53 protein-coding genes and 1 pseudogene (2 of these 54 only partly in view) are annotated in these 55364 nt (G+C 72.9%); 32 read left to right on the top strand and 22 right to left on the bottom strand.

Going from position 1 to position 55364, the window contains the following annotated elements; all coding sequences use genetic code 11:
- The 5 genes from F7Q99_RS09725 to F7Q99_RS09710 form a co-directional block, all read right to left on the bottom strand.
- Positions 1 to 476: the 5' portion of a hypothetical protein gene (locus F7Q99_RS09725; RefSeq protein WP_153460902.1), read on the bottom strand. 271 nt of this gene lie to the left of the window's left edge; 476 of the gene's 747 nt are visible here — the first part of the coding sequence; its start codon is at positions 474 to 476; its stop codon lies off the left edge, out of view.
- A gap of 130 nt (positions 477 to 606) precedes the next feature.
- Positions 607 to 1209 (bottom strand): nucleoside triphosphate pyrophosphatase, encoded by a 603-nt coding sequence (locus tag F7Q99_RS09720; protein ID WP_153460901.1) that lies wholly within the window; start codon positions 1207 to 1209, stop codon positions 607 to 609.
- A gap of 60 nt (positions 1210 to 1269) precedes the next feature.
- Positions 1270 to 1407: a morphogenic membrane protein MmpB gene (gene mmpB / locus F7Q99_RS40350; protein ID WP_326846474.1), complete on the bottom strand. Its 138-nt coding sequence runs from the start codon at positions 1405 to 1407 to the stop codon at positions 1270 to 1272.
- Between the two features lie 146 nt (positions 1408 to 1553).
- Complete coding sequence (locus tag F7Q99_RS09715) at positions 1554 to 1775, bottom strand: acyl-CoA carboxylase epsilon subunit (protein ID WP_153460900.1); 222 nt, start codon at positions 1773 to 1775, stop codon at positions 1554 to 1556.
- A gap of 40 nt (positions 1776 to 1815) precedes the next feature.
- Positions 1816 to 3417 (bottom strand): acyl-CoA carboxylase subunit beta, encoded by a 1602-nt coding sequence (locus F7Q99_RS09710; RefSeq protein ID WP_153460899.1) that lies wholly within the window; start codon positions 3415 to 3417, stop codon positions 1816 to 1818.
- 220 nt (positions 3418 to 3637) lie between these two features.
- On the opposite strand from F7Q99_RS09710, the gene F7Q99_RS09705 reads away from it, so the two are divergent.
- From F7Q99_RS09705 to F7Q99_RS09690, 4 genes and pseudogenes are all read left to right on the top strand, one after another.
- Positions 3638 to 4531, top strand: coding sequence for a biotin--[acetyl-CoA-carboxylase] ligase (locus F7Q99_RS09705; RefSeq protein ID WP_153460898.1), 894 nt, complete (start codon positions 3638 to 3640; stop codon positions 4529 to 4531).
- Positions 4532 to 4701: 170 nt separating this feature from the next.
- Positions 4702 to 5826 (top strand): adenylate/guanylate cyclase domain-containing protein, encoded by a 1125-nt coding sequence (locus F7Q99_RS09700; protein WP_326846473.1) that lies wholly within the window; start codon positions 4702 to 4704, stop codon positions 5824 to 5826.
- Positions 5827 to 6155: 329 nt separating this feature from the next.
- Positions 6156 to 7298 (top strand): annotated as a pseudogene (locus F7Q99_RS40985) (diguanylate cyclase domain-containing protein); the annotation flags it as partial.
- A gap of 780 nt (positions 7299 to 8078) precedes the next feature.
- Positions 8079 to 8402: a hypothetical protein gene (locus tag F7Q99_RS09690; protein ID WP_153460896.1), complete on the top strand. Its 324-nt coding sequence runs from the start codon at positions 8079 to 8081 to the stop codon at positions 8400 to 8402.
- Positions 8403 to 8424: 22 nt separating this feature from the next.
- Here F7Q99_RS09690 and fdhD read toward each other — a convergent pair whose 3' ends face one another.
- Complete coding sequence (gene fdhD / locus F7Q99_RS09685) at positions 8425 to 9273, bottom strand: formate dehydrogenase accessory sulfurtransferase FdhD (protein ID WP_153460895.1); 849 nt, start codon at positions 9271 to 9273, stop codon at positions 8425 to 8427.
- Positions 9274 to 9471: 198 nt separating this feature from the next.
- Between fdhD and hutH the strand changes: the two genes are divergently transcribed.
- Positions 9472 to 11049, top strand: coding sequence for a histidine ammonia-lyase (hutH, locus tag F7Q99_RS09680; protein ID WP_153460894.1), 1578 nt, complete (start codon positions 9472 to 9474; stop codon positions 11047 to 11049).
- Positions 11050 to 11074: 25 nt separating this feature from the next.
- Here hutH and F7Q99_RS09675 read toward each other — a convergent pair whose 3' ends face one another.
- Complete coding sequence (locus tag F7Q99_RS09675; RefSeq protein WP_153460893.1) at positions 11075 to 11503, bottom strand: hypothetical protein; 429 nt, start codon at positions 11501 to 11503, stop codon at positions 11075 to 11077.
- A gap of 208 nt (positions 11504 to 11711) precedes the next feature.
- Here F7Q99_RS09675 and F7Q99_RS09670 point away from each other — a divergent pair, with 208 nt between their 5' ends.
- From F7Q99_RS09670 to hutI, 6 genes are all read left to right on the top strand, one after another.
- Entirely contained in the window at positions 11712 to 12584 is an 873-nt protein-coding gene (locus F7Q99_RS09670) for a MurR/RpiR family transcriptional regulator (protein WP_153460892.1), read from the top strand.
- Between the two features lie 79 nt (positions 12585 to 12663).
- Positions 12664 to 12993: a hypothetical protein gene (locus F7Q99_RS09665; RefSeq protein WP_153460891.1), complete on the top strand. Its 330-nt coding sequence runs from the start codon at positions 12664 to 12666 to the stop codon at positions 12991 to 12993.
- A 162-nt stretch (positions 12994 to 13155) separates the two neighbouring features.
- On the top strand, positions 13156 to 14826 hold the full coding sequence (gene hutU, locus F7Q99_RS09660; protein WP_153460890.1) for a urocanate hydratase: 1671 nt from the start codon (positions 13156 to 13158) through the stop codon (positions 14824 to 14826).
- A gap of 11 nt (positions 14827 to 14837) precedes the next feature.
- Entirely contained in the window at positions 14838 to 16019 is a 1182-nt protein-coding gene (locus F7Q99_RS09655; protein WP_153465999.1) for an allantoate amidohydrolase, read from the top strand.
- Positions 16010 to 17377, top strand: a complete 1368-nt coding sequence (locus tag F7Q99_RS09650) for a formimidoylglutamate deiminase (protein WP_326846472.1) — start codon at positions 16010 to 16012, stop codon at positions 17375 to 17377. Before F7Q99_RS09655 ends, F7Q99_RS09650 begins: the two co-directional genes overlap by 10 nt.
- Positions 17378 to 17412: 35 nt before the next feature.
- The gene (hutI, locus tag F7Q99_RS09645) at positions 17413 to 18588 is read left to right on the top strand and encodes an imidazolonepropionase (protein WP_153460888.1); all 1176 of its coding nucleotides are present in this window, start codon (positions 17413 to 17415) and stop codon (positions 18586 to 18588) included.
- 73 nt (positions 18589 to 18661) lie between these two features.
- On the opposite strand, the gene F7Q99_RS09640 is transcribed toward hutI, so the two are convergent.
- Positions 18662 to 20776: a S9 family peptidase gene (locus tag F7Q99_RS09640; RefSeq protein ID WP_153460887.1), complete on the bottom strand. Its 2115-nt coding sequence runs from the start codon at positions 20774 to 20776 to the stop codon at positions 18662 to 18664.
- A gap of 113 nt (positions 20777 to 20889) precedes the next feature.
- Positions 20890 to 22398: a peptide MFS transporter gene (locus F7Q99_RS09635; protein ID WP_153460886.1), complete on the bottom strand. Its 1509-nt coding sequence runs from the start codon at positions 22396 to 22398 to the stop codon at positions 20890 to 20892.
- Between the two features lie 329 nt (positions 22399 to 22727).
- Between F7Q99_RS09635 and F7Q99_RS09630 the strand changes: the two genes are divergently transcribed.
- Together F7Q99_RS09630 and F7Q99_RS09625 are read left to right on the top strand one after the other, a co-directional pair.
- A complete protein-coding gene (locus F7Q99_RS09630; protein ID WP_030290974.1) occupies positions 22728 to 23402 on the top strand; it encodes a response regulator transcription factor in 675 nt (224 codons plus the stop codon).
- Between the two features lie 63 nt (positions 23403 to 23465).
- Positions 23466 to 24713 carry an ATP-binding protein gene (locus F7Q99_RS09625; RefSeq protein WP_326847187.1) on the top strand — a complete coding sequence of 416 codons (1248 nt, stop codon included), beginning with the start codon at positions 23466 to 23468 and terminating at the stop codon, positions 24711 to 24713.
- Between the two features lie 36 nt (positions 24714 to 24749).
- Here F7Q99_RS09625 and F7Q99_RS09620 read toward each other — a convergent pair whose 3' ends face one another.
- Together F7Q99_RS09620 and F7Q99_RS09615 are read right to left on the bottom strand one after the other, a co-directional pair.
- Positions 24750 to 25442, bottom strand: a complete 693-nt coding sequence (locus tag F7Q99_RS09620; RefSeq protein WP_153460885.1) for an ester cyclase — start codon at positions 25440 to 25442, stop codon at positions 24750 to 24752.
- A gap of 158 nt (positions 25443 to 25600) precedes the next feature.
- Positions 25601 to 26152, bottom strand: coding sequence for a GtrA family protein (locus F7Q99_RS09615; protein ID WP_153460884.1), 552 nt, complete (start codon positions 26150 to 26152; stop codon positions 25601 to 25603).
- Between the two features lie 279 nt (positions 26153 to 26431).
- On the opposite strand from F7Q99_RS09615, the gene F7Q99_RS09610 reads away from it, so the two are divergent.
- From F7Q99_RS09610 to F7Q99_RS09595, 4 genes are read left to right on the top strand one after another with little or no spacing between them, the layout of a single operon-like run.
- Positions 26432 to 27550, top strand: a complete 1119-nt coding sequence (locus F7Q99_RS09610) for a 5-(carboxyamino)imidazole ribonucleotide synthase (protein WP_230210539.1) — start codon at positions 26432 to 26434, stop codon at positions 27548 to 27550.
- A complete protein-coding gene (purE, locus tag F7Q99_RS09605; RefSeq protein ID WP_153460882.1) occupies positions 27547 to 28071 on the top strand; it encodes a 5-(carboxyamino)imidazole ribonucleotide mutase in 525 nt (174 codons plus the stop codon). The genes F7Q99_RS09610 and purE overlap by 4 nt, the downstream gene beginning before the upstream one ends.
- A 43-nt stretch (positions 28072 to 28114) precedes the next feature.
- Positions 28115 to 29356 (top strand): dipeptidase, encoded by a 1242-nt coding sequence (locus F7Q99_RS09600; protein WP_153460881.1) that lies wholly within the window; start codon positions 28115 to 28117, stop codon positions 29354 to 29356.
- 34 nt (positions 29357 to 29390) lie between these two features.
- Positions 29391 to 29582 carry a hypothetical protein gene (locus F7Q99_RS09595; protein WP_153460880.1) on the top strand — a complete coding sequence of 64 codons (192 nt, stop codon included), beginning with the start codon at positions 29391 to 29393 and terminating at the stop codon, positions 29580 to 29582.
- Positions 29583 to 29588: 6 nt separating this feature from the next.
- Here F7Q99_RS09595 and F7Q99_RS09590 read toward each other — a convergent pair whose 3' ends face one another.
- The 3 genes from F7Q99_RS09590 to F7Q99_RS09580 form a co-directional block, all read right to left on the bottom strand.
- Positions 29589 to 30002 (bottom strand): CoA-binding protein, encoded by a 414-nt coding sequence (locus F7Q99_RS09590; RefSeq protein WP_153460879.1) that lies wholly within the window; start codon positions 30000 to 30002, stop codon positions 29589 to 29591.
- A 100-nt stretch (positions 30003 to 30102) separates the two neighbouring features.
- On the bottom strand, positions 30103 to 30426 hold the full coding sequence (locus F7Q99_RS09585; protein ID WP_153460878.1) for a YciI family protein: 324 nt from the start codon (positions 30424 to 30426) through the stop codon (positions 30103 to 30105).
- A gap of 158 nt (positions 30427 to 30584) precedes the next feature.
- Positions 30585 to 31922, bottom strand: a complete 1338-nt coding sequence (locus F7Q99_RS09580) for a UDP-glucose dehydrogenase family protein (protein WP_326846471.1) — start codon at positions 31920 to 31922, stop codon at positions 30585 to 30587.
- A gap of 214 nt (positions 31923 to 32136) precedes the next feature.
- Here F7Q99_RS09580 and F7Q99_RS09575 point away from each other — a divergent pair, with 214 nt between their 5' ends.
- From F7Q99_RS09575 to F7Q99_RS09560, 4 genes are all read left to right on the top strand, one after another.
- Positions 32137 to 33303, top strand: a complete 1167-nt coding sequence (locus tag F7Q99_RS09575) for an acyl-CoA dehydrogenase family protein (RefSeq protein ID WP_153460877.1) — start codon at positions 32137 to 32139, stop codon at positions 33301 to 33303.
- 279 nt (positions 33304 to 33582) lie between these two features.
- Entirely contained in the window at positions 33583 to 34800 is a 1218-nt protein-coding gene (locus tag F7Q99_RS09570) for a beta-ketoacyl-[acyl-carrier-protein] synthase family protein (protein ID WP_153460876.1), read from the top strand.
- A 109-nt stretch (positions 34801 to 34909) separates the two neighbouring features.
- Complete coding sequence (locus tag F7Q99_RS09565; RefSeq protein WP_153460875.1) at positions 34910 to 35404, top strand: peptidylprolyl isomerase; 495 nt, start codon at positions 34910 to 34912, stop codon at positions 35402 to 35404.
- A gap of 246 nt (positions 35405 to 35650) precedes the next feature.
- A complete protein-coding gene (locus F7Q99_RS09560; RefSeq protein WP_153460874.1) occupies positions 35651 to 36085 on the top strand; it encodes a GNAT family N-acetyltransferase in 435 nt (144 codons plus the stop codon).
- Between the two features lie 182 nt (positions 36086 to 36267).
- On the opposite strand, the gene F7Q99_RS09555 is transcribed toward F7Q99_RS09560, so the two are convergent.
- Positions 36268 to 36939, bottom strand: a complete 672-nt coding sequence (locus F7Q99_RS09555; RefSeq protein WP_326846470.1) for an aminoglycoside phosphotransferase family protein — start codon at positions 36937 to 36939, stop codon at positions 36268 to 36270.
- 149 nt (positions 36940 to 37088) lie between these two features.
- On the opposite strand from F7Q99_RS09555, the gene F7Q99_RS09550 reads away from it, so the two are divergent.
- A complete protein-coding gene (locus tag F7Q99_RS09550) occupies positions 37089 to 37664 on the top strand; it encodes a hypothetical protein (RefSeq protein ID WP_153460872.1) in 576 nt (191 codons plus the stop codon).
- On the opposite strand, the gene F7Q99_RS09545 is transcribed toward F7Q99_RS09550, so the two are convergent.
- Together F7Q99_RS09545 and F7Q99_RS09540 are read right to left on the bottom strand one after the other, a co-directional pair.
- A complete protein-coding gene (locus F7Q99_RS09545) occupies positions 37636 to 38115 on the bottom strand; it encodes an LbetaH domain-containing protein (RefSeq protein WP_153460871.1) in 480 nt (159 codons plus the stop codon). The genes F7Q99_RS09550 and F7Q99_RS09545 overlap by 29 nt on opposite strands.
- A 43-nt stretch (positions 38116 to 38158) precedes the next feature.
- Complete coding sequence (locus F7Q99_RS09540) at positions 38159 to 39493, bottom strand: LCP family protein (RefSeq protein WP_153460870.1); 1335 nt, start codon at positions 39491 to 39493, stop codon at positions 38159 to 38161.
- A 222-nt stretch (positions 39494 to 39715) separates the two neighbouring features.
- Here F7Q99_RS09540 and F7Q99_RS43605 point away from each other — a divergent pair, with 222 nt between their 5' ends.
- From F7Q99_RS43605 to F7Q99_RS09515, 6 genes are all read left to right on the top strand, one after another.
- On the top strand, positions 39716 to 39793 hold the full coding sequence (locus F7Q99_RS43605; RefSeq protein ID WP_407697845.1) for a putative leader peptide: 78 nt from the start codon (positions 39716 to 39718) through the stop codon (positions 39791 to 39793).
- Between the two features lie 102 nt (positions 39794 to 39895).
- The gene (ssuE, locus tag F7Q99_RS09535; protein ID WP_153460869.1) at positions 39896 to 40450 is read left to right on the top strand and encodes an NADPH-dependent FMN reductase; all 555 of its coding nucleotides are present in this window, start codon (positions 39896 to 39898) and stop codon (positions 40448 to 40450) included.
- Between the two features lie 321 nt (positions 40451 to 40771).
- Entirely contained in the window at positions 40772 to 41557 is a 786-nt protein-coding gene (locus tag F7Q99_RS09530; RefSeq protein ID WP_326846469.1) for an ABC transporter ATP-binding protein, read from the top strand.
- 16 nt (positions 41558 to 41573) lie between these two features.
- Complete coding sequence (locus F7Q99_RS09525; protein WP_326847186.1) at positions 41574 to 44144, top strand: ABC transporter permease; 2571 nt, start codon at positions 41574 to 41576, stop codon at positions 44142 to 44144.
- Positions 44145 to 44243: 99 nt separating this feature from the next.
- Complete coding sequence (locus F7Q99_RS09520; RefSeq protein WP_153460867.1) at positions 44244 to 46259, top strand: hypothetical protein; 2016 nt, start codon at positions 44244 to 44246, stop codon at positions 46257 to 46259.
- A gap of 18 nt (positions 46260 to 46277) precedes the next feature.
- Positions 46278 to 47318 carry a glycosyltransferase family 2 protein gene (locus tag F7Q99_RS09515; RefSeq protein ID WP_153460866.1) on the top strand — a complete coding sequence of 347 codons (1041 nt, stop codon included), beginning with the start codon at positions 46278 to 46280 and terminating at the stop codon, positions 47316 to 47318.
- An 85-nt stretch (positions 47319 to 47403) separates the two neighbouring features.
- Here F7Q99_RS09515 and F7Q99_RS09510 read toward each other — a convergent pair whose 3' ends face one another.
- The 3 genes from F7Q99_RS09510 to F7Q99_RS09500 form a co-directional block, all read right to left on the bottom strand.
- The gene (locus F7Q99_RS09510) at positions 47404 to 48999 is read right to left on the bottom strand and encodes an LCP family protein (RefSeq protein ID WP_326846468.1); all 1596 of its coding nucleotides are present in this window, start codon (positions 48997 to 48999) and stop codon (positions 47404 to 47406) included.
- Positions 49000 to 49194: 195 nt separating this feature from the next.
- Positions 49195 to 50445: an LCP family protein gene (locus tag F7Q99_RS09505; protein WP_153460865.1), complete on the bottom strand. Its 1251-nt coding sequence runs from the start codon at positions 50443 to 50445 to the stop codon at positions 49195 to 49197.
- 36 nt (positions 50446 to 50481) lie between these two features.
- The gene (locus F7Q99_RS09500; protein WP_153460864.1) at positions 50482 to 51273 is read right to left on the bottom strand and encodes a TIGR03089 family protein; all 792 of its coding nucleotides are present in this window, start codon (positions 51271 to 51273) and stop codon (positions 50482 to 50484) included.
- Between the two features lie 103 nt (positions 51274 to 51376).
- Here F7Q99_RS09500 and F7Q99_RS09495 point away from each other — a divergent pair, with 103 nt between their 5' ends.
- Positions 51377 to 52534: a peptidoglycan recognition protein family protein gene (locus F7Q99_RS09495; protein WP_153460863.1), complete on the top strand. Its 1158-nt coding sequence runs from the start codon at positions 51377 to 51379 to the stop codon at positions 52532 to 52534.
- A 95-nt stretch (positions 52535 to 52629) separates the two neighbouring features.
- Here the strand turns inward: F7Q99_RS09495 and F7Q99_RS09490 are convergent, their stop codons facing one another.
- On the bottom strand, positions 52630 to 53121 hold the full coding sequence (locus tag F7Q99_RS09490; protein WP_153460862.1) for an SgcJ/EcaC family oxidoreductase: 492 nt from the start codon (positions 53119 to 53121) through the stop codon (positions 52630 to 52632).
- Positions 53122 to 53175: 54 nt separating this feature from the next.
- Between F7Q99_RS09490 and F7Q99_RS09485 the strand changes: the two genes are divergently transcribed.
- The 3 genes from F7Q99_RS09485 to F7Q99_RS09475 are packed head-to-tail and all read left to right on the top strand — an operon-like array spanning position 53176 to position 54815.
- Positions 53176 to 54093: a DNA-3-methyladenine glycosylase family protein gene (locus F7Q99_RS09485; protein WP_326846467.1), complete on the top strand. Its 918-nt coding sequence runs from the start codon at positions 53176 to 53178 to the stop codon at positions 54091 to 54093.
- Between the two features lie 24 nt (positions 54094 to 54117).
- Positions 54118 to 54372 (top strand): type II toxin-antitoxin system Phd/YefM family antitoxin, encoded by a 255-nt coding sequence (locus F7Q99_RS09480; RefSeq protein WP_153460861.1) that lies wholly within the window; start codon positions 54118 to 54120, stop codon positions 54370 to 54372.
- A complete protein-coding gene (locus F7Q99_RS09475; protein WP_326846466.1) occupies positions 54369 to 54815 on the top strand; it encodes a PIN domain-containing protein in 447 nt (148 codons plus the stop codon). Before F7Q99_RS09480 ends, F7Q99_RS09475 begins: the two co-directional genes overlap by 4 nt.
- A 16-nt stretch (positions 54816 to 54831) precedes the next feature.
- Here the strand turns inward: F7Q99_RS09475 and F7Q99_RS09470 are convergent, their stop codons facing one another.
- On the bottom strand, positions 54832 to 55364 hold the end of the coding sequence (locus F7Q99_RS09470; RefSeq protein WP_326846465.1) for a coenzyme F420-0:L-glutamate ligase. The gene runs 760 nt beyond the window's last position; the window shows 533 of its 1293 coding nt (coding positions 761-1293); the start codon falls outside the window, past its right edge — the gene reads right to left on this strand; its stop codon occupies positions 54832 to 54834.

The raw sequence follows: 55364 nt of genomic DNA, 5'->3' as shown, positions 1-55364 counted from the left end.
TGGCCGCCGGTGGGCTCGGTCTCCTTCCCGTACCGGTACTCCTCGGTGCCGACCGTCAGGACCGACACCTGGCCGTCCGGGTCCTGCGCATAGCTCGCTCCGGGCAGCCAGGACGCCAGGTGCGCCGCCGTCCGCTCGTTGCTGACCGGGCCGCCGATGCAGAACTCGGCCTTGTTGCCGAGGCCTTGGCGGACGTCGTCGTGCGGGACCAGCTCGGCCTGCGCCCCGCACTCCTTGACGAGGGCGGCCAGCTCCATCAGCGCGTACACGTCGTTGCGCGAGACACTCTTCGCGCTGGGGGAGACGGGATGCTGGTTCACCACTATCAGGCACTCGCCGCCGGCGGGCAGCCCGAAGAACGCCCGGACCCGCTCGACCTTGCGGCGCCGCCGCAGGGCCTGGGCGAGCCAGCCGAGCCCCGCGCTGATCGCGCTGGCCACCAGTCCCAGCACCACGTTGAGCACGCTGTCGGTCATCGGTGCGTCCCCTCCCGTTCGAAACGGCGGACAGCCTAGCGGGGGGTGCCTGCCGCGACCATCGATGGCGCCTGAGTTGATGCTGGTTGTGCGTCAAATGGCGTTCGGGAAAGGGAAGTTGGCGGCTGGGCTACTTCGCCCAGAGATCGGTGATGCGCACGCCCAGGTCGGCGAGCAGGGTGCGCAGCAGCGGCAGCGAGAGGCCGATGACGTTGCCCGGGTCGCCGTCGATGCCCTCGACGAACGGCGCCGAGCGGCCGTCCAGGGTGAACGCCCCTGCCACGTACAGCGGTTCGCCGGTGGCGATGTAGGCGGCGATCTCGGCGTCGTCCGGGGTGCCGAAGCGGACGGTGGTGGAGGCGGTGGCCGAGGACTGCTCGCCGGTCACGGTGTCGATCACGCAGTGGCCGGTGCGCAGCACGCCGGAGCGGCCGCGCATGGACTGCCAGCGGGCGAGCGCGTCGGCGGCGTCGGCGGGCTTGCCGAGGGCCCGGCCGTCCAGCTCCAGGACGGAGTCGCAGCCGATCACCAGCTCGCCGTCGGTGAGCTCCGCGGCGACGGCCTTGGCCTTGGCCTCGGCGAGGACGAGCGCGAGCTCGCCCGGGGTGGCCGCGCTGATCGCGTCCTCGTCGACGCCGCTGACCACCACGCGCGGGTCGAGGCCCGCCTGGCGCAGCAGCCCGAGGCGGGCGGGGGAGGCGGAGGCGAGGACGAGGGTGCGCGGGTCGGTCATGCCCACCAGCGTAGGGGGTGTGCCGGTGTCCGCCGTTCGGGTGAGGGCGCGCGCTCGGGGTCACAACTTGGTGGCCAGTAAGAGCAGGACGGCGATCACGAGGGCGAAGGCGGCGAGCACCCGGCCGGCGCGGCGCATCTTCTCCTGCACGCGGCGGGCTTCCGGGGACGGCTCGTCGCGGGGGTCTGACCAGAGCACCTGTCCAGGGTGCGTCGCGCGGTGGGTGGGGCGCCTGAGTATCCGTACTCAGGTTTCCGGTGATCCGGGCGCAGGCGCCGGTACGTGCACGGAGTGGGAAGGCGGCCCGGCCGACTTCCCACTCCGCGGGGTGTTCCGGTGTGCGCTCAGTTCGCCCAGCCGGACGTCCGCCAGGCGTTGACGCCGGGGCGGATCGCCGGACGGAGCAGGCGGGCGCGGTCGTTCCACGGGGAGGCCGGGCCGACGCCGGCCCGGCGCGCCGCCTCGGCGGCGGCCTGCGCGGCGGCGGCCCGGGCCTGGACCACCGCCAGGACGGTGGCCAGCTCCTCGGGGGTCGGCTGCCCGTGCAGCACGTGGATCGGGGCCATGGCTCAATCCTCTCGCGACGGCCGTGTTCGGGGCAGGGGCCTACAGGGGGATGTTGCCGTGCTTCTTCGGCGGCAGCACCTCACGCTTGCCGCGCAGCGCCCGCAGGCCGCGGACGATGTGCCGGCGGGTCTCGCTCGGCGGGATGACCGCGTCCACGTAGCCGCGCTCGGCCGCCAGGTAGGGGTTGAGCAGGGTGTCCTCGTACGAGGCGATCAGCTCGGCCCGCTTCTCCTCGGCGGTGCCGGCCGCCTCGGCCTCGGCGATCTCCCGCCGGTGCAGGATGTTGACCGCGCCCTGCGCGCCCATCACGGCGATCTGCGCGGTGGGCCAGGCCAGGTTGAGGTCGGCGCCCAGGTGCTTGGAGCCCATGACGTCGTAGGCGCCGCCGAAGGCCTTTCGGGTGATCACGGTGATCAGCGGGACGGTGGCCTCGGCGTAGGCGTAGATCAGCTTGGCGCCGCGGCGGATGATGCCGTCCCACTCCTGCTCGGTGCCGGGCAGGAAGCCGGGCACGTCGACGAAGGTCAGCACCGGGATGTTGAAGCTGTCGCAGGTCCGGATGAACCGCGCGGCCTTCTCGCTGGCGTTGATGTCCAGGCAGCCGGCCAGGTCCATCGGCTGGCTGCCGACGATGCCGACCGGGTGGCCCTCGACCCGGCCGAAGCCGGTGATGATGTTGCCGGCGAACAGCGGCTGGGTCTCCAGGAACTCGCCGTCGTCGACGACGTGCTCGATCACCTTGTGCATGTCGTACGGCTGGTTCGCCGAGTCCGGCACGATGGTGTCGAGTTCGAGGTCCTCGGCAGTGACCTCGGTGAGCGAGAGGCCGTACGACTGGTCGGGGTAGGACGGCGGGTCACTCAGGTTGTTGGAGGGCAGGTACGAGAGCAGGCTCTTGACGTACTCGATCGCCTCCTTCTCGTCCGTGGCCAGGTAGTGCGCGTTGCCGGACTTGGTGTTGTGGGTGCGGGCGCCGCCCAGCTCCTCCATGCCGACGTCCTCGCCGGTGACGGTCTTGATCACGTCGGGGCCGGTGATGAACATGTGCGAGGTCTGGTCGGCCATCACCACGAAGTCGGTGATCGCGGGGGAGTACACCGCGCCGCCCGCGCAGGGGCCCATGATCAGCGAGATCTGCGGGATCACCCCGGAGGCGTGCACGTTGCGGCGGAAGATCTCGCCGTACAGGCCGAGCGAGACCACGCCCTCCTGGATCCGGGCGCCACCGGAGTCGTTGATGCCGATGACCGGGCAGCCGGTCTTCAGCGCGAAGTCCATCACCTTGACGATCTTCTCGCCGAAGACCTCGCCGAGCGAGCCGCCGAACACCGTGAAGTCCTGCGCGAACACGGCGACCTGGCGGCCGTCCACGGTGCCGTAGCCGGTGACCACGCCGTCGCCGTACGGGCGGTTCTTCTCCTGCCCGAAGTTGGTCGAGCGGTGCCGGGCGAACTCGTCGAACTCGACGAACGAGTCCTCGTCCAGCAGCTCCACGACCCGCTCCCGGGCCGTCAGCTTGCCCTTGGCGTGCTGCTTCTCCACGGCCTTTGCGGAGCCGGAGTGCACCGCCTCGTCGATCCTGCGCCGAAGGTCGGCGAGCTTGCCGGCGGTGGTGTGGGGGTCGTACGGCGCCTCGGTCATCCGGTGGCTCTCCCTGATCATCGGCCGCGACCTGTTCGGTTGCGCGCGGGCCGGAACGGGGCTCGCGCAGGAGGGCAGGGCGGCGCTGCGAACTACCGTTGAGTAGCGTAGCCAGCACGGAGGGCCAACGTAATGTCCAGCCGTTATGGTCAGCGACACAGTGTTGTTAACGCCCGTTCTGCGGGACAATCGGGCGGCCTACGCCTCTAGTCTTCTGGCCATGACCGCACCCGAATCCCCCCGCCGCAGTGGACTGCGCGGCCTCGGCCATGTCGGGCCGTCGCCGTGGACCGACCTGGACCGGCCGCCGCTGGACGAGGAGGCGCTGCGCCGCGACCTGGTGCTCCCCGGCGGGCTCTGGACCTCGCTCGACGTCGTCACCGAGACCGGCTCCACCAACAACGACCTCGCGGCCCGGGCCCGGGCCGGCGCGCCGCAGGGGGCCGTCCTGGTGGCCGAGGCGCAGAGCGCCGGGCGTGGGCGGCTGGAGCGGCAGTGGACGGCGCCGGCTCGGTCCGGGCTGTTCCTCTCCGTCCTGCTGCGTCCCGAGGAGGTACCGGTCGAGCGGTACGGCTGGCTGCCGATCCTGGTCGGCGTGGCCGCCGCCAGCACGCTGAGCCGGGTCGCCGGGGTGGAGGTCGGGCTGAAGTGGCCCAACGACCTCCAGGTGGAGATCGACGGCGTGGAACGCAAGCTCGGCGGCATCCTCACCGAGCTGAGCGGCGGCGCGGTCGTCGTCGGTCTCGGCATCAACGTCTCGCTGCGCGACGCCGAACTGCCCGTCCCCACCGCCGCCTCCCTCGCGCTGGCCGGCGCCACGGTCACGGACCGGGCCATACTGCTGCGCGCCCTGCTGCGCGAGTTCGCCGACCTGTACGCCGACTGGACGGCCACCGCCGGCGACCCGCACGCCAGCGAACTGCTCCCCGCCTACGTGGACCGCTGCACCACGCTCGGCCGCCAGGTCAGGGTGCACCTCCCGGGCGACCGCGAGCTCACCGGCGAGGCGGTGGCCGTCGACGGCGACGGGCGCCTGGTGGTGCGCACCCCCGACGGCGCACGGCGCGCGGTGGGCGCGGGAGACGTCGTCCACGTGCGCCCCGAAGCCCGCTGAAACGGCAGTCTTCACCTCCCTTTGACTCGGGCGGATGCTCCGGATCACGCGATTCCGTGCGAACATTCCACCTGGCAGCGGTGTGAGGCGCGCCACTGCCCGCCGGGTGGCGGGCGCGCCCGAACAGGCAGGACACGAGGCAAGTGCGGCAACCGCACGGGGACGGACCGGTGGCAGAGGACGGCAGCAGCGGCGGGACGGCGGGCACCCACGACCAGACGGTCGCGCTCGAACTCGAACGCCTGATCCTGGACGCGCCACGCCGCTACACCCCGTACCAGGCCGCGCGCGCCGCCGACGTCCCGATGGAGCTGGCCACCCGGTTCTGGCGGGCCATGGGCTTCCCCGACATCGGGCAGTCCCGGGCGCTCACCGACGGTGACGTGATCGCGCTGCGCAGGCTCGCCGGCCTGGTCGAGTCCGGCCTGCTCAGCGAGTCGATGGCGATCCAGGTGGCCCGCTCCACCGGACAGACCACCGCGCGGCTGGCCGGCTGGCAGATGGACACGTTCCTGGAGAACCTCACCCAGTCCGTCGAACCCGGCCTGACCCGCGCCGACGTCGCCTACCCGCTGGTCGAACTGCTGCTGCCCGAGCTCGAGCAGTTCCTCGTCTACGTCTGGCGGCGCCAGCTCGCCGCCGTCACCGGCCGGGTCGTCCAGGCCGCCGAGGACCACGAGATGACCAGCGGCCGGCTCGCCGTCGGCTTCGCCGACCTGGTGGGCTTCACCCGGCTCTCCCGCCGGCTGGAGGAGGAGGAACTCGGCGAACTCGTCGAGACCTTCGAGAACACCTGCTCCGACCTGATCGTCGGGCAGGGCGGCCGGGTCATCAAGACCCTCGGCGACGAGATCCTCTACGTCTCCGAGGACCCGGCGACCGCCGCCGAGATCGCGCTCAGCCTGATCGAGGCGCTGGCCGAGGACGACACCATCCCCGCGCTGCGGGTCGGCATGGCCTTCGGCACCGTCACCTCGCGGATGGGCGACGTCTTCGGCACCACCGTCAACCTGGCCAGCCGGCTCACCTCGATCGCCCCCAAGGACGCCGTGCTGATCGACGGCGAGTTCGCTGCCGCGCTGGAGCAGAACGGCAGCGTCGCGCCCGCCGACACGGACGGGCCCGGCCTCGCCGAGGCGCTCTCGGCCGCCGCCGGGATGCCGGCCTCCGGCCTGCCGGTGCCGGGCCCGGACGCCGGGCACCGCTTCAACCTCCAGCCGATGTGGCGCCGCCCGGTGCGCGGGCTCGGCCTGGTCGAGCCGTGGCTGCTGTCGCGCCGGCTCAAGGCGGAGTAGTCCCGCGTGTCGCGCTGCGGGTGCCGAACGGTTGAAGCCCGTACGGTCGGTGCGGGTCCGTCCCGACAAACGGGGCATAACCGAACGAAATCGCCATAGTCTTGGTGCGAGCGGCCGGACGGGTGCGGCCGCTTCGGGGATCTGGCAGGACCGGGCACGGACCACCACGGCCGAGCGCGGACTGGCAGGACCGAGCACGGAAGCGAGGCGAGCCGGTGAGCAGTGAGGCGATCACGACGGAGCGCGGCTGCGACGGTGACCCTTCGCAGCAGCCGACCGCCGCCCTGCCGGACCTGCGGCTGCGGTCCGTGGTCGAGCTCGCCCAGGACATGGCCGGGGCGCTCACCCCGCTGGAGGCCGTCCGGGCCGCCGCCGTCCGGGCCACCGAGGCGCTCGACGCCACCATGTCCGCCGTGTCCGTCTGGGACCGCGAATCCGGCCGGCTCCGGGTGCTCGTCAACCACGGCGACCTCGCCCCCGGCGAGGAGGAACTGCCCGAGGACGAGTCCTACCCGGTGGCCGACTTCCCCGAGATCGTCACCTACCTGGAGGAGCGCTGGACCACCGGGCGGCTGCCGCGCGCCTGGCTCCAGACCGCGGAGGGCACCGAACCGCACGCCGGGCACAAACACCCCACCGCCGGCGCCTACTGCCAGGAACGCGCCGCGGCGCTGCGCCGGCGCGGACGGGCCTGCTGTGTGGTCGCGCCGATCGTCCTGCACGGGCAGGCCTGGGGCGAGCTGTACGTCGCCCGGTCCGTCGGCATGCCCCGGTTCACCGAGGCCGACGCCGACTACGCCACCCTGCTCGCCGCCCAGATCTCGGCCGGCCTCGCCCAGACCGAACGCCTCGCGGACCTGCGCAAACTCGCCTTCTCCGACCCGCTCACCGGCCTCGCGAACCGGCGCGCGGTGGACGCCCGGCTGGAGAGCGCCCTGGAGGCGCACAACCGCGACAACACCGTGGTCTCGCTGGTCGTCTGCGACGTGAACGGGCTCAAGCGGGTCAACGACCAGCTCGGCCACGAGATGGGCGACCGGCTGCTGGAACGGTTCGCCCACCAGTTGTCGCTGGCCGCCGCCAAACTGGCCGGCAGCCTGGCGGCGCGGCTCGGAGGGGACGAGTTCTGCCTGCTGGCGGAGGGGCAGAAGGCCGACGAGGTCGTGGCCGTCGCCGAGGAGCTGTGCGCGCGGGCACTGGCGCTGTCCGAAGGCGAGGGCGTCGCATGCGGCGTGGCGTCGACGGGCGACTCCATCGGCCCCGTCACGACCCCCGACCGGCTCTTCCGGCTCGCCGACGCCGCCCAGTACCGCGCCAAGGCCGCCCGCGCCGCCCACCCCGTCGTCGCCGGCCGCAGCCACGGCCCCGGCTTCGCGCCCGACCCCACCGTGCTGCTCGCCGACGCCGCCGACCCCCACCACCGCGCCGACGGCCGCGGCCGCCCCACCGGGCGGGCCGGGGCCGGGGACCGCCGGCGCATCCGCGGCGCCGCCCACAGCGCCGACCCCGGGCAGCTGCTCACCGCCGTCCTCTCCTCGCTCGACCAGCGCGGCGCCACCCGGGCCGTCCACGCCGCCGACACCCTCGGCAAGCTCGTCGTCGTCGCCGAGACGGCCGCCCGGCTGCTCGATGCCGTCGGCTGGTGGGTCTCCTACGTGCCGCCCGGCTCCCAGCTGATGCACACCGCCCAGCACGCCGTCTACCGCATGACCAGCGGCCCGAGCAGCACCCGCGCGGAGACCCAGCGCGCCCGGATCGAGGCCCCCGACGCCGTCTTCGACCTCAGCCACTACCCCATGACCCGCCGTGCCGTCCGCGGTGGCGCCTTCGCCCTGCGTGCCGGCGCCGCCGGCAACGACCCGGCCGAGGAAGCCATGCTGCTCGTCTCCGGCTACCGCGGCATGGTCGCGGCCGGAGGCCAGAACGCCGCGGGTGGTTGGCTCGTGGAACTCTTCGCCGACGACGCCACCCTGCCGTTGGGTCAGGCCGCCGGCGCCATGCGTGCCCTGGTGGCCGTGGCCCTGGCGGGCCCGGCCTCCCCGCCCGCGATGTGAGCGGGTACCGGTCCGCGTAGTTGCTCGACACGGGGCGTGGGGCTCGGCCGTCCTGCCCGGGCCGTCCGCGGATGTACCGGTTCGGTGACTGCGGTGTCGCGGGTGGGTCGCGGTTGTGGGGTTGGGGGTGTCGGGCGGATCCGGGGCGGTGGGATGGTGGCGGGCGGCGGGGGCGTGCCGAGGAACAGGGATGGGGCCGTGGGCAGACGGTTGGTGAGTGTGGCGGTCGCGGGGGTGCTGGCCTTCGGGGGCGCGGTGGCGATGGCCGGGCCGGCGCAGGCGGTGCCGGTGGTGCGGACGGTCGCCGGGGTGCCCGGGGTGCCGGTGCCGGCGCACGTGGTGGTCGGGTCGCACCACGTCACCGAGGTGGCGTCGTCGCGCTACAAGCGGAAGAAGCGCAGTGTCGTCGGGCGGGCGTTCGGCTGGGCGGTCGGCCGGGTGTTCGGGTTCTTCATGATCCTGCTGCTGGTCACCGCACTGATCGTCGTGCTGGTCGTGGTCAGCCGCCGCAAGCGGACTTGAGGGCGCGCGACAGGGCCCCGGCTCAGGGGGCGCGAGTGAGCGCGGGCTCGGCGATCCGGTCCGGCCGGGTGTAGACGTTCGCGCTCTCCCCGCGCAGGAAGCCGACCAGTGTCAGGCCCAGCTCCTCCGCCAGATCCACCGCGAGCGAGGAGGGCGCCGAGACGGCCGCGAGCAGCGGGACCCCGGCCAGCGCGGCCTTCTGGGTCAGCTCGAACGAGGCCCGGCCGCTGACCAGCAGGACGTGCCCGGTCAGCGGCAGCCGGCCCTCGCGCAGCGCCCAGCCGACCACCTTGTCCACCGCGTTGTGCCGCCCGACGTCCTCGCGGGCGCACAGCAGCTCGCCGGTCGCCGCGTCGAACAGGCCGGCTGCGTGCAGGCCGCCGGTGGACTCGAAGGTGCGCTGGGCGGCGCGTAGGCGGTCCGGCAGGCCGTACAGCAGGGACGGCTCGACGCTGAGCGGGTCCTCGGCGACCGGGTGCCGCACGTGGGTGCGGACCGCGTCGACGGTGTCCCGGCCGCAGAGGCCGCAGGCGCTGGTGGTGAGCAGGTTGCGGTGGGCGGAGAGCGGCAGTGCGCGGGCCGCGCCGCGCAGGGTGGCGTCGACGACGTTGTAGGTGTTGGCGCCCGCCTCGTCCGTCCCGGCGCAGTACCGCAGGGCGGCCAGCTCCTCCGCGGCGTGGACGAGGCCCTCGCCGACCAGGAAGCCGGCCACCAGGTCGAAGTCCTGCCCGGGCGTGCGCATGGTGACGGTCAGCGGCTCGCCGCCGACCCGGATCTCCAGCGGCTCCTCGGCCGCCAGCGCGTCCGGTCGCACCCCGCGCCCGTCTCCCCGCAGCCGTACCACTCGCCGCCGCGCCGTCGCCCGCGTCATCGCCCCGCCACCTCCGTACGTATCCGTGCCCCACCAGCGTGCGGCATGCCGGGACCGATGGCCATCACCGGCCCCATCCTCGGACTCGCACCCGCATGTGGCGGCCGGAGTGCGGCGCCGCGTGGGGCGGCGGAGAATCCGAATGGCGAGTACCTGTTGTCATATTCTCATTCACCTGATGTGATGGTGTATATGGATATGCACAGTGCTGCGGCCCCCGACGCGTCCCTCGTCCAGGTCGGCAAGGCCGACGTCAGCGCCGAGGACGTGCTGGCCGTTGCCCGGGGTAACGCCCGGGTCGAGATCGGTCCCGACGCGCTCGCCGAGATGGCGGCGGCCCGGGCGCGGATCGATGCTCTCGCGGCCGAGCCGCGTCCCGTCTACGGCGTGTCCACCGGTTTCGGTGCGCTCGCCGTCCGCCACATCAGCCCCGAACTGCGCGCGCAGCTCCAGCGCTCGCTGGTGCGCTCGCACGCGGCCGGGATGGGCCCGGTCGTGGAGCGCGAGGTGGTCCGGGCGCTGATGTTCCTGCGGATGAAGACGCTGGCCTCCGGCCGCACCGGCGTGCGCCCGCTGGTCGCCGAGACCATGGCCGCCCTGCTCAACGCGGGCATCACCCCGGTGGTCCGGGAGTTCGGTTCGCTCGGCTGCTCCGGTGACCTCGCGCCGCTCTCGCACTGCGCGCTGGTCCTGATGGGCGAGGGCGTGGCCACCGGCCCGGACGGCGTGGAGAAGCCCGCCGGCGAGCTGCTCGCCGCGGCCGGGATCGAGCCGGTGGAGCTGCTGGAGAAGGAGGGCCTGGCCCTCATCAACGGCACCGACGGCATGCTCGGCATGCTGGTGATGGCCATCGCCGACCTCCAGCGGCTGTTCACCACCGCCGACATCACCGCCGCGATGAGCCTGGAGGCTCTGCTCGGCTCCGACAAGGTGCTCGCCCCCGAGCTGCACGCCCCGATCCGCCCGCACCCGGGCCAGGCGCTGAGCGCGGCCAACATGCTGGCCGTCCTCAAGGACTCCGGCCTCACCGGCCACCACCAGGACGACGCGCCGCGGGTGCAGGACGCCTACTCGATCCGCTGCGCCCCGCAGGTGGCCGGCGCGGGCCGGGACACCGTCGCGCACGCCCGGCTGGTCGCCTCGCGCGAGCTGGCCGCCTCGGTGGACAACCCGGTGGTGCTGCCGGACGGCCGGGTGGAGTCCAACGGCAACTTCCACGGTGCGCCGGTGGCGTACGTGCTGGACTTCCTCGCCATCGCGGCCGCCGACCTCGGCTCGATCTCCGAGCGGCGCACCGACCGGCTGCTGGACAAGGCCCGTTCGCACGGCCTGCCGGCCTTCCTGGCCGACGACCCGGGCGTGGACTCCGGTCTGATGATCGCCCAGTACACCCAGGCGGCGCTGGTCAGCGAGAACAAGCGGCTCGCCGTCCCGGCGTCGGTCGACTCGATCCCGTCCTCCGCGATGCAGGAGGACCACGTGTCGATGGGCTGGTCGGCCGCCCGCAAGCTGCGCCAGGCGGTCGAGAACCTGGGTCGGATCCTGGCCGTCGAGCTCACCGCCGCCGCCCGCGCGCTGGAGATCCGTCAGCAGGCGGACGCGGCCGGCCGGATCGCTCCGGCCACCGCCGCCGCGCTGGCCGTGGCCCGGGAGGCGGGGGTCGGCGGTGCCGGCCGCGACCGCTTCCTGTCGCCGGACCTGGAGGCCGCCGCCGCGCTGGTCGCCTCCGGGGAGCTGGTGCGGGCGGTCGAGAAGGTCACCGGCCCGCTGGCCTGACCGGCCGGGTGCGGGGCGGCCGGGCTCAGTCCCAGTCGCCCCGCGACCGGTCCGGGCGGTCCTCGCGGTCCCGGCGGTCGCCGAACGCGGCGGCGAAGTTGACCCCGACGATGCCCGCCCAGCAGGCGAACAGGCCGACCAGCCCGCCGCTCTCGGGGCTGCTGGCGATCGCGGTGAGCGGGATGCCGAGCGCCAGCGAGATCACGGCTAGCCGCGAACCCGGGCGGCCGGACCAGCCGGAGCGGCGCGGACGGTGCCGGCGGGCGGGCTCGTACTCGTCGAGGTGCTCGGCCACCCGGTGCGCGACCCTGCTGTCCAGCCGGGCGTCCAGGCGGGACTCGAGCCGGGTCAGGAACGAGTCGACCAGCTCCGACTCGTACTCCTTGCCGAGTTCCTTGCGGGCCTGCAGGGTGGCGTCGAGGTCGCGCCGCAGTTCGTCCTGGCGAGTGTCCATGGGCACCAGCGTGGGCCCGCGACGGGGCCGGGTCCATCCGTTCGCGGGGGTAATCCGGGCGGGCTCAGGGACAAATCAGGGTTACCCCGAGCCTGTCCGCCAACCGGGACGTCTCACCGGGCGTCCCGCCGTACGAGACGTCTTTGCCAGGTGCGGCGCGCTGCTGCACAGTCGTCGTCTGAGTTGCTCGCATCCGGAGGTACCGCTGATGACCGCCATCGATGAGACCGGCACGGTCGGTCCCTCCGCGCGGCTGCTCCAGCTCTTCGAGGGGCACCGGCTGACGCCGACCCAGCGGCGGATCGCGCACTCGCTGGTCCGGCACGCCAACGAGGCGCCGTTCCTGTCCAGCGTGGAGGTCGCCGAACTCGCGGGGGTCAGCCAGCCGTCCGTCACCCGCTTCGCGGTGGCCCTCGGTTACGACGGCTACCCGGCGCTGCGCAGGCAGCTGCGCGAGAGGCTCGGCGCGGGCGAGCCGCCCGCCCCGGAGACGCCGGACGACGCCGTGCGCAACGAGCACCAGCAGGCCGTGCTCGCCGAGATCGAGCACCTGCGCCACCTCGCCGACCTGCTCGCCGACCCCGAGCCGATCATCCGCGCGGCCCGGCTGCTCGCCGCCTCCCGCCCGCTGCCGGTGCTCGGCCTGCGGGCCGCCTCCGCGCAGGCGCGCGGCTTCGCGTACTTCGCCGCCAAGGTGCACCCGGACATCCGGCTGCTCGACGAGGGCGGCAGCATGCTCGCCGACCGGCTGGAGCAGGCCGCCGCGGCCGGCGCCACCGCGCTGCTCTGCTTCGCGCTGCCGCGCTACCCGCGGGAGCTGATGGACGCTCTGGCGGTGGCCCGGGAGTGCGGGTTGACGGTGCTGACGGTCGCCGACAGCGCGTTCGCGCCGGTCGCCAAGCTCTCCGACCTGATGCTGCCCGCGGCCGTCGGCACCGGGCTGGTCTTCGACACGGCGTGCGCGCCGATGATGCTCGGTCGGGTGTTGCTGCAGACCATGTGCGACGAACTCCCGGGTGCCGAGGCCAGGTTGGAGGCCATCGAGCATTCGGCGGCCGCGCGTGGCCTGTTCCTGGAGTAACCGGACACAGTCTGGAGTGGGCGCGGTTTGGAGTAGTCGTCACAAACCCGGGCATCCCCTACTGCAGGGGGTGCCGCCCATGCGCGTGATCCACGAGATGAAGTTCGTCGCCCGGCTGGCCTCGGGCGCCGACGAATGGTCCTGCCCCGCCTGCGGACGCCGCGTCACCCTGCGGCGCCTGCCCGATCCCGAACTGACCGTCCTCGACCCGGGCGACGAGTCCGCCGTCCACGTCGGCGTCATCGAACCGGACGGCCGGGCCGCCGCGGCCGCCGAGAAGTACGGCCTCGGCCCGGTCCAGGACATCCCGCGCCCGCCGGCGCCCGCCGCTCCCGCCTCACCCGACGCCGACGACCGCCGCTGGCTGGCCGAGATCGGCATCGACTGGGACGGTGACGCCGCCGCCTGAGGCCCCCGTTCCGGCACCTGCCGGGCGGGCGCTTCGGCGTGCCCGGTGGCCGGTTCACGCCGGTGCTGTTGCGATGGATTTCGGGTCTGGTCGCGGGCTGAATGTTTGGATATATTCAGTCGAACCAAGCCTGAATGAATTCATCCGCAGGGAGGCCGGGACATGGTGCAGCAGCAGACGAGCGGGCCGCGCGAGGTGCGCGCGGCGCGTGGGACGGGACTCACGACGCAGGGGTGGCAGCAGGAGGCCGCCCTGCGGATGCTCATGAACAACCTCGACCCCGAGGTCGCCGAGCACCCGTCGAAGCTGGTGGTGTACGGCGGCACCGGCAAGGCTGCGCGCGACTGGCGCTCCTTCGACGCCATGGTGAAGACCCTCCAGGGGCTCAAGCAGGACGAGACCATGCTGGTCCAGTCCGGCCGGCCGGTCGGCGTCATGCAGACCCACGAGTGGGCGCCGCGCGTGCTGATCGCCAACTCCAACCTGGTCGGCGACTGGGCCAACTGGGAGGAGTTCCGCAGGCTGGAGAGTCTCGGGCTCACCATGTACGGCCAGATGACCGCCGGCTCGTGGATCTACATCGGTACCCAGGGCATCCTCCAGGGCACCTACGAGACCTTCGCCGCCGTCGCCAACAAGCGCTTCAACGGGACCCTCGAGGGCACCATCACCCTCACCGCCGGCCTCGGCGGGATGGGCGGCGCCCAGCCGCTGGCCGTCACCATGAACGGCGGCGTGGCGATCTGCATCGACTGCGACCCGTCCCGGATCGCCCGCCGGATCGAGCACCGCTACCTGGACGTCGAGGCCAAGGACCTCGCCCACGCGCTGGAGCTCGCCACCGCGGCCCGCGACAAGAAGCAGCCGCTCTCCATCGGCGTGCTCGGCAACGCCGCCGAGCTCGTCCCGCAGCTGCTCGCGATGGACGCGCCGATCGACATCGTCACCGACCAGACCAGCGCCCACGACCCGCTGAGCTACCTGCCGGTCGGCGTCGCCTTCGACGACATGGCCGACATGGCCGCGGCCAAGCCCGCCGAGTTCACCCAGCGGGCCCGCGAGTCGATGGCCCGGCACGTCGAGGCGATGGTCGGCTTCCAGGACCGCGGCGCCGAGGTCTTCGACTACGGCAACTCGATCCGCGGCGAGGCCCAGCTGGCCGGCTACGACCGGGCGTTCGCCTTCCCCGGCTTCGTCCCCGCGTACATCCGCCCGCTGTTCTGCGAGGGCAAGGGCCCGTTCCGCTGGGCGGCCCTGTCCGGCGACCCGCAGGACATCCACAAGACCGACAAGGCCGTCCTCGACCTCTTCCCGGAGAACGAGTCGCTGGCCCGCTGGATCAAGATGGCCCAGGAGAAGGTCCACTTCCAGGGCCTCCCGGCGCGCATCTGCTGGCTCGGCTACGGCGAGCGCGACAAGGCCGGCGAGCGGTTCAACGACATGGTCGCCTCCGGCGAGCTGTCCGCGCCGATCGTCATCGGCCGCGACCACCTGGACTGCGGCTCGGTCGCCTCCCCCTACCGGGAGACCGAGGCGATGCTGGACGGCTCGGACGCGATCGCCGACTGGCCGCTGCTCAACGCCATGGTCAACGTCGCCTCCGGTGCGTCCTGGGTCTCCATCCACCACGGCGGCGGCGTCGGCATCGGCCGCTCGATCCACGCCGGGCAGGTCACCGTCGCCGACGGCACCGCGCTGGCCGGCGAGAAGATCCGCCGGGTGCTCACCAACGACCCGGGCATGGGCGTCATCCGCCACGTGGACGCCGGCTACGACCGGGCCACCGAGGTCGCCGCCGAGCGCGGGGTTCGCGTCCCGATGGGTGAGCTGTGAGCTTTCACCAGATGTGGGCGGAGCTGCTCCCCGTGGGCCGCTCCGCCTCCTCCGGCGGCTACCGCCGCTTCGCCTGGAACTCCGCCGACGCCGAGTGCCGGGCCTGGTTCGAGCAGCAGGCCCGCAACCGCGGCCTGACCTACGAGCTGGACCGCAACGGCAACCAGTGGGCCTGGCTGGGCGATCCGAACGCCGGCGGCGCCGTCGTCACCGGCTCGCACCTGGACTCCGTCCCCGACGGCGGCGCCTTCGACGGCCCGCTCGGCGTGGTGTCCTCCTTCGCCGCGCTGGACGAACTCCGCCTGAGGGGAGTGGAGTTCACCCGGCCGCTGGCGATCGTCAACTTCGGTGACGAGGAGGGCGCCCGGTTCGGCGTGGCCTGCATCGGCTCCCGGCTCAGCGCCGGGGTGCTCAGCCGCGAGGCCGCGTACGAGCTGCGCGACGCCGACGGCGTCCGGCTGCCCGACGCGATGGAGCGGGCCGGCTACGACCCGACCGCGATCGGCGCGGACGGCGACCGGCTGGCCCGGATCGGCGCCTTCGTCGAACTCCACGTCGAGCAGGGCCGGTACCTCGCCGAGGACCAGCCGGTCGGCGTGGCCAGCGCGATCTGGCCGCACGGCCGCTGGCGGTTCGACTTCCACGGCGAGGCCAACCACGCCGGCACCACGCGGATCGAGGACCGCCGCGACCCGATGCTCACCTACGCCAATACCGTGCTCTCCGCGCGGAAGAAGGCGAAGCTGGCGGGCGCGCTGGCCACCTTCGGCAAGGTCGCGGTCGAGCCCAACGGCACCAACGCGATCGCCTCGCTGGTCCGTGGCTGGCTGGACTCCCGGGCCGCCGACGAGCGCACCCTCACCGAGCTGGTCGCCGAGATCGAGCGGGCCGCCGCCGAGCGCGGCGAGCGCGACGGCGTCCGGGTCGAGCTGACCCGCGAGTCCTACACCCCGGTGGTGGACTTCGACGGCCCGCTGCGCGACCGCCTCGCCAAGCTGCTGGCCGCCCCGGTGCTGCCCACCGGCGCGGGACACGACGCCGGGATCCTGGCGTCCGCGATCCCGACCGCCATGCTGTTCGTACGAAACCCGAGCGGTGTCTCCCACTCCCCGGCCGAACACGCCGAGGAGGCCGACTGCCTCGCCGGGGTCGCCGCCCTGGCCGACGTACTGGAGGACCTGGCGTGTCAGTGACCTCATCGACCTCCGTGGCCTACTGGGCGCAGTACGCATGGCTGCCGCACCCCAACGGGCCGGTGGTCGAGCAGGACGTGCTGATCACCACCGGCCCCGACGGGAAGATCGCCCAGGTGGAGCCGGACAGCGGACCCTGCCCGCCCGACGCCGTCCGCCTCGACGGACTGCTGGTGCCCGGCCAGGCCAACGCCCACTCGCACGCCTTCCACCGGGCGCTGCGCGGGCACGTCCAGGTCGGCTCCGGGACGTTCTGGACCTGGCGCGACACCATGTACCGGTTCGCCGGCGCGCTCGACCCGGACGGCTACCTGGAACTCGCCACCGCCGTCTACGCCGAGATGGCGCTCGCCGGGATCACCGCCGTCGGCGAGTTCCACTACCTGCACCACGCGCCTGGCGGCGCCCGCTACGGCGACCCCAACGCGATGGGCGAGGCGCTGATCGAGGCCGCCGCCCGGGCCGGCATCCGGATCACCCTGCTCGACACCTGCTACCTGTCCTCCGGCTTCGGCGCCGAACCGACCCGGCCGCAGCTGCGCTTCAGCGACGGCGACGCCGACGCCTGGGCCGAGCGGGCCGACGCGCTCAAGCCGCGCGAACACGCCCGGATCGGCGCCGCAATCCACTCGGTGCGGGCCGTCCCCGCCGAGCAGCTCGGCACCGTCGCCCACTGGGCCGCCATGCGCAAGGCGCCGCTGCACGTCCACCTGTCCGAGCAGACCGCCGAGAACGACGCGTGCCTCACCGCACACGGCGTCACCCCGACCCGGCTGCTCGCCGACCACGGCGCGCTCGGGCCGCGCACCTCGGCCGTCCACGCCACCCACCTCACCGACGAGGACGTCAAGCTCCTCACCGACAGCTCCACCACCATCTGCATGTGCCCCACCACCGAGCGGGACCTCGCGGACGGCATCGGCCCGGCCCGCCGGCTCGCCTCGGCCGGCTGCCCGGTCACCCTCGGCAGCGACAGCCACGCGATCATCGACCCGTTCGAGGAGGCGCGCGCGCTGGAGCTGGACGAGCGGCTGCGCACCCGCACCCGCGGGCACTGGACGGCGAACGCTCTGCTGCGGGCCGGCACCGAGGACGGGCATGCCTCGCTCGGCTGGCCGGAGGCCGGGCGGATCGAGGCCGGCGCGCTCGCCGACTTCACCGTGATCGCCCTCGACTCGGTGCGCACCGCCGGGCCGCCGCCCCGGCTCGGCGCCGAGATCGCGGTCTTCGCGGCCTCGGCGGCGGACGTGCGGCACGTCGTGGTCGGCGGGCGGCACGTCGTCCGGGACGGCGTGCACCAGCTGGTGGCCGACGTGCCGGGGGCGCTGCGCTCCGCGATCGGCGCGCTGGACTGCTGAACGTTCTTGTCCAACTCCCTTCGGAAGGCGTTGTCTTGAGTACCAGGACCACCTTGATCACGGGCATCGGCAGCCTGGTCACCAACGACCCCGGGCAGGGCACCGGCCCGCTCGGCCTGCTGACCGACGCGGCCGTGGTGATCGACGGCGACCGCGTCGCCTGGGTCGGCCCGGCCGCCCAGGCCCCGGCGGCGGACGAGCGCGTCGACGCCGAGGGCCGGGCGCTGCTGCCCGGCTTCGTCGACTCGCACGCCCACCTGGTGTTCGCGGGGGACCGCACCGCCGAGTTCAACGCCCGGATGTCCGGCCAGTCGTACACCGCCGGCGGGATCCGGACCACGGTGGCCGCCACCCGGGCCGCGAGCGACGCCGAACTGGACGCGAACCTGGCCGGGTTCGTCCGGGAGGCGCTGCGCCAGGGCACCACCACCATCGAGTGCAAGTCCGGCTACGGGCTGACCGTGGCCGACGAGGCCCGGGCGCTGCGGATCGCCGCGAAGCACACCCCGGAGACCACCTACCTGGGGGCGCACATCGTGGCCCCCGAGTACGCCGAGGACCCGGCTGGCTACGTCGACCTGGTCACCGGCGAGATGCTGGACGCCTGCGCTCCGCACGCCCGTTGGGTGGACGTGTTCTGCGAGAAGGGCGCCTTCGACGGCGACCAGGCGCGGGCCGTCCTGACGGCGGGCATCGAGCGCGGCCTCACCCCCCGGGTGCACGCCAACCAGCTCACGTACGGGCCGGGCGTGCAGCTCGCCGTCGAGCTGGGGGCCGCCTCGGCGGACCATTGCACCCACCTGACGGACGAGGACGTGGCGGCGCTGGCGGGTTCGGCGACGGTCGCGACCCTGCTGCCGGGGGCGGAGTTCTCCACCCGCGCCGAGTACCCGAGCGGCCGTCGGCTGCTGGACGCGGGCGCGGTGGTGGCGCTGTCCACCGACTGCAACCCGGGCTCCAGCTTCACCAGTTCGATGGCGTTCTGCATCGCGGTGGCGGTGCGGGAGATGGGCATGACGCCGGACGAGGCGGTCTGGGCGGCGACGGCGGGCGGCGCCCACGCCCTGCGGCGCAGCGACGTGGGCACGATCGCGGTCGGCTCGCGCGCGGACCTGCTGCTGTTGGACGCGCCCTCACACGTGCACCTCGCGTACCGCCCGGGTGTGCCGCTCACCGCGGCCGTCTGGCGGGCAGGCGTCCGGGAAGTCTGAGACCCGGACGGCGGGAGGCCCCCGCGCCCCCGGGGTGGCGGGCGCGGGGGCCTTCGTCGATCCGATGCCGCGGCTATCCGATGCCCGGCTGTCCGATGCCCAAGGAGCGCTTCAGGAAGGACAGTTCGTGCAGCAGCAGGTTCTCGGCCACCGTCTCGTCGGTGGGGGAGTGGCCGGTGTTGCTGAGCGGGAGGACCTCGTGGGGGCGGCCGGCGGCGAGGAGGGCGCTGGAGAGCCGCAGGACGTGGACGGGGAACACGTTGTCGTCGGCCAGGCCGTGGATCAGCAGCAGCGGGCGGCGCAGGTTCGGTGCGTCGGCGATCAGCGAGCTGATCTCGTAGCGCTCGGGGTGCTCGTCGGGGTGGCCGAGGAAGCGCTCCACCCAGTGGGTGTCGTAGAGCCGCTGGTCGGTGGGGGCGCCCCCGGCGGAGGCGGCGTGGAAGAGGTCCGGGCGCCGTAGGACGGCGAGCGCGGCGAGGTAGCCGCCGTAGGACCAGCCGCGGATGCCGACCCGGCCGAGGTCGAGCAGCCCGGGCCGCAGCCGGGCGAGCTCGTGGAGGCCCTCGACCTGGTCCTCCAGGGCGGGGGTGGCCCGGTCCGCGAAGATCGTCTTGTCCCAGCGGGGACCGCGCCCCGGCGTGCCGCGGCCGTCGATGACGAGCACGGCGAAGCCCTGGTCGGCGAACCACTGCGAGACCAGGTCCCACCAGCCGCCGCCGGTGGTGACGATGTTCATCGCGGGCCCGCCGTACGGGTCGAGCAGGACGGGCAGCGGGCCGTCCTCGGGGCGGTGTCCGGCGGGGAGGAAGAGCGCGGCGCGCAGTTCTCGCGGGCCGAGGCGGAGCAGTTCGGGGCGCGCGGTCAGGACGGGCGGCTGGGCGTGCGAGGTCAGCGGGAGCGCCGGGGCGCCGTCGCGGTGGACGGTGGTCCGGCCGGCCGGGAAGCGCTCGGAGCGGGTGGTGAGGACCAGCGTGCCGCCGTGCCGAACACCGGTGTGGACGCCTGGGCCGTCGCTCAGCCTCCGTATGCCGAGGTCGGGTTCGTACAGCCAGAGGTGGGTCTCGGTGGGGTCGTCGAGGGCGGTGAACAGCACCTGCCCGCCCTCCGTCCCGAGCACCTCGCGCAGCTGGAGGCCGGCGGGGGTGACGGGCTTGCCGTCGACGGTGAGGTGCCGGGTGTCGCCGTGGTCGGCGGAGTCGACGAGGGCGCCGGAGGCGGTGCGCACCGGCAGGCCGGGGACGAGTTCGACCCAGTGCTCGTCGCGCCGCTCGGCGAGCAGCCGGGTGCTGCCGTCGGGCTCGATCGCCAGGGTGCGGACGGTGCGCTGGTCGCGGGTCTGCACGGCGGCGTACGGGCCGTGGCCGTCCCAGCCGGCGGCGGTGAGGTACTCGAAGCCGGCCCGGTCCCAGCGGACTTCGGTGCGGCCCCCATTCCCGGTGTGATCAGTGTCCAGGCCCAGCAGCCAGAGCGACACGTCGGCGTTGGCGGTGCCGGCCGACGGGTACCGGACGACGCGCGGCCGCCGCTGCGGATCGGCCGGGTCGGCGAGGTAGAGGCGGGCGACCGGGCGGTTGTCGACGCGGGCGACGAGCAGTGCGGTGCCGTCCGGTGACCACCAGTGGGCGCGGCTGCGGTGCATCGACTCGCCGGCGACGTGGTCGGCGACGCCGTACGTCACGTCCCCGGCCTCGGGTTCGGCGAGCGCCCGGTCGCCGCTGCCGTCGGCCCCGACCACGCGGAGGGCGCCGCCGCCGACGTAGGCGATCCGGTGGCCGGCCGGGTCGAGGCGCGGGTCGTACACCTCGGTGGCGGTGGGGATCCGGCGGACGGTGCCGTCGGTGGTGTCGGCGAGCCAGAGTCCGCCGCCGAGGGCGAAGACGGCGAGCCGGCCGGTGGCGTCGGTGCCGTACGCGGTGATGCCGGTGGCGGCGACCCGGGCGCGTTCACGGCGGACGCGTTCGACCTCGGGGAGCTCGGTGTCGGCGGCGAGGGTGGACGGGTCGACGAGCAGCCGTTCCGCGCCGGTGGCGGTGTCGAGCTCCCACAGACAGGTGAGCGGGTCGGTGCCGCCCCGGCTGCGCAGGAACAGGACGGTGCCGCCGTCGGCGGTGACGGCCGGGTGGGCGGGGGTGCCCAGGGCGAAGCGCCGGGTGCGGGCGAGCTGGCGGGGCAGGGTGTCGGTCGGCATCCCGTCACCTTCGCACGGCGTTGGCGGGCCACGCCGGGAAGAACGACCGGGGCCGGTGCGGATCTCAGGAATCCGCACCGGCCCCGGAGGCGGTGTCGCGCAGGAGGCCTGCGTCAGTGGACGTCGCCCATGAGCGCGACGACCTTCTTGCGGTACATCGCCAGACCCACACCCGCGATGAGGGCCATCACGCCCTGGACCGCGAAGTACCAGGTGCTGCCGACCACGTCGTCGCCCAGCACGAGCTGGAAGATGGCGGCGACGCAGTCGCCCGCGGTGACGGCGAGGAACCAGACGCCCATCATCTGGCTGGCGTACTTGGTGGGCGCCAGCTTGGTGGTGACGGACAGGCCGACCGGGGAGAGGGTGAGCTCACCGATGGTCTGGACCAGGTAGACCATGGTCAGCCACAGCGGGGTGACCTTGGTGTCGCCCGAGGCGGCGGCCATCGCCAGCATCATGACGATGAAGGAGGCGCCGATCATCAGCAGACCGAAGGCGAACTTCATGGTGGTGCTGGGGTTCTTCGACCGGCGGGCCAGGGCGACCCAGAACCAGGCGAAGACCGGGGCCAGCGCCATGATGAACAGCGGGTTGAGCGACTGGAACCAGCTGGACGGGAAGTCGACCCCGAGCAGCGTGGACGCGGTGTGCTCGTCGGCGAAGATGCTCAGCGTCGAGCCGGACTGGTCGTAGATCATCCAGAACACGGCGGCGGCGACGAAGAACCAGATGTAGCCGCTCATCTTGGACTGCTCGGCGGAGTCGAGGTCCTTGTCGCGCTTCACCTTGGCGAAGACGATCACCGGGATGGCGATGCCCGCGATGGACAGCGGCCAGAGCACCCAGTCGATGGTGAAGGAGCCGCTCAGCGCCAGCGCGGCGTAGATGACCGCCGCGACGCCCAGCCAGATGCCGGCCTTCATGAAGACCGAGCGCTTCTCGGCCGGGCTGATCGGCGAGGTGACGACGTCGCTCTTCGGGCTCAGGTGGCGGGTGCCCAGCAGGAACTGGAGCAGGCCGAGCGCCATGCCGAGGCCGGCCAGGGCGAAGCCGAGGTGCCAGTTGACGCTCTGGCCGACGGTGCCGATGACCAGCGGGGCCGCGAAGGCACCGAGGTTGATGCCCATGTAGAAGACGGTGAAGCCACCGTCGCGGCGCGGGTCGTTGGGGCCGTCGTAGAGGTGGCCGACCATCGTGGAGATGTTGGCCTTCAGCAGGCCCGAGCCGACCGCGATGAACGCGAGGCCGACGAAGAACGAGGCGCTGAACGGAACGGCCAGCAGGAAGTGGCCGATCATGATGATCGTGCCGCCGACCGCGACGGTCTTGCGAGCGCCGAGGAATCGGTCGGCGATCCACCCGCCCGGGAGGGCCAGCAGGTAGACCATCGCCGTGTACACGCTGTACACGGCGGCGGCAACGGCCGTCTTCATGCCGAGGCCGCCGTCCGCGATGGAGGCGGTCATGTAGAGCACCAGCAGGGCACGCATGCCGTAGTAGCTGAAGCGCTCCCACATCTCGCTCATGAAGAGAGTGGCGAGGCCTCGGGGGTGACCGAGGAAGGTCTTGCCGCTGGGGGAGGCCGACTTGAGGCCGGAGTCCAGGGTCGTAGACGCCATGAGTAGGGGTTCCTTGCCTGACAGCGTCCGCCTGAGGGGGTGGCGGCGGACGTGGACGGAAACACTCTACGTGGCGATATTGGGCGTTATCAGATGACAAAAACCATGAATCAGGTGGGGGAATGATCAAGATCGCAGAAGATCGACCTGATTGATCCATGGTAAATGCCCATCTCTTCCTTCGGTTGCAAGATCCAAAGGCGGAATCTTCAGCAAACAGCCGGTCGGCAGCTGTTCGTTGAGCGGACGCAAAGCCTTATATAACGATCACGCTCTGTGAACTACTTCACAGGGCGATCGGCCATACCCCGGCGGACTACCATCACCACATGACCTGTGTGCTGCTCGCCGAGGACGATCCGGCGATCTCCGAACCGCTGGCCCGGGCCCTGCGCCGCGAGGGCTACGAGGTGCTCGTCCGCGAGGACGGCCCCACCGCGCTCGCCGCCGGCCTGACCGAGGAGGTCGACCTCGTCGTCCTCGACCTCGGCCTGCCCGAGATGGACGGCCTGGAGGTCTGCCGCCGACTGCGCGCCGACGGCAAGAGCTGCCCCGTCCTGGTGCTCACCGCCCGCGCCGACGAGGTGGACACCGTCGTCGGCCTCGACGCCGGCGCCGACGACTACGTCACCAAGCCGTTCCGCCTGGCCGAGCTGCTCGCCCGCGTCCGGGCGCTGCTGCGGCGCGGCAACGTCGACCAGCTCACCACCGGCGCGCACGGCGTGAAGATCGACATCGAGTCCCACCGCGCCTGGCTCGGCGAGGAGGAGCTCACCCTCTCCGCCAAGGAGTTCGAGCTGCTGCGCGTGCTCGTCCGGGACGCCGGCCGGGTGGTCACCCGCGAGGAGATCATGCGGCAGGTCTGGGACACCACCTGGTGGACCTCGACCAAGACCCTCGACATGCACATCTCCTGGCTGCGCAAGAAGCTCGGCGACGATGCCGCCAACCCGCGCTACATCGCCACCGTGCGCGGAGTCGGTTTCCGGTTCGAGAAGAATTAGCCCCGTACGCGGAGCGTGGCCGGAGCCCGGCCCATGAAGAGGAACACCACGGGGAGCGGCAGCGTGAAACGCCGGATGATCAACTCGCTGCTGTGCGTCGTCCTGGTGGTGGTCGTGGTGTTCTGCGTGCCGCTGGCCCTGGTCGAGAAGCGCACCATCGTCAGCTCGGCCCAGGACCGGGTGGACGCGGCCGCGGTTCGGGTGCTCGCGCTGGTGGAGAACCGGATCGCGGCCAACGAGGGGGTCACCGGGCGGGCCTTCGAGAGCCAGGTCACCGAGGGCAGCTACATCGAGGTGCAGATCCCCGGCCAGGCGGTCGTCTCGGCCGGTGAGCGCCCGGCCGGGAACCACCTGCTGAAGGCCGTGGAGCACGGCAACAGCGGCGAGACGGTCACCGTCGAGCAGTCCCGCGAGGGCGTCGACCACGAGATCGCCAACATGCTGCTGCTCCTCGGCGTGGTCGCGTTGCTCGCCGTCCAGGCCGCCGTCGCCCTCGCCGTCTGGCAGGCCAAGCGGCTCGCCCGCCCGCTCACCGACCTCGCCGAGACCGCCGAACGGCTCGGCTCCGGCGACCCGCGCCCGCGCGACCGCCGCTACGGCGTGCCCGAACTCGACCGGGTCGCCGAGGTGCTGGACGTCAGCGCCGAGCGGATCGCCCGGATGCTCACCGCCGAACGCCGGCTCGCCGCCGACGCCTCGCACCAGCTGCGCACCCCGCTCACCGCGCTGTCCATGCGGCTGGAGGAGATCACCGCCCTCGCCGAGGACCCGGAGACCGTCAAGGAGGAGGCGACCATCGCCCTCCAGCAGGTCGAGCGGCTCACCGACGTCGTCCAGCGGCTGCTCACCACCCAGCGCGACCCGCGCAGCCCCACCGCGGTCGCCTTCGACCTGGACGAGGTCATCAAGCAGCAGGTGGAGGAGTGGGGCCCGTCCCTGCGCGAGACCGGCCGGGTGCTCACCCTGGAGGGCCTGCGCGGCGTCGTCGCGGTCGGCACCCCGGGCACGGTCGCCCAGGTGCTCGCCACCCTGATCGAGAACTCGCTGATGCACGGCGCCGGGGCGATCACCCTGCGGGTGCGGCCCTCCGGCACCTCGGTCGTCGTCGAGGTGCAGGACCAGGGCGCCGGGGTGCCTCCGGAGCTGGGCAACCGGGTCTTCGAACGCGCGGTCAGCGGCCGCAACTCGACGGGGATCGGGCTGGCCGTCGCCCGCGACCTCGCGGAGGCGGACGGCGGCCGGCTCGAACTGCTCTCGCTGAAGCCACCGGTGTTCGCCCTCTTCCTCGGCCGCAGCCAGGGCGAGGACTAGCGGCCGGGGCGAGGACTGGGCACCGGTGCCCGGTCGTCAGCCGGGCATCACCCCGAGCTGGCGCATCAGGCCCATGACGTCCCACTGCCACCAGCCTTCCTTGATCTTCCCGTCCTTGAACTTGAAGGTCGTCGTCCCGCGCCCGGTGACGGACTTGCCGGTGTTCGGCACGCCCATGAAGTCGGCCTTCTGCGTGGCGTGCCAGGTCCACCGGGTGGCGACCTCGTCGCCCTCGGAGATCTGGCTCTCGATCGAGAAGGTGAAGTCGAAGGCGCCCATGTAGCCGCCGCAGCGGTCCCGGAACGCCGCTATGCCGACAGCGTCCCCCTCGCTGCCGAAGTCGTGGTCGCGGTAGTCGTCGGCCATGCACTCGTCGATCACGTCGAGGTTGCCCTTGGCGATCTCGTCGAAGACCCGGTTCGCGGTGGTCTTGTTGAACTGGGAGTCGCGGACCACGTCGAGATCGGTGAAGGTGGGCGGCGCGTCGCAGAGCGCCACCATCTCGCGGAAGATCCGGTCCGTCTCGGGCAGGTTCGAGTTCCTCATCGCCTCCTCGTAGGAGGGGAATTCGACGATCTCCACCACGTGCTTGGTGTCGGCACGGTCGGTGGCGACCACCGCGTGAGAGGCGGTTCGCTTGCCCTTGGTCGTCTCGGCCCAGGTGTCCATGAGCCGGTTGAGGTCGTCGAGCTTGTCGGTCTTGCAGTCGATGATCTGGACGAACGCCATGGCGAGCCCTCCTGGGAAACCCCCCTGGCCTCGATCGTTCGCCGGCCGTGCCCGCCTCCGGTAACCACTGTCCTTCCGGGATGCGGGCCGGGCAACTCGGGGAATGCGCGGGGCCCGTGAGCACGTGCTCACGGGCCCCGCGTCGAGGTGTGCGGGCCCTACTCGGCCTTGGCGTACCGGATCTCCTCGGCGGCCAGCATCAGCTCGGCCTGGGCGGCCAGTTCGCCGCCGGTGGCCGCAGCCGCCGCCCCAGTCCCGGGGGTCTCGGGCAGGGCCTTGAACACCCAGGTGCGGTACGAGATGAAGCGGAACACCGTGCCCAGCCCGAGGCCGACGACCTTGGCGGCGACCTGCTCGAGGTGCGAGTCCAGGCCGAGCACGTACACCGAGAAGCCGAGCAGCCCGGTCTCGATCAGCATGCCGATGCCGCTGAACACCAGGAACAGCGTGATCTCCCGCTTGCGGGAGGCGGCGTCGCGGTCCCGGTAGAGCCAGTAGCGGTAGCCGAGGTAGTTGGTGGCGATGGCGATCAGCGTGGCGGCGATGTTCGAGCGCAGCGTGGCCAGATGCAGGCCGTTGATGCAGACCCAGAACACGACGAAGTTGACCACCACGCCGCCCAGGCCGACGATGCCGAACTTCACGGCTTCTCCCGTGAGCCCGCGCAGTTTCTGCGCCAGCGGGGTGCTTGAAGCTGCGGACTTCGCCATACCGGGCTGCCTCCATGTGCCTGCGGTCGAAAGGGCGGTGCGCGGGGTACGTTGCCCGCCCCTTGTGCCCTGCGTGCACGCACATGATCGGACTGCGTAGACCAGGACCTGGCCGTCCAGGCTACCGGTTTCCACCGAACGGCTCAGCCGCCAGGGCCCAAGTTGACATCTACGCGCGTCCACTACTCACGGCCCACCCGCGGCTCCAAAGTGCCCGACCGGCCCGGATATCCTGGCGGGGTGACTTCCCCGGGCAACGCGAATTTTCCAGTGGTGGGCATGATCGGCGGCGGGCAGTTGGCCCGCATGGCACACCAGGCGGGTATCCCGCTCGGGGTCAGGTTCAAGCTCCTCGCCGACACGCCCCAGGACTCTGCGGCACAGGTCGTCTCCGAGGTGGTGCTCGGCGACTACCGCGACCTCGACACGCTGCGCCGCTTCGCGGCCGACTGCGACGTGATCACCTTCGACCACGAGCACGTCCCGACCGAGCACCTGCGGGCCCTGCAGGCCGACGGCATCGCCGTCCGGCCCGGCCCGGACGCGCTGGTCAACGCCCAGGACAAGGGCGTGATGCGGGCCAGGCTCGACTCCATCGGCGCGCCCTGCCCCCGGCACCGGATCGTCGCCGACCCGGCCGACGTCACCGCGTTCGCCGGCGAGGGCGCGGGATACCCGGTCGTGCTGAAGACCGTCCGCGGCGGCTACGACGGCAAGGGCGTCTGGGTCGTGAAGGACGAGCAGGAGGCGCAGGCCCCCTTCCTGGCCGGCGTCCCGGTACTGGCCGAGGAGAAGGTCGACTACGTCCGCGAGCTGGCCGCCAACGTGGTCCGCTCGCCCAGCGGCCAGGCCGTCGCCTACCCGGTCGTGGAGAGCGTCCAGGAGGACGGCATCTGCGCCGAGGTCATCGCCCCGGCCCCCGACCTCGACCCGGCCCTCTCCGACGAGGCCCAGCAGCTCGCCCTGCGCATCGCCGGCGAGCTCGACATCACCGGCCACCTCGCCGTCGAGCTGTTCCAGACCCGGGACGGCCGGATCCTGGTCAACGAGCTGGCCATGCGCCCGCACAACTCCGGGCACTGGACCCAGGACGGCGCGGTCACCTCGCAGTTCGAGAACCACCTGCGGGCCGTGCTGGACCTCCCGCTCGGCGACCCCCGGCCGCGCGCCGGGTGGACGGTGATGGTCAACGTCCTCGGCGGCGACTACCCGGACATGTACCACGCCTTCCTGCACTGCATGGCCCGCGACCCGGGCCTGCGCATCCACATGTACGGGAAGGACGTGAAGCCCGGCCGCAAGGTCGGCCACGTCAACGTCTTCGGGGACGACCTCGACGACGTCCGCGAGCGCGCCCGTCACGCGGCCGCCTACCTGCGAGGAACGATCACCGAATGACTTCTCCTCTTGTCGGCATCGTCATGGGCTCGGACTCCGACTGGCCCGTCATGGAGGCCGCCGCGCAGGCCCTCGACGAGTTCGAGATCTCCTACGAGGTCGACGTCGTCTCGGCCCACCGGATGCCGCGCGAGATGGTCGAGTACGGCGAGAACGCGCACCGGCGCGGCCTGAAGGCGATCATCGCGGGCGCTGGCGGCGCCGCCCACCTGCCGGGCATGCTCGCCTCCGTCACCCCGCTGCCGGTCATCGGCGTGCCGGTGCCGCTGCGCTACCTGGACGGCATGGACAGCCTGCTGTCGATCGTCCAGATGCCGGCCGGGGTGCCGGTCGCGACCGTCTCGGTGGCCGGCGCGCGCAACGCGGGCCTGCTCGCCGTGCGCATGCTGGCCGCGTTCGACCCCGAACTCACCGAGCGGATGACCGACTTCCAGACCGAGCTGAACAACCAGGCCACCGAGAAGGGCCGGAAGCTCCGCGCCAAGGTGGCCGGCTCCGGCTCCTTCGGCTTCGGCAAGTAGCCGGTCGAGGGGCCCGCGGCGGGGTTCGGGTAGAACAGGTCGCATGACCTCTGAGCTGGACTCCCCGACCCCGCTGGACCGCGCCCGGGCCCTGCTGCGCACCGCCCCCGTGGTGGACGGCCACAACGACCTCCCGTGGGCGATGCGCGAACAGGCCGGCTACGACCTCGGCGCGCTCGACCTCGCCCGCGACCAGAGCGACCGCCTGCACACCGACCTCGCCCGCCTCGCGGAGGGCGGGGTCGGCGCGCAGTTCTGGTCCGTCTACGTGCCCACCCGGCTGGCCGGGGACCACGCGGTCAGCGCCACCCTGGAGCAGATCGACTTCGTCCACGCCCTCGCCGAGCGCTACCCCGACCGGCTCCGGCTCGCCCGCACCGCCGACGACATGGAGACCGCCCGCGCCGAGGGGCGGATCGCCTCCCTGATGGGCGCCGAGGGCGGCCACTCCATCGACTGCTCGCTCGCGACCCTGCGCGCCCTGTACGAGCTCGGCGTCCGCTACCTGACGCTCACCCACAACGACAACGTGCCGTGGGCCGACTCCGCGACCGACGAGCCGGCGGCCGGCGGGCTCACCCGGTTCGGCGAGGAGGTCGTCCGGGAGATGAACCGGCTCGGCATGCTGGTCGACCTCTCGCACGTCTCCGCCGACACCATGCGCGACGCCCTGCGGGTCACCGAGGCGCCGGTGGTCTTCTCGCACTCCTCCGCCCGCGCGGTCTGCGACCATCCGCGCAACATCCCGGACGACGTGCTCGCCCAGCTGCCCGCCAACGGCGGCGTGGCGATGGCCACCTTCGTGCCCAAGTTCATCCTGCCCGCCGCCATCGAGTGGACGGCCCGGGCCGACGAGAACATGCGCGCCCACGGCCTCCACCCGCTCGACACCACCCCCGCCGGGATGGCCCGGCAGCGCGCCTTCGAGGCGGAGCACCCGCGCCCGATCGCAACCCCGGCCACCGTCGCCGACCACCTCGACCACATGCGCGAGGTCGCCGGGATCGACCACATCGGCATCGGCGGCGACTTCGACGGGACCGCCTTCCTCCCCGACGGCCTCGGCTCGGTGGCCGGCTACCCCAACCTGATCGCCGAACTCCTGCGCCGCCACTGGTCCGAGGCCGACCTGGCCAAGCTCACGTGGCACAACGCCGTCCGCGTGCTGCGCGACGCCGAGTCCATCGCCGCGGGCCTGCGGGCGAGCCGGCGTCCGTCCATCGCGACCATCGCGCAGCTGGACGGCGCGCGGGGCGAGTCCGGCCGTCGACACGTCTCCTGTTGACCCTCCCCTTGGGGCAGACGGGAGCCCGACCGGCGTGGAGGACACCCGGCTGACCCGGGCCCAGATGGAGTACCCGCACATCCTGGGCGCCTACGAGGCGGTCCACCGGGCCGCCGAGGAGGAGGGCCTGGGGGTCATCGGCTCCGCCCGCGAGATCTACTTCGGCCACCACACCGGGCCCGACCCGAACGAGCCGATCTGCGACGTCGCCGTGCCGGTCCGGTAGCGCGGCTCAGCCGAGCCGGGGGATCTCGATGGCGGGGCACCTGTCCATCACCATCGAGACCCCGGCGGCCCGGGTCCGCTCGCAGGCGGCCTCGTCGATCACGCCGAGCTGGAACCAGACGGCCTTCGCACCGATCGCCACCGCCTGGTCGGCCACCTCGCCGGCCAGCGAGCTGTTCACGAACACGTCGACGACGTCGACCGGGAACGGGATCTCGGAGAGCGTGCGGTACCCGGGCTCGCCGAGGACCGTCTCGGCCCTGGGATGGACGGGGACGATCCGCTTGCCGTAGCGCTGGAGGACCTGCGCCACGCCGTGGGCGGCGCGGGCGGTGTTGGTGGAGAGGCCGACCACCGCCCAGGTGTCGCCCGTGCCGGTCAGGATGTCGCGGACCGTGGTGTCGTCGCCGTAGCTCGTCATGCCGGTCCCAACGAAGCCCGCTGGTGCGCGATTCCCGTCCGCCGGTCGCCCGCCGGTCGCCCGCCGACCGCGCGGCGGCCGGCGGGCCTTCGCGCCGGAGCTACATGCCCGGCACGGGCAGGAACTCCAGCGCCAGGATGGTTCCGCCGAAGGACAGGTGGGGGTGATCGGCCAACACCGCGTCCAGGGCCTCGTCGGACTCGGCCTGGAGCACCGAGAACCCGCTGATCTGGTTGGCTCCCTCCTCGCTGCCCCTGCCCTTCAGCGGGCCCAGGGGCGAGCCGAGGTCGACGACGGCGGAGCCCGCCTCCCGGGCCCAGCGCATCCAGGCGTCCATACCGGCCTTGGTCTCCTCCGGAGTTGCCTGGGCCATGCGATCACGGGCCGACTGCGTCGACCAGTAGAGAACGAGGTACTTCGTCATCCGGGCGGGCTCCCTGCTCTCGGGCACGGCCTCCACGGCGGCGTGCCGGGTACCCGCGATGCTCCTGGAGCCGGTCGGCGATGCCGGTCCGACATGCCAGGCCCGCACGCCGGATCGATCGGACGCAGCAGAGCCTGATGGAGCGGAGCCGCCCGGGTTCAGCTCGGGCGGCCCAGGGCGCGGTACGTCCAGCCGGCGGCCCGCCAGGCGTCCGCGTCGAGGACGTTGCGGCCGTCGAGCAGGCGGCGCTCGGCGACCACCGCGCCCAGCTCGGCCGGGTCGAGCGTGCGGAACTCCTGCCACTCGGTGAGGTGGAGCACCACGTGGGCGCCCTCGGCGGCCTCCAGGGCGGAGTCGGCGTAGGCCAGGCCCGGGAACATCTTGCGGGCGTTGTCCATCGCCTTCGGGTCGTAGACGGTGACCTGGGCGCCCTGGAGCTGGATCTGGGCGGCGACGTTGAGCGCGGGGGAGTCCCGGATGTCGTCCGAGTTGGGCTTGAAGGCGGCGCCGAGCACGGCGACCCGGCGGCCCAGGAAGCCGCCGGCGCACTGCTCGCGGGCCAGCTCGACCATCCGGGAGCGGCGCCGCATGTTGATCGAGTCCACCTCGCGCAGGAAGGTCAGCGCCTGGTCCGCGCCGAGTTCGCCGGCCCGGGCCATGAACGCCCGGATGTCCTTGGGCAGGCAGCCGCCGCCGAAGCCGAGGCCGGAGTTGAGGAACTTGCCGCCGATCCGCTCGTCGTGGGCGAGCGCGGCGCTGAGCTGGGTGACGTCGGCTCCGGCCGCCTCGCACACCTCGGCCATCGCGTTGATGAAGGAGATCTTGGTGGCCAGGAAGGAGTTGGCGGCGGCCTTCACCAACTCGGCGGTCGCGTAGTCGGTGACCAGGAACGGCACCCCGGCCGCGATCGGCTCCGCGTACACCTCGCGCAGCAGTCGCTCGGCGCGCTCGCTGTGCGCACCGACCACGATCCGGTCCGGGCGCAGGGTGTCCTGGACGGCGAAGCCCTCGCGCAGGAACTCCGGGTTCCAGGCGAGCTCGGCGTCCGCGCCGACCGGCGCCAGCGAGGCCAGCCGCTCGGCCAGCCGGCTCGCCGAGCCCACCGGCACGGTGGACTTGCCGACCACCAGCGCCGGGCGGGTCAGGTGCGGCGCGAGATCGTCGATGGCGGCGTCCACGTACGACATGTCAGCCGCGAACTCGCCCTTGCGCTGCGGGGTGTTGACGCAGATGAACAGCACGTCGCCGAACTCCGCGGCCTCCTTCACGGAGGTGGTGAAGCGCAGCCGGCCGGTGGACCCTTCGTGCCCGGCCACGTGCTTGACCAGCAGCTCGGACAGCCCCGGCTCGTACATCGGGACGCGGCCGGCGGTCAGCGTGGCGATCTTCTCGGGGTCGATGTCCAGACCCAGCACCTCGAAGCCGAACTCGGCCATGGCGGCCGCGTGGGTGGCGCCGAGGTAGCCGGTGCCGATCACGGAGATGCGGAGGGTCACGGGTTCCCCTTTGTGCGGGCTCGACCAGTACCTCGACCAGTACTGGGTGCCCTGATGCTATCCGCCCGGCGGACCGGCCCCCGAGGCCGCCCGGGCGCCCGGAAACGCTAGGCAGTCGCAGGTCGGAGCCCTAGGATCTCTACTTAACGGTAGTTAACCCGGTAACCAACCCGGACCGATTCGATCACTTCGATCACTGAACGAGGCGGGCATCATGGCGGGCAGCGCAGGGGCGGCTGACTTCGATCTCTTCCGTGTCTCCGAGGAGCACGAGATGCTCCGTGAGGCGGTGCGCGGGCTGGCCGAGGCGAAGATCGCTCCGTTCGCGGCGGAGGTGGACGAGCAGGGGCGGTTCCCGCAGGAGGCGCTGGACGCGCTGCAGGGCAACGACCTGCACGCGGTGCACGTGCCGGAGGAGTACGGCGGTGCGGGGGCGGACGCGCTGGCGACGGTGATCGTGATCGAGGAGGTCGCGCGGGTGTGTGCGTCCTCGTCGCTGATCCCGGCGGTGAACAAGCTGGGGTCGCTGCCGGTGCAGCTGTCGGGCTCGGAGGAGCTGAAGGCGAAGTACCTGGGGGCTCTGGCGCGCGGGGAGGGGATGTTCTCGTACTGCCTGTCGGAGCCGGAGGCGGGCTCGGACGCGGCGGGGATGAAGACCCGGGCGGTGCGGGACGGGGACTTCTGGGTGCTGAACGGTGTGAAGCGCTGGATCACCAATGCGGGTGTGTCGGAGTTCTACACGGTGATGGCGGTGACGGATCCTTCGATGCGCTCGAAGGGGATCTCGGCGTTCGTGGTGGAGAAGGGCGACGAGGGTGTGTCGTTCGGTGCTCCGGAGAAGAAGCTGGGGATCAAGGGGTCGCCGACGCGTGAGGTGTACTTCGACAACGTGCGGATTCCGGCGGATCGGATGATCGGGGCGGAGGGCACCGGTTTCGCGACGGCGATGCGGACGCTGGACCACACGCGGGTGACGATCGCGGCGCAGGCGATCGGTATCGCGCAGGGTGCGCTGGACTACGCGAAGGGGTATGTCCAGGAGCGCAAGCAGTTCGGGAAGGCGATCGCGGAGTTCCAGGGCGTCCAGTTCATGCTGGCGGACATGGCGATGAAGCTGGAGGCGGCGCGGCAGCTGACGTACGCGGCGGCGGCGAAGTCGCAGCGCGGGGACGCGGATCTGACGTTCTTCGGTGCGGCGGCGAAGTGCTTCGCGTCGGACGCGGCGATGGAGATCACCACGGACGCGGTGCAGCTGCTCGGCGGGTACGGGTACACGCGGGACTACCCGGTGGAGCGGATGATGCGGGACGCGAAGATCACGCAGATCTACGAGGGCACCAACCAGGTGCAGCGCATCGTCATGGCCCGCAACCTGCCGTAACCCGGACAGTCCGGGCCCCTGACGCACCGGAGCCCCCGGCCGATTCCGATCGGCCGGGGGCTCCGGCGTTTCCACGCGACCTTCCGCCGGCCCGGCGACCCGCGCCGCAAACTGGAGGAAACCTACAAGGCTGCGGCGGGTGAATCGGTGTTCTTCCCGGCCTGATGGTCTGTCATCCCCCTGGCAGAGTGGCACATGGCTCGACCGCTTCCCGGATCTATCGAACACCGGGAGTGGTCCCGTTTGTGATCTCTCGATAAACCCAGGAGGAAACAGTCCATGAATGTCGACAGCCACCGCGTGGTCGTGACCGGCCTCGGGGCGACCACGCCGCTCGGTGGGGACGTCACCTCGACCTGGGCCGCGATGCTGGCCGGGCAGTCCGGCATCACGGCCATCGAGGAGGAGTGGGCGGCGTCCCTTCCGGTGCGCATCGCGGGCCGGCTCAAGGTCGAGCCGTCCGAGGTCCTCGACCGCGTGCAGGTCAGGCGGACGGACCGTTGCGAACAGGTCGCGCTGATCGCCGCCCGGCAGGCCTGGGCCGACGCGGGCACGCCCGACGTCGACCCGGAACGCCTCGCCGTCGTCATCGGCACCGGCACCGGCGGAGCCGTCACCATGCTCGCCCAGGACGACGTGCTGGAGGCCTCCGGCGTCCGCAAGGTGTCCCCGCACACCGTGCCCATGCTGATGGCCAACGGCCCGGCCGCCATGGTCAGCATCGAACTCGGCGCCCGGGCCGGCGCCCACACCCCGGTCAGCGCCTGTGCCTCCGGCGCCGAGGCGATCGCTCTCGGTCTCGACCTGATCCGGCTCGGCCGCGCCGACGTCGTCGTCGCCGGCGGCGCCGAGGCCTGTGTCTGCCCGCTGCCGATCGCCGGGTTCGCCCAGGCCAAGGCCCACTCCACCCGCAACGACGAACCCGCCCGGGCCTCCCGGCCGTTCGACGTCGACCGGGACGGGTTCGTGATCGGCGAGGGCGCCGCCGTCGTCGTGCTGGAACGCGCCGACTTCGCCGCCGCCCGGGGCGCCCGCACCCACGCCGCGCTCGTCGGCGCCGCGGTCACGTCCGACGCGTACCACATCACCGCCGCCGCGGCCGAGGGCCAGGTCCGGGCGATGCGGCGGGCGATCGCCGAGTCCGGGCTCGCCCCGCAGGACATCGCGCTGGTGCACGCCCACGCCACCTCCACCCAGATCGGCGACCTCGCCGAGGCCGAGTCGGTGAGCGAGGCGATCGGCCTCCACCCGGCCGTCACCGCCACCAAGTCGCTCACCGGGCACCTCTTCGGCGCGGCCGGAGCGGTCGGCGCCCTCGCCACCGTCCTCGCCGTCCGGGACGGCATCGTGCCGGCCACCGCCAACCTGGAACGGCTGGACCCGGCGGTGAAGCTCGACGTCGTCGCCGGAGCCCCGCGCACCGGCGCCGTACCGGCCGCGCTCACCAACGCGTTCGGCTTCGGCGGGCACAACGTCTCGCTGGTGTTCACCCGCTGACCGCGCCGGGCGGTTCGAGCCGGGACGGCGCCGGATAACACAGCGGCGCCACGCGGCGCCCGGCCGGGGGTGGCGAGCGGTGACGGGCCGGTCGTGCCATGATCCCTGCATGGCTTCCAACGTTTTCTTCGACATCACGATCGACGACCAGCCGGCCGGCCGGATCGTCTTCAAGCTGTACGACGACGTCGTCCCGCTGACCGCCCGCAACTTCCGCGAGCTCGCCACCGGCCAGAACGGCTTCGGCTACGAAGGCTCCGGCTTCCACCGCGTGATCCCGCAGTTCATGCTGCAGGGCGGTGACTTCACCAACCACAACGGCACCGGCGGCAAGAGCATCTACGGCGAGAAGTTCGCCGACGAGAGCTTCGCGATCAAGCACACCCGCGCGGGCCTGCTGTCGATGGCCAACGCCGGCCGCAACACCAACGGTTCGCAGTTCTTCATCACCACCATCCCGACCGACTGGCTGGACGGCAAGCACGTCGTCTTCGGCGAGGTCGTCGAGGGCATGGACATCGTGAAGCTCATCGAGTCCAAGGGCTCGCCGAGCGGCCGCACCTCGGCGAAGGTCACCATCGCCAAGTCCGGCATCGTCGAGTAGTCAGCCCAGTAGCCGCCGGACCCACCGGTCCGGTAACGCGTACCGCCCCGCCGTGGAGAGCCGGACCTGCCGACTTCCCACTCCGGGGCGGTGGCGTTTCGGGGGCTTCGCAGGCCGGACCGGCTTCGGGTGGCCGCCCGCGCACGGTGATCAACTTGCCGATGCGGCAACGGAATTCGGCCAGTTCGCCCGGGCATCGCGGGAAACGGGCGCGGAGGCCGCACGGCCCCGCTAGGGTCCGGCGCCATGAGCCTTGACGTTGAGGTCGTCCACGGGGCGACCGACGAACTGGTGGCCGCGTTCGCCGGCCTGCTCCCGCAACTCTCCTCCTCGGCCGAGCCCCTGGACGGCGAGGCGATCGACCGGCTGCTGGCCGCCACCACCAACCGGCTGCTGGTCGCCCGGCTCGACGGGGTGATCGTCGGCACGCTGACCCTGGTGCTCTCCCCACTGCCGTCCGGTCTGCGGGCGCGGATCGAGGACGTGGTCGTGGACTCCGCGACGCGCGGCAAGGGCGTAGGCGCGGCCCTGACCGAGGAGGCGCTGCGGCTGGCGAAGGACGCGGGCGCCCGGACCGTCGACCTGACCTCCCGGCCGTCCCGGGAGGCCGCCAACCGCCTCTACGAGCGCGCCGGATTCCAGGCCCGGGACTCGAAGGTCTACCGCTACGCGGCCGGCTAGGCCCCGGCCCGGCGCAGGAGGTCGGCCCGTCCGACTTCCTGCGCCGGGCCGGGGGAGCAGGACCACATACTCGACGTCCTGATGGACGGCAGGCCGCAGTACCGGCTGGACCAACGCCCCTTACGCGCTCGCCGACTTCGGGCCGACGTACTGGTGGCAGACCACCTCGCCCGAGTCCCACTTCACCCGCTCGACGACCTGCTCCCTAGCGCCACCGCCGCGTCGAGCCGCCGGACCTCCGCCGCACCCAGCGTCGGGTTGGCGGCCCGGCGGGCACGGGCGGCGGCGAGGTCGCCCGGGCCGCCGAGGTGCCGCACCAGGGACGCCAGCACGGCCCGGGCCGCTTCGGCGAGCCCCTCCGGCAGGCTGAACACCGCCTCGGCCAGGATCAGCACGGACATGCCCGCGTCCAGGCCCGGCGGGCCCTCGTCGGCGGTGGCCCAGTCGATCACCACGGGCCCGCGCGGGGTCAGCAGGACGTTTTCGGGGTGCAGGTCCAGGTGCAGGATCCGGTGCGCAGGATCGGCGCCGACCGCGGCGGGCACGGCGTGCAGCCGGTGCAGCAGGCCCGCCAGCAGCTCGCCGGCAGCCTCGGGCGTGATGTCGCCCGCCACCAGGGCGTCCCGCAGGGTGGGGCCGGCCAGCCGTTCCAGGACCAGCTCGCCGGGTGCGGCCCCGGTCCACGCGGCGGGCACCGGGTAGCCGTGCTCCGCGAGGTGCGTCATCACGGCGAGTTCGCCGCCGGTGTCGCTGCCGTCCCGGTACCGCCGCAGCACCCGCCGCCCGTCGAGGGCGAACACGTCCGCCGTCCGTCCGCTGCCCAGCAGCGGCCCCACCCCGTTCGGTTCCGTCACGCGGGGCAGGGTAGCGCCGCGCCCGATCGGTCCGGGTCGGAATCACACAATCACCCCGGGTGGCCGTCCGATCGCTCTAGGCTTTCCATCATGCGGCCGGAGCCGCGGCCAACTCCACTCTCCGCCAAGGTGGTTCACCGATGGAGCCGATGAAACCCATGGAACCGGGCACCGACGACGCCGAGGTGACGTACGAGCAGGTCGTCGTCCTCTCCCTGGCGGAGGGCGAACCGGCCGGCCCGGTACACGTCGCGGTCCGGGTCTTCCGCGAGAGCATGATGGTCAAGCGCGTGGCCGGCTACTGGGTGCGCTGGGACGAGCGTTGGGGCCCGGACGACATCCGCCACCACGCTCGCTGGGTCCCCGACGAGGAGTACGTCCGCCCGGCCCCGGGCCGCCCGGACGGCACGCTGACCGTCACCGTCGCCGCGTACTGGACGTACCAGGCGGACGGGCGCCCGCAGCGGCGGACCAGCGAGACCGTGATCGCCTTCCGGCCCGGCGAGACCGAGCACGAACTCGTCCTGGAGCGCCCCGACCCGCACCACCCGGCCGCCCTCACCGTGCACCTCGCGGACGCCCGGTGGATGGACGGCGGCGGGGGGCGGGAGATCCACTACGGCTACGCGGGCGCCACCGAGGCCGAGGACGCCGACGGCGGCGAGGGGGACTGGCTGGTGCGCTTCCCCGAGTACGTCACCGGGCTGCTGCCGCACCCGAGTTAGGCGCCGGGACCCAGGCCCCCTCCCGCATGCCCACCTTGCGGGCGGGGACACCGGCCCAGATCTCGCCCGGCCCGGTCGAGCGGGTGAGGACGGCGTTGGCGCCGACGATCGTCCCCGCGCCGACGGTCAGCACGCCGTCCTTGCACACCACCTTGGCGCCCGCGCACAGCACCGCGCCGTCCTCGACCACCACCCGCCGCATCGCGCTGCGCTCCTGCGGCACCCACGGGTCGGCCCGCCCGATCGTCACGCCGTTGTACAGCGTCACGCCGGCGCCGAGCGTCGTGTACGGGTGCAGCACGGTGCCGAAGCCGCGGTGGAACACCGTCAGCCCGGGCCCGATCTCGCAGGCTGCCGGCACCTCCACCCCGTAGAGGGCGAGCGCCTCCTGGACCAGGCGGCCCAGGAGGCGGTGGCGTCGGCGGTAGATCAGTGCGGTGACGAGAGACATCCACCCATTGTGTCGACTTCGCTACCGGAAGTCGCGATGGTCGTCACTTGATGTCGGGGACCGCGGTGTCGTTCTTGAAGGCGTCGAAGAGCTGCTTGGACTTGTTGGTGTCCCACAGGACCGCCGACTCCCCGGTCTTGGTCCGGTAGTCCGGGTTGGCGATCGGGATGGTCAGGGACTTGCCGCCGCCGCCGTTGACGTCCTTCATCGCGAGGAAGAGCGAGCCGAGGTCGGACAGCCCGGCGTCCTCGTCGACGATCAGGGTGCCGAGGCCGGCGTCGACCAGCGGGTAGAACGTGAACGGGTCGAGCACGGTGCCGGGGGAGGCGGCCTGGTGGGCCAGCGCGCCGAGGAACTTCTGCTGGTTGCGCATCCGGCCGAGGTCCTGGTCGGCCATCTGGTGGCGCTGGCGGACGAAGGCGAGGGCCTGGGTGCCGTTGAGGGTCTGGTCGCCGGCCTTGAGGTCGAGGCCGGAGTCCTTGTCCTTGATGTCCTGGTCGATGTGCATCTGCACGCCGCCGACCGCGTCGACGATGCCGACGAACCCGGCGAAGCCGATCTCGGCGTAGTGGTCGATGTGGATGCCGGTGTTCAGCTCGACGGTCTGGACGAGCAGCCGGCCGCCGCCGTTGCCGAAGGCCGAGTTGATCTTCGCGGTGGTGCCCTTGACGGCCTTCCCGTTGCTGCCCTGGTGCTCGGGGATCGGCACCCAGGAGTCGCGCGGGATGCTCATCAGGGTGTTCCCGCCGTCCCCGACGTGCAGGATCATCATCGAGTCGCTGCGCTTGCCCTCGTCGTGGCCGGTGTGCAGGTCGTCCTGCTGGGACTCGGTGAGGCCCTGCCGGCTGTCCGAGCCCACGATCAGCCAGTTGGTGCCCTTTCCTGCGGCCGGGCGGCCGGGGTAGTCGGCGAGCACGTTCTCGTGGTTGAGCTTGGAGTCGGCCCAGAACCAGGTGGAGACGGCCGTCACCATGATCGCGCTCAGCAGGCCGAAGGCCGTCCACTTGGCGATCCGCCCCTTCGGCCAGCGACCGCGGGCGGCGGCGGGCGGCTGGGTGCTGCCGGGAGCGCCGAAACCGCCCGGACCGTCCGGTCCACCCGGTCCACCCGGTCCACCCGGTCCACCCGGTCCACCCGGGCGCCCGGGCCCGCCCGGGCCCTGCGGCGGGACGCCGCCGAGGCGGGTCGGCTCAGGCTGCCGCGGCGCCGGAGCGCCCGGCCCGCGCGGGTTCAGCCCGGCCGGCAGCGGCGGCTCGGCCGCCGCAGCGCCTGCGCCGGGCCCGTACGCGCCGCCGCCACCGTTGCCGCTGCCGTACGGGTTCCCGCCGTTGTACGGGTTCCCGCCGCCGCTCGGGCGGCCCTCCTGCCACGTGTTCATGTGGTCGAGGATGCCCGACGCCGGCCGCGGTGACTCCCCCCGGGGTGCCGCACCGGGCCTCTTGTAGCAGTTTTGATGCACGGGTCGGATCGTTCCGGCGCAACTTCCGCGCGGACGTGCCACGGTGGGGCACCGGAGCGCCCGGCGTGATCCGCATCACCCGTGTTCACCAGCTGGAACGATTCTTGACCGGCTCGAACACCGCGTGTTTGCATCGTCGGCATGGATCAGCGACGGACTCTCACGCGTCGGCGGCACGTCGACCTCAGGCGTGTGTCCTGTTCGCTCTGTCGTGGCTGACGCGCGCCCCTCGAAACCCTCTCCCGACTCCCCTTAGCAGCGGCTCTCCCCTCCCCCGGGCCGCCGCGCAGCGCCGTCCCCGCTTCCCGCAGAGGTGAACCCATGGCCACCGTCCTGTCCGTTTCCGGCTCCCCGTCCGCGACCTCCCGCACCACCCGCCTGCTGCGCCACGTCGACGCCCAGCTCGAAGCGCGCGGCCACCACGTGATCCCGTTCGAGGCGCGCAGCCTGCCCGCGCACGCGCTGCTCTCGGCCGACGTCGACCACCCCGAGATCGCCGCCGCCACCGAGCTGTTCGCCCGGGCCGACGGTGTCGTCATCGGCACCCCCGTCTACAAGGCCGCGTACTCCGGCCTGTTGAAGGTCCTGCTCGACGTGCTCCCGCAGTACGCGCTGGCCGGCAAGGCCGTGCTGCCGCTCGCCACCGGCGGGTCGCCCGCACACGTCCTCGCGGTGGACTACGCGCTGCGCCCGGTGCTCAGCTCGATGGGCGCCGGTCACATCACCCAGGGCTGGTTCGTGCTCGACCGCCACATCACCGCCCGGGAGGACGGCGCCACCGTGATCGAGCGGGAGACCGAGGCCCTGCTCGCCCCGGTCGTGCAGTCCTTCGCGACGGCCCTGGAGCGTACGGCGCCACCGGTGCTGACCGGCTGACGAACCGTCGCCCGGGCCCCGTACGGGGCGACCCCGAGACGGGTCGCGGCACCCCCTAGGGGGAGGGGCGTCGCACCCCGTACAACTCCCGTCGGGCCGCTTCCTACCGGCGGATGACGAAGGTTCCGCCGCCCGCTCCTAACGTGGTTCACACATCCCCACCCGTCGGAAAGCGGTCCGGTTCTGTCGGGCCGGCAGCCCGGTCCACCGAGAGGGTGGGGATAACTCCCGGTCGAGAACTACGGCCTTCACCATGTCGCGGGACGGGTGGAGCCCGTGAGGCTGGGGCCAACGGGTGGGCCCACTTCTTAGGAGACTCCAGTGACGACGGCAACAGCCGTGTACGACCCCCAGCTTCCCGGCGGAGAGTCCGCCGTCGCCGCTTCGGCCCGCCAGGTCACCAAGGCGTACGGCGCCGGCGAGACCAAGGTCACCGCGCTCGACGCGGTCGACGTCGACATCCAGCGCGGCCGGTTCACCGCGATCATGGGCCCCTCGGGCTCCGGCAAGTCGACCCTGATGCACTGCCTGGCCGGCCTGGACACGGTCAGCAGCGGGCGGATCCGGATCGGCGGCACCGAGATCACCGGCCTCAAGGACAAACAGCTCACCAGATTGCGCCGGGACAAGATCGGCTTCATCTTCCAGGCGTTCAACCTGCTGCCGACCCTGAACGCGCTGGAGAACATCACGCTGCCGATGGACATCGCCGGCCGCAAGCCCGACCAGGCCTGGCTGGACCAGGTGGTGGAGACCGTCGGCCTGGCCGGCCGGCTCAAGCACCGCCCGACCCAGCTCTCCGGCGGCCAGCAGCAGCGCGTCGCGGTGGCCCGGGCGCTGGCCGCCCGCCCCGAGATCATCTTCGGCGACGAGCCCACCGGGAACCTCGACTCCCGGGCCGGCGCGGAGGTGCTGACCTTCCTGCGCCGCTCGGTGGACGAACTCGGCCAGACCATCGTCATGGTCACCCACGACCCCGTCGCCGCCGGCTACGCGGACCGCGTGCTCTTCCTCGCCGACGGCGTGATCGTCGACGAGATGCACGCGCCCACCGCCGACTCCGTCCTCGAACGCATGCGCCGCTTCGACGGCAAGCGCACCAGCTGACCGGGCGGGACGACACATCATGATCCTCAAGACGTCACTGCGGAGCTTCTTCGCCCACAAGGGCCGGATGGCGCTCTCCCTGATAGCCGTCGTGCTGTCGGTCGCGTTCGTGTCCGGCACCCTGGTCTTCTCCAACACCGCGACCAGCACCTTCGACAAGCTCTTCGCCGCGACCGCCTCGGACGTCTCGGTCCAGCCGCAGAAGCCGGCCGACGACGGCGAGCAGCAGCCCGGCGACAAACTGCCGACCGTCCCGGTCGCGCTCGCCCAGCAGGTCGCCGCGGTGCCCGGCGTGAAGACGGCCGTCGGCCAGGTCATGGTCGGCAACGCGATCCTGGTCAACCCGGCCACCAGCAAGCTGGTCGGCCCGACCAGCGGCGCGCCGACCCTGGTCGGCAACTGGACCGACACCCCGCGCAACCCGATGCACATCACCTCCGGCCATGTGCCGCAGGGCGCGGGCGAGTTGGTGCTGGACGCGGACACCGCGAAGAAGGCCAAGCTCGGGCTCGGCGACCGGCTGCGGGTCGACAACGCCGGCGGCAAGCACGAGTTCACGATCGCGGGCATCGCCTCCTTCTCCACCACCAACCCGGGCGCGGCGCTCGCCTTCCTGGACACCGCGACCTCGCAGCAGGTGCTGCTCGGCGAGCAGGCGTTCACCTCCGTCGAGGCGTTCGGCGACGGCAGCCGGGGTGACGACCAGCTCAAGGCCGACGCCCTGGCCAAGGTGGGCGCCGGCTACCAGGTCAAGACCGCGGCCGAGCAGAAGGCCGAGAACAACAAGAGCGTCGGCAGCGGCCTCGACTTCATGAAGTACGCGATGCTCGGCTTCGCCGGCATCTCGCTGCTGGTCGGCGGCTTCCTGATCATCAACACGTTCTCGATGCTGGTCGCCCAGCGCACCCGTGAGATCGGCCTGCTGCGCGCCGTCGGCGGCAGCCGCGGCCAGGTGAACGGCTCGGTGCTGGTCGAGGCGCTGATCCTCGGCGTGCTCGGCTCGACGCTGGGCATCGGGGCGGGCGTCGGCCTGGCGGTGGGCCTGATCAAGCTGATGAACGCGGTCGGGATGGACCTGAACGCGGGCGACCTGCAGATCGGTACGAACGTACCGATCGCCGCCTACGCGGTCGGCATCCTGATCACCGTGGCCGCCGCCTGGATCCCGGCCCGCCGGGCGAGCAGGATCGCCCCGATCGCGGCCCTGCGCGACCACGGCACGCCGGCCGAGGCCCGCTCCAACATCGTCCGCACGATCATCGGCCTCGTCCTGACGGCGGGCGGCGCCGGCCTGCTGGTGCTCGCCGCCGAGGCCGAGAAGGCGGCCACCGGCGGGCAGTACCTGGGCCTGGGCGTGCTGCTCACCCTGGTCGGCTTCGTGGTGCTCGGCCCGCTGCTGGCCACCACCGTGGTCCGGGTGCTCGGCGCGGCGCTGCCGGCCCTGTTCGGCCCGTCCGGCAAGCTCGCCCAGCGCAACGCGACGCGCAACCCGCGTCGCACCGGCGCCACCGCCGCCGCCCTGATGATCGGCCTGGCGCTCGTCATCGGGGCCTCGGTCTTCACCTCCTCGGCGACCGAGTCCACCAACAAGCAGATCGACAAGAACGTCGGCGCCGACTACACCGTCTCGGCCGGCCGTGCCAGCCTCAGCCCCGACATCCTCGCCGCGATCAAGGCGACCCCGGGCCTGTCGCACGTCACCGAGGAGACCGCCCTGAAGGTCACCCTCACGGCGCCGGACGGCTCGACCGACCGGACCTTCGTCGCGGCCGTGGGCGCCACCTTCGCCGACGACTTCACGATCCCGGCCAGCGCCGGTACGCCCGACACGCTGAAGCAGGGCGGCCTGGCGGTCGGCGAGGACTTCGCCAAGGACCACCACGTCAAGGTCGGCGACCAGGTCGCCGTCGACTACGGCAAGGGCCACACCCAGTCGCTGCCGGTCGGGCTGGTCATCGGCAAGGGCAACTCGCTCTTCAGCGGCGTCCCGTTCGTCGGTCTCGACACCATGACCAAGGCCGTCCCGGCGGCCGACCGGCCGCTGCCCGAGCGGCTGTACGTCAAGGCCGCCGCCGGCGCGGACGCGGCGAAGACGCTCACCGCCCTGCAGGACTCGGTCAAGCAGTACCCGCAGGTCGAGGTCGTGGACAAGGCCGGCTACAAGGAGCTCGTCAAGGGCCAGATCAACACCCTGCTCTACCTGATCTACGGCCTGCTCGGCGTGGCGATCGTGGTCGCGGTGCTCGGCGTGGTCAACACCCTGGCGCTGTCGGTGGTCGAGCGGACCCGCGAGATCGGCCTGCTGCGGGCGATCGGGCTCTCCCGTCGCCAGCTGCGCCGGATGATCCGGCTGGAGTCCGTGGTCATCGCCCTGTTCGGCGCGATCCTCGGCGCGGGTCTGGGCCTCGCCTGGGGCGTGACCGCCCAGCAGGTCCTCAAGGACCACGGGTTGGAGTCGCTGTCCGTCCCGACCGGCACGATCGTCGTCACCCTGATCGCCTCGGTGGTCATCGGTCTGGTCGCCGCTCTCGTCCCGGCCTTCCGGGCCGGACGACTGAACGTCCTCGCGGCCATCGCGACGGACTGAACCACGAGCCGGGGGGAACGGGGGCGCAGGGGCCGGGTGCGGACAAGCACCCGGCCCCTGCGGCGTCCCCGGGCCATCACCGGCTGAGATGATCGTCCGATGTTCGTCCCGGACGCCCCGCCCCTGCCCAGCGCCGCACCCCTCACCGCGGCCGCCGCCGACCGCTGGCGCGCCGCCCGCGGCGTCTGGCGCCTGGACAGCCGCTGGCTGGCCCTGCTCCCGCTCGCCTTCACGGCCTTCGCCACCGCCGTCGAACCGAGCGGCACCCACTGCAACACCTACGGCGTCTGCCGGAACACCTGGGGCGACGACCTGGGCGCCTGGTCGGTGCTGGCCGAGACGATCCTGCTCGCCGCCAAGGTCCGCGTCCGGGCGCTGATCCCGCCGGCCGTCCTGGCGGTGCTCTGGTACACCCCGGACGGCCTGGTCACCACCGCCGGCCGCTGGACGGCCGTCCTGGTGCACGTCCTGCTCGCCACCGTGCTGATCCGCGCCGAACTCGGCCGCCACCGCGCCCGTCAGCAGCTCGACGAGCTGATGGCCCCGCCCGTCCCGTTCCCGTGGACGGCCGCCGGAGGGCCCTCGCCCGTGGACCCCGGCCGCCCGCCCGTGGTGCGACGCGTGCTCGGCGGCCTGCTGCTCGCCGTCGCCCTGGCGATCCCGCTGCACGGGCTCTGGCAGGAGGCCGGGGACGCCGACCACCGCGCCCGCGCCACCACCGTGACCGGCACCGCGGGCACCACCGACCAGGACGGCGTCCTGACCGTCCGCTACCGCCCGCGCGACGGCGGCCCCGAGCGCACCGTCGACCTCGACGCCACCTGGGCCCGGCAGCCCCGGCCCGGCGAGCGCGTGCCCCTGCTGGTGGACGGCGACTGGGCGGGCGCCGTCGGCGACGAGTACGACGTGCTGGACGACGTCTCCGGCGCCGGCCTGATCGCCCTGCCCGGCCTGCTCCTGCTCGCCTCCGCCTCCAAGGCCTCCGCCCGCCTTCGCCGGCCCCCCTTCGCCGGCTCCGCGCCCGCCCTCGCCGTCCGGGTCCGGGTGGACGCCAAGGGCGACCTGCTGGTCCAGCCGTTCGACGGCCCGTCCGACGGGCCCGCGATCTGGCGGCTGGTCGAGCGCGACCGCTACCGCTGGGCCCGGCACGGCGCCCCGGACGGCACCGGCCCGGGCTGGGTGCCCGAGTGGCTGGAGACCGGCGCGGACGACGGGGACGACTTCCTCCACCCGCACCCCGTGTTCGACGACCACGAGGACCACGAGGACCGCGCGGACGACGAGACCGAGGACCCCGCCCACCAGACCCTCCCGCCCGCCGTGGCCGCCGCCCGTCTCGCCCACGCCGGGCAGACCGTCGACGCCGTCCTCTACCACGGCCCCGACGGCCCGGAACGGCAACTCCTCGTCCGCCCGGGCCTGCTGGAGCGCGACCCGCGCTGGCTGGCCGCCGTGGTCGCCCCCGCCGCCCGCGCCCCGCGCGCCGGCCGGGACGGGCAGCGCTACCACGAGCGCGCGCTCGCGGTGGCCGCACTGACCGCCGAGACGGTGGCCGCCGCGCCCGAACCCGGGCCGGACGCCCGGCCGGTGCCCGCCCGCCGCTGGGAGACGCCGCTCGGCCTGCGGGCCGCCGCGGGCCCGGTCTCCGCCGTCCTGCTCGTCGCGGTCGTCCTCCTCGGCGGTGACGGCTGGTGGGACGGGCTGGTGCGCCCGCTCTGGATCGGCAGCATCGCGATCCTCGCCTGCGGCCGGACGCTGTCCTGGCAGCTGGTCGCCGACCGGGACGGCCTGCGGGTGGCCACCGCGCTGCGCGGCCGCAGCTTCCGGTGGCAGGAGATCAACGCCGCCGCCGTGCACCGCAACCTGCTCACCATCCAGCTGCGCTCCGGCGAGGAGATCACCGTCGGCAGCCGCCCGGCCGCCTGGCTGGCCGGCCACTTCGGCGACCACTACGACCCGGCCGAGCTGGCCCGGACCGTCGCCACCGCCGCCCACCGCCCCGACCTGCGGCCCACGCAGCCGCTGCCGGACCGGCTGGGCAGCCCGCAGCACGCCCTGAACCGGCTCTCGCTGGCCGGCTTCGCGGCCTTCACTGTCGTCCACCACCTCCTGTGACCGGTACGGTTGGCGTCGATGAACACCAAGGCTGCTGAGGAGCTGCCGGCGGTCTCCGTGATCATGCCGGTGCTCAACGAGGAAAGACACCTGCGCACGGCCGTCCGGCACATCCTGGAACAGGACTACGCCGGGCCGATGGAGGTGGTGATCGCGCTCGGTCCGTCGACCGACCGCACCGCCGAGATCGCCGCCGAACTGACCGCCGAGGACCCGCGGGTGCGGACCGTGGACAACCCCACCGGCCGCACCCCCGCCGGGCTCAACGCGGCGATCCGCGGCTCCCGCCACCCCATAGTCGTGCGGGTCGACGGGCACGGCCTGCTGACCCCCGGCTACATCGGCACCGCCGTCCGGCTGCTGGACGAGATGGAGGCGGCCAACGTCGGCGGCATCATGCACGCCGAGGGCGAGACCGAGTGGGAGAACGCCGTCGCCGCCGCGATGACCTCCAAGATCGGCGTCGGCAACGCCGCCTTCCACACCGGCGGCCTGGCCGGCCCGGCGGACACCGTCTACCTCGGGGTGTTCCGGCGCGAGGTGCTGGAGAAGCTCGGCGGCTACAACGAGGAGTTCATCCGCGCCCAGGACTGGGAGCTCAACTACCGCATCCGCCAGGACGGCGGACTGATCTGGTTCACCCCGCAGCTCAAGGTCACCTACCGGCCCCGCCCGTCCGTCAAGGCGCTCGCCAAGCAGTACAAGGACTACGGCCGCTGGCGCCGCGTGGTCACCCGCTACCACCGTGGCTCGGTCAACCTCCGCTACCTGGCCCCGCCGACCGCCTTCCTGGGCTGCGTGCTCGGACTGGTGCTCGGCGCCGCCCTCCACCCCGTCTTCCTCGCCGCGCCCGGCGCGTACCTGCTCGGCATCCTCGGCGGCTCGGTCGTCGAGGGCCGCGGCCTGTCCGTCAAGGCGAAGGCGCTGCTCCCGGTGGCCCTCGCCACCATGCACCTCAGCTGGGGCTTCGGCTTCCTCACCTCGCCGCGCTCGCTGGCCCGCAAGGTGATCGGCAGCACCGCGCCCACCCCGGCGAACGTGCTCTCCGAGGCCGGCTGACCCGACTTCCGCGGGCCCGCCCTCGACGCCAAGGCCGTTCCGCGCGGCGGCAGTTGAGGGCGGGCCCGCTGTTTTGCGCTGTGGGCTACTTCGCGCACACGTCGGTGTCGTCCGCCTGCACCCGCTGGAGGTCCTTGGGCGCCTCGGTCGCCGCCGTCGACGGCGTGGGCGCGGTGAGGACGTCCTTGCCGAGCACCAGCACCAGCGGGCCCTTCGGATCGGCCTTCGGGTCCGGCCGGACGGCGTCGCCCGGCAGGCCGAGGGCGGTCGCCAGGGCCGCCGCCTCGGCATCGTGGCCGGCCGGGTAGGAGACCGAACTGGTCGCCGTGGCAGGCGCGTTGGGGCCCGTCGCGGCCTTGGCGAAGCCCTTGGCCCGCAGCCGGTCCACGGCCTGCTGCGCCTGCCCGCCCGTCCCGCTGCCGTTGCGGACCGTCACCCGGACGCTCTTCGAATCCACCGCCGGGGCGGCGGGTGTGCCGGCGGCGCCGGTGGCCTCCGGCGTGGCCGGGGCGGTCGGGGCCCCGGTGAGCGAGCGGTCGCCGGCGATCATCGAGAACAGATGCCCGGCGTCCGGCTGTTTGAGCACCAGCCGGTTCTCGTCCTTCGGATCGTCCAGGACGGGCACGGTGGCGAAGGTGATGTTCTTGGTGTCGACCTTGCTGATGTCCAGCGCCAGGTCCTTCAGCCTGTCGACGCTGCCGATGCCGGAGTCGACCGTGAGCGCCTTGGTGGCGGCGTCGGCGAGCTTGTAGAGCTTGGTGGGGCTGGTCAGGGTGTCGCCGCTCTTGATCTTGCGGATCATCGAGCTGATGAACTGCTGCTGGAGCGGGATCCGGGTGAGGTCGCCGCCGAACCCGACCGCGTGCCGGGTGCGGACGAAGGCCAGCGCGTCGTCGCCCTGGACCACGTGCCGGCCCTTGCTCATCCGCAGGTGCGAGTCCGGGTCGTTGATGTCCTTGGCCGCGCACACCTCGACCCCGCCGACGGCGGTGGAAAGGGTCTTCACCGCCTCGAAGTTGACCTGGACGAAGTGGTCGACCCGGATGCCGGTGACCTTCTCGACGGTCTTCCAGGTGCAGCCCGGGTCGCGCCCCTCCTGGCCGAGGCTGTTGTTGAACATGTCCCGCGTCGAGCCGGGGACCTTCTTCCCGTCGGCGGTCCGGCACTCCGGGATCGGCACCATCAGGTCGCGCGGGATGCTGATCACCGTCGCGTTGGAGCGGTCCTTGGCGATGTGGAACAGCAGGGTGGTGTCGGCGTGCCCGGTACTGCCCTCGTCGCCGTACTCGCGCCCGAGGCCCTGCCGGCTGTCGGTGCCGAGCACCAGGACGTTCAGCGCGTCCCCGGCCGGCTTGGGCCGTTCGGCCTCGTCGCCCAACTGGACGTCGACGGAGGTCAGGTTGTTGTTGAAGTGCTGGTACAGGTAGTACGCGCCGCCGCACCCGACGACCATCACCAGCGCACCGGCCCCGGCCGTCCACGCGAGTACCCGGCGGCGGCGGGTCCGCTTGGCGGCCGCCGCCCGGCGCTGGGCGGTCCGCCGGCCCTCGGCGGACGGTGGCGCCGCGACCCGGCGGCGCTGGGGCGCAATTCCCGGGGCCGGGTCCAGCCGGTACCGCCCGGTTTCCGGGTCGTGCACCCACTGGTCGGCGGGGTCGACCTCCGGATTGTCCTGCTGCACGGCGGTTCCCTACCTCCGACCGGTGACGGGGCCCGGCCCGCGCGGACGACGGGCCGATCCGGACACACTAGACGAGCCGAAGGCGGGAATTGTTCCGGGTGTGATGTCTGCCATGGTGTGTTAATCGAACGGTAAAGCGAGATTCGATCGTGTTTCTCCGGGGAACCCGCGCCGACCTGCGGCGAAGCCCGCCGGTCAGTGCTGCGCGCAGGCGTCCACGTCGGCGGTGCGCCCCTCGAAGGCGGGCGAGGCCCCGGCCGTCGGTGAGGCCGACGCCCCCGCGGCTACGTCCGCCCCGGTCGGCGGACCCTGACTCAGGCCCGCGCTCGGGCTCGCGCCGGCCGTCGGCGACGGCGTCGAGCCGGGCGGGCGGACGGCGATCCGCTGGTCGTCGCGCAGCGCGGTGAACAGCTGGGTGGTCTGCGGCTGCACGAACTCGTCCCGGTCCGAGTCGTACCGGTAGGCGCGGCGCGGCGCGGTCAGGAACACCACGTCCGACGAGGGGATGCCGCGCAGGTCCTGGGTGAGGTCGTAGAGCGCGCCGAGCGAGGACAGGCCGCTGTCCGCCCGGATGGAGGAGGTCGCCGCGTCCAGCACCGGCCACAGCTTGGTCGGGTTCAGCAGCACGCCCTGCGACTGCACCTTGCGGATCAGGGCGGCCAGGAACTGCTGCTGACGTCCCATCCGCTGGGTGTCGCTGCCGTCGCCCAGGCTCTCCCGGGCGCGGACGTAGCCGAGCGCCTGCTCGCCGTGGAGGGTCTGCCGCCCGGCCGGCAGGTCGAGCCTGGCGTCCTTGTCGTGGATCGGCTGCGGGACGCACACCTCGACGCCGCCGATCGCGTCGACCACGGTCTTGAAACCGCTGAAGTCGAGGATCACGTAGTGGTCGATCCGGATGCCGCTCAGCTGCTCGACGGTCCGGATCGAGCAGGCCGGCCCGCCGATCTCGAACGCCCAGTTGAACTGCATCAGCCCGGACTTGCTCCGGGTGCCGTCCGGCTTCTCGCAGGCGGGGACGGTGACCATGACGTCGCGCGGGACGGAGACCGCCGTCGCGTGCTTCCGGTCCGCCGCGAGGTGCAGCAGGATCGTGGTGTCCGAGCGCTGGTTGCCGGCCTCGCCGCCGTACGTGGCGTTCGCGCCGGAGCGGTCGTCGCTGCCGATCAGCAGGATGTTCTCGGCGCCCTTGGCCCCGGCGGTCCGGCTGGGCCGCTCGGCCTCCAGCCGGGCGAGCAGCCGGTCGGTGGTGGTGTCGGTGCGGATGTTGCCGTCGAGCTTGCGGTAGGCGATCCAGAGCAGGGCTCCGGCCGCGACGAGCAGGAACGCGACGACGCCGGCGGTGATCATCAGCCACCGCCGGCGCCTGCGGGGGCGTCTCGGTGCAGTCGGGGGAGTGCCGGTCGGGGGAGTGCCCGTCGGGCGGTCCACAGCGTCGTCCTCGGCCATGGCAGGGATCCCTACCCGCCGAGTCGGATCCGGGGGTTACCCGAGGCGCAGTGTCACCCGTTCGGATTCGGCCCGCTTCTCCCACTGCTCGGGGTCGAGGCCGTCCGAGTGGCGGCACAGCACCACGGAGGCCCCGGCCGCCAGCGGAGCCAGCAGACCGGCCTCCAGGCCCGCCCAGTCGTCGTACGACAGGGTGGACATCACCCGGTCGCCGGGGTTCAGCCCGAGCCGGGCCGCCCCCTCCCGGGCCAGCGCGACGGTCTGCTCGCCCGTCAGCTTCAGCGGCAGCCCGTCCACGAAGGTCTCCAGCGCGGGCGCGTCCGGGGTGACCGGGGAGTACGGCGCGAAGCGGTCGCCCTGGCCGGGCACCTCGGCGGCGTAGTCGAGGAAGCCGTCCGGGCGGTGCGGGAACCTGCCGCCGAGCGGGCGCAGGGCGAGCGCCACCCGCTCGCCCTCGCAGGCCTGGGCGGCGTCCAGGCCGTCCGGGCCGCTGACCACCAGGTCGGCGGCGGCCGGGTCGCCGCCCGGCACCGCCGTCACCCCGACCGACCAGCAGGCGAGCAGCCAGACGGCGCTCTGCCAGTGGGCGGGCAGGAGGAGGGCGGCGCGGTCGTCCGGGCCGGCGTTCAGCTCGTCCTGGAGGAGGTTGGCGGTCTTGGCCACCCAGTTGTCGAAGGTCCGGGCGGACAGTTCCACCCGTTCGCCGGTGGCGTCGTCGTAGAAGGTGACCAACGGGGCCGCGGGATCGACCGAAGGGGTGCCACCTCGCAGGTATGCGTGCAGCAGCTCGACGGGGGTGCGGGCATCGGCAGCGAAAGGCGCAGTCATGGTGCGCCCCAGCCTACGGCCTTCGGACGGGGCACCGGGAGGGGCGGCGGACCCGGCCCGGGCGGCGTGGCGAACGCCGGTGTTTGCGGTCACCATCCGGTTTATGCGCCTTTCACTCCCGGTTTCACTCCCGGCCGCGATCCTCGCCGGCTGCACCGCCGCCCTGCTCCTCCAGCCCGCCGCCACCGCCTTACCGGCCTCGCCGACCGACCCGGCCGGCCCGACCGCGCAGCGCCGCACCTCCGCCGGCGGCGGCTCGGTCACCTCGCTGCCGCTGCGCGGGGGTCGCGGCCTCGCCCCGCGCACCACCCGGCCGTTCGAACTCCTCGGCGTCGGCTGGGACGGCCCTCCGGACGCGCTCACGGGCGGCACCGTCCGGGTCCGCACCCGCGACGCGGCCACCGGCCGCTGGGGCGACTGGCACGTGCTGGAGACGGACACCGAGGACGGGCCCGACGGCCGCACCGGCGCCGCGCACGGCGCCACCGCCCCACTGTGGACCGGCCGCAGCGACGGCGTCGCGGTCGAGGTGCGTCCCGGCCCGGCCGGGCAGCCGCGCGGCCTGCGCCTCGAACTCGTCGACCCCGGCGCGGGCGCCGCCCCCTCCAGTGCCCGGACGCTGCCCGCCACCCCCGCCAGCCCCGACGGCGGCCGCCAGGCTCCTCGCCCCGGCATCGTCACCCGGGCCGGCTGGGGCGCCGACGAATCCCTGCGCGAGCAGTCCTTCGAGTACACCGGCCCGGTCCGCGCGGTCTTCGTCCACCACACCGCCACCGCCACCGACTACGCCTGCGCCGACGCGCCGCGGGTCATCCGGGCGATGTACCAGTACCACGTCCAGAGCAACGGCTGGCGGGACATCGGCTACAACTTCCTGGTGGACCGCTGCGGCACCGTCTACGAGGGTCGCGCGGGCGGCGTCGACCAGCCCGTCCACGGCGCCCACACCCTCGGCTTCAACACCGACTCCGCCGGCGTCGCCGCGATCGGCACCTATGGCGGCGACGCCCCGCCCCAGCCCCTCCTCGACGGCCTCGCCGTCGTCTCCGCCTGGAAGCTCGGCCTCGCCGCCCGCCCCGCCGACGGCCGCACCCAGCTCGTCTCCACCTCCGACGGCAGCCGCTTCCCCAAGGGCACCGTCGTCGACTTCGACGCCATCTCCGGCCACCGCGACGCCTTCAACACCGAATGCCCCGGCACCGCCCTCTACGCCCAACTCCCGGCCCTGCGCGCGGTGGCGGCACGCCTGCAGTCGTCGTGACGTCCGTTGCCGACCGCGGGCGGCGCCAACCACCCGTCCCTGTCACGGTGTTGACACGACCTTGGTAACTGCTGGCAGAAGAACAGGAGTCGGCCTCACATCGTGCGACGCGCCGGCCCCACCAGCTCCCGCAGTTCAGCGGTGAGCGCCGCCGCCAGATCCGGCCGGAGGTCGTACCTCGCCGGAGTCGTCTGCATCAGCGCGATCCGCCACCCGGCCCCGGCGTTCACCGCGATCACCGTCTGCACCGAGTTGAGCGCCGGGTTCAGGCCGCCCGCACCCGCCGGCACCAGCCCCGCGACGGCGTCCAGCTGCGCGACCCCCGCCCCGAGCCCCCGCACCCGCCGGACCTTGGCCACGTACTCCGGCGTCGCGTGGTCGGCGAAGATCCGCCCGAGTTCGGCGGCGATCACCGAACGCCCGCGGTAGCGCGTCCCGTCGAAGCCGATCACCTCGCCGTCCTCGGCGAAGGGCCCGGCGAACGCCGAGCCGTCGCGCCGGTTCCAGCCCTCCAGCACCCGCTGGTGGAGCGTCCGCACCGCGCTCTCGTCCCCGGAGGGCAGCTCCGGCAGCCGCGTATCGTTCATATCCCCATGGTCGGCGAAGGCGGTGGCGGCGGACAGCGGAGGAGGCGCGGGGCGGTGACGGGCGAGGCGGTGCGGCGCTGGCGGCCGGGCTTTCCGCTCGACGCGGCCCACACCCTGCTGCCACTGCGCCGCGGTCCGGCGGATCCGTCGTACCGGACGACGGGCGACGGCGCGATCTGGCGGGCGTCCCGGACACCGTCGGGGGTCGGCACGCTGCGGGTGCTGTCCCACCCGGGGGCCGGCGACGTGGAGGCGCGCGCCTGGGGCCCGGGCGCCGACTGGCTGCTGGACCGGCTGCCCGTGCTGCTGGGCTCGGCGGACGACCCGGAAGGCCTCGTGCTGCCGCCGGGCCCGCTGCGGGACGCCCAGCGCCGTACCGCCGGGGTCCGCCTCACCCGGACCGGCCTGGTCATGGAGTCGCTCGTCCCGGCGATCCTGGAGCAGAAGGTGACCACGGACGAGGCGTACCGCGCCTGGCGCACCCTGCTGCGGGACTTCGGCACCCCGGCGCCGGGCCCGGCGCCGGGCATGTGGGTGGCGCCGTCGGCCCGCGAGTGGGCGCTGGTGCCGAGCTGGGAGTGGCACCGGGCGGGTGTCGACCCGAAGCGCTCGGCGACGATCATGCGTGCGGTCCGGCTCGCCCCCCGCCTGGAGGAGGCCTCCGCGATGGGCCACACCGAGGCCTTCGACCGCCTGACGGCCGTGCCGGGCATCGGGATCTGGACGGCCGCCGAGACCCTGCAGCGCAGCAACGGCGACCCGGACGCGGTCTCGGTCGGCGACTTCCACCTGCCGAACCTGGTCGGCTGGGCCCTGGCCGGCCGCCCCCGCAGCGACGACACCCAGATGCTCGCCCTCCTGGAGCCCTACCGCCCCCACCGCCACCGCGTCTGCCGCCTCCTCATGGCCACCGGCGCCCGCGCCCCCCGCTACGGCCCCCGCATGACCCCCAACGACCACCGAGCGCGGTGAACTACGCCGTAGTACATTGAGTGCATGGAAGCCACCATGCGGGAGCTGAACCAGCAGACGGCCAAGGTGATAGGAGCCGTCGAGCGGGGCGAGACGGTCACCGTCACCAAGGACGGCCGGCACGTGGCCACCATCCTGCCGCCGAGCCTGGCCGAGCCCGTCTACCCCTTCCGGACCGATCCGATGGGGGACGAGCTCGACGACATGCCGGTCATCCCCGGCGGTGGCGGGCGCATTCTGGCCGACCTCGACCGGCACATGGAAGGGTTCGGCAGGTGACCGCTGTCGCGGTGGTCGGTGACACCGGCGCGCTGCTCGCCGCGTACGCCGGTGAGGAACCCGACCATGACGCCTGCCTGAAGGCCCTGCGCACGGTCGGCCATCTGGTCATCTCACCCCTGGTGCTGGCCGAACTCGACTACCTGGCGCGCCAGTCGCTCGGAGCCACGATGGCGATGCGCATCCTGGACGACATCATCGACCGGTGTGCGATCGGCCGTTTCGAGGTGCCCGAGGTGGGTGCGCACCTCGCCACCGCGCGGGCGGTCATGCGTCAGTACCCGGACCTGAACATCGGTCTGACGGACGCCATCAACGTCGCGCTGGCCGCGGAGTTCAGGACCGACGCCGTGCTGACCGTCGACCGGCGCCACTTCCGTGCGATCAGGCCGCTGACCAACCACGGGGCTTTCCGGCTCCTGCCGGACGACCTCGACGGCTGATCCCTACCGCTGATCCCTACCGCACCTCGATGAAGGCGTCCGCGTCGCGTTCCGGGCGCTCCCGCGGCGGTTCGGCGGGGCGGCCGACGGCGATGGCGCCCATCGGGTCCCAGGTCTCCGGGAGGTCCAGCGCGGCGCGGACGGTGTCGCGGCAGAACATGGTGGACGACACCCACGCCGAGCCGTAGCCCTCGCCGGTGAGGGCGACCAGCAGGTTCTGCACGGCGGCGCCGGCGGCGACAGTGAACATCTCCCGTTCGGCGGTGGCGCGCCGGGGGTCGGGGTACTGGTGCGACCCGTCCATCACCAGGCAGGGCACGACCAGGTAGGGGGCGTCCCGCAGGACGTTGCCGCGGGCGGTGCGGCGGGCGATCCGCTGCTCGTCCCAGCCGTCGAGTTCGCGCAGGTCGCGCTGCCAGGCGGCGAGCATCGCGTCGAGCAGCCGGATACGCGTGTCGGCGGATTCGAGCAGGACGAACCGCCAGGGCGTGGTGTGGTGCGGGGCGGGCGCGGTGACGGCGGCGGCGACGGCGCGGCGGACGGCGCCGG

This window comes from Streptomyces kaniharaensis, assembly GCF_009569385.1.
Taxonomy (GTDB): Bacteria; Actinomycetota; Actinomycetes; order Streptomycetales; family Streptomycetaceae; genus Kitasatospora; species Kitasatospora kaniharaensis.
The sequence above is the reverse complement of the archived record's forward strand: the minus strand, read 5'-3'. Positions and strand labels throughout refer to the sequence as shown.

Coding starts and splice junctions, on each gene's coding strand:
- F7Q99_RS09670 (WP_153460892.1), top strand. CDS start 11,712: ATGACCGCCATCGATGAGACCGGCACGGTCGGTCCCTCCGCGCGGCTG.
- F7Q99_RS09675 (WP_153460893.1), bottom strand. CDS start 11,503: ATGGACACTCGCCAGGACGAACTGCGGCGCGACCTCGACGCCACCCTG.
- hutH (WP_153460894.1), top strand. CDS start 9,472: ATGCACAGTGCTGCGGCCCCCGACGCGTCCCTCGTCCAGGTCGGCAAG.
- F7Q99_RS09615 (WP_153460884.1), bottom strand. CDS start 26,152: ATGGCGAAGTCCGCAGCTTCAAGCACCCCGCTGGCGCAGAAACTGCGC.
- F7Q99_RS09565 (WP_153460875.1), top strand. CDS start 34,910: ATGGCTTCCAACGTTTTCTTCGACATCACGATCGACGACCAGCCGGCC.
- F7Q99_RS09515 (WP_153460866.1), top strand. CDS start 46,278: ATGAACACCAAGGCTGCTGAGGAGCTGCCGGCGGTCTCCGTGATCATG.
- fdhD (WP_153460895.1), bottom strand. CDS start 9,273: ATGACGCGGGCGACGGCGCGGCGGCGAGTGGTACGGCTGCGGGGAGAC.
- F7Q99_RS43605 (WP_407697845.1), top strand. CDS start 39,716: ATGGATCAGCGACGGACTCTCACGCGTCGGCGGCACGTCGACCTCAGG.
- F7Q99_RS09480 (WP_153460861.1), top strand. CDS start 54,118: ATGGAAGCCACCATGCGGGAGCTGAACCAGCAGACGGCCAAGGTGATA.
- F7Q99_RS09550 (WP_153460872.1), top strand. CDS start 37,089: ATGAAACCCATGGAACCGGGCACCGACGACGCCGAGGTGACGTACGAG.
- F7Q99_RS09710 (WP_153460899.1), bottom strand. CDS start 3,417: ATGACCGAGGCGCCGTACGACCCCCACACCACCGCCGGCAAGCTCGCC.
- F7Q99_RS09715 (WP_153460900.1), bottom strand. CDS start 1,775: ATGGCCCCGATCCACGTGCTGCACGGGCAGCCGACCCCCGAGGAGCTG.
- F7Q99_RS09640 (WP_153460887.1), bottom strand. CDS start 20,776: ATGCCGACCGACACCCTGCCCCGCCAGCTCGCCCGCACCCGGCGCTTC.
- F7Q99_RS09610 (WP_230210539.1), top strand. CDS start 26,432: ATGATCGGCGGCGGGCAGTTGGCCCGCATGGCACACCAGGCGGGTATC.
- F7Q99_RS09545 (WP_153460871.1), bottom strand. CDS start 38,115: ATGTCTCTCGTCACCGCACTGATCTACCGCCGACGCCACCGCCTCCTG.
- ssuE (WP_153460869.1), top strand. CDS start 39,896: ATGGCCACCGTCCTGTCCGTTTCCGGCTCCCCGTCCGCGACCTCCCGC.
- F7Q99_RS09490 (WP_153460862.1), bottom strand. CDS start 53,121: ATGAACGATACGCGGCTGCCGGAGCTGCCCTCCGGGGACGAGAGCGCG.
- F7Q99_RS09655 (WP_153465999.1), top strand. CDS start 14,838: ATGTGGGCGGAGCTGCTCCCCGTGGGCCGCTCCGCCTCCTCCGGCGGC.
- F7Q99_RS09590 (WP_153460879.1), bottom strand. CDS start 30,002: ATGACGAGCTACGGCGACGACACCACGGTCCGCGACATCCTGACCGGC.
- F7Q99_RS09575 (WP_153460877.1), top strand. CDS start 32,137: ATGGCGGGCAGCGCAGGGGCGGCTGACTTCGATCTCTTCCGTGTCTCC.
- F7Q99_RS09705 (WP_153460898.1), top strand. CDS start 3,638: ATGACCGCACCCGAATCCCCCCGCCGCAGTGGACTGCGCGGCCTCGGC.
- F7Q99_RS09540 (WP_153460870.1), bottom strand. CDS start 39,493: ATGAACACGTGGCAGGAGGGCCGCCCGAGCGGCGGCGGGAACCCGTAC.
- F7Q99_RS09505 (WP_153460865.1), bottom strand. CDS start 50,445: ATGGCCGAGGACGACGCTGTGGACCGCCCGACGGGCACTCCCCCGACC.
- F7Q99_RS09500 (WP_153460864.1), bottom strand. CDS start 51,273: ATGACTGCGCCTTTCGCTGCCGATGCCCGCACCCCCGTCGAGCTGCTG.
- hutU (WP_153460890.1), top strand. CDS start 13,156: ATGGTGCAGCAGCAGACGAGCGGGCCGCGCGAGGTGCGCGCGGCGCGT.
- F7Q99_RS09665 (WP_153460891.1), top strand. CDS start 12,664: ATGCGCGTGATCCACGAGATGAAGTTCGTCGCCCGGCTGGCCTCGGGC.
- F7Q99_RS09520 (WP_153460867.1), top strand. CDS start 44,244: ATGTTCGTCCCGGACGCCCCGCCCCTGCCCAGCGCCGCACCCCTCACC.
- F7Q99_RS09600 (WP_153460881.1), top strand. CDS start 28,115: ATGACCTCTGAGCTGGACTCCCCGACCCCGCTGGACCGCGCCCGGGCC.
- F7Q99_RS09630 (WP_030290974.1), top strand. CDS start 22,728: ATGACCTGTGTGCTGCTCGCCGAGGACGATCCGGCGATCTCCGAACCG.
- F7Q99_RS09635 (WP_153460886.1), bottom strand. CDS start 22,398: ATGGCGTCTACGACCCTGGACTCCGGCCTCAAGTCGGCCTCCCCCAGC.
- F7Q99_RS09585 (WP_153460878.1), bottom strand. CDS start 30,426: ATGACGAAGTACCTCGTTCTCTACTGGTCGACGCAGTCGGCCCGTGAT.
- F7Q99_RS09620 (WP_153460885.1), bottom strand. CDS start 25,442: ATGGCGTTCGTCCAGATCATCGACTGCAAGACCGACAAGCTCGACGAC.
- F7Q99_RS09570 (WP_153460876.1), top strand. CDS start 33,583: ATGAATGTCGACAGCCACCGCGTGGTCGTGACCGGCCTCGGGGCGACC.
- purE (WP_153460882.1), top strand. CDS start 27,547: ATGACTTCTCCTCTTGTCGGCATCGTCATGGGCTCGGACTCCGACTGG.
- F7Q99_RS09560 (WP_153460874.1), top strand. CDS start 35,651: ATGAGCCTTGACGTTGAGGTCGTCCACGGGGCGACCGACGAACTGGTG.
- F7Q99_RS09720 (WP_153460901.1), bottom strand. CDS start 1,209: ATGACCGACCCGCGCACCCTCGTCCTCGCCTCCGCCTCCCCCGCCCGC.
- F7Q99_RS09495 (WP_153460863.1), top strand. CDS start 51,377: ATGCGCCTTTCACTCCCGGTTTCACTCCCGGCCGCGATCCTCGCCGGC.